The organism is Paenibacillus sp. MMO-58, assembly GCF_037146255.1.
Taxonomy (GTDB): domain Bacteria; phylum Bacillota; class Bacilli; order Paenibacillales; family Paenibacillaceae; genus Pristimantibacillus.
Window position 1 is genome coordinate 1 of sequence record NZ_JBBCVY010000023.1, and the last position, 41,940, is coordinate 41,940.

Consider the following 41,940-nt stretch of genomic DNA (forward strand, 5'->3'; position numbering starts at 1 on the left):
AGGTTGATAGGTTCGGGGTGGAAGCACAGCAATGTGTGGAGCTGACGAATACTAATCGGTCGAGGGCTTATCCTAAAGTCTTAAGAGTTACACTTTCGCATCCAGTTTTCAGGGCGCAATGCTCTGATCTTACAGTATTCCTACGGACTGTAAGTGACACTAGTAGGACAAGCGTGGCGGTGTAGCTCAGCTGGCTAGAGCGTACGGTTCATACCCGTGAGGTCGGGGGTTCGATCCCCTTCGCCGCTACCATATATCAGGAGGCTTAGCTCAGCTGGGAGAGCATCTGCCTTACAAGCAGAGGGTCGGGGGTTCGATCCCCTCAGCCTCCACCATATATGTTTTTGCAATAATTCATGGAGCTGTGGTGTAGAGGCCTAACATGCCTGCCTGTCACGCAGGAGACCGCGGGTTCGAATCCCGTCAGCTCCGCCATTTTTTTTGTCCATAATGCAAGGCTCGGTAGCTCAGTTGGTAGAGCAGAGGACTGAAAATCCTCGTGTCGGCGGTTCGATTCCGTCCCGAGCCACCATTTGCTTTTGGAGGGTTAGCGAAGTGGCCAAACGCGGGAGACTGTAAATCTCTTCCTAACGGTTCGGTGGTTCGAATCCATCACCCTCCACCACTTCTCATTATTGAGAGCCATTAGCTCAGTTGGTAGAGCACCTGACTTTTAATCAGGGTGTCGAAGGTTCGAGTCCTTCATGGCTCACCATTTATTCAAACGTTCAACCCGTAGACTTCGGTCTGCGGGTTTTTTAATGCTTTATACAGCAAATACAGAAAGCCTGAGGGATACATATCCATCAGGCTTATTTTCATTGATTATTTAATTTTGCGAATACGTAGTTCTTCAACAATCTCGGCCACGGAAGCATCCAGGCGTTGTTTAAGGTCTTCATTCAGTTCAAACTGCGATTCGCCTACGCCGGCATCGATACGTGCGATTTGCGAGTCAATGGCATAAACGCCGCTGCCGAAATGCTTGGCATTAAGCGACGAAAGAACAGGCTTAAGCGCATAGTCGATCGAGAGCAAGTGGGCAATAGTACCGCCGATGAACAGAGGAGTAACGAATTTATCGGTAAGCCCTTTTTGCGGGAGCAGGTCCAGGAAGGTCTTAAGTACGCCGGTGAAGGATGCTTTGTACACCGGGCTTGCAATGATAACAACGTCTGCAGCCTCAACAATGGCAGCTGCTTCAACAATGGCCGGGCTATCGAAACGCGCATGGATAAGGTCCTCAGCTGGAAGAGAGGCCACCGTAATATGGTTGAAGGATATGCCTTTTTCCGACAGATGCGATTCCACATATTGCGTAATACCTGCTAAACGGGATCCGGGATTAGGGCTTCCGGACAAAATAACAACTTGAGACATCTTATCCACTCCTTAATTATATAAATTCCGATATGTAAACTATGGATTAATCCTAACATGAGAATTTCCAGTCGTCAAACACATTATAACGCTGCCGGGAAAGATTTTAATCATTTTTTTCCTCATGGTAGGGAACAATGTTGAAAGCTATAACAATTGATGTGACAGACGAAGGGGAACATTCGAATGACGTACTGGCTGGCTGTAGGTATGAGCGCTGTTCTGACGATTGTTTTTGTACCCGTTATGCAGAAGATAGCACTTAAATACGGAATTGTAGACCGGCCGAATTGGCGCAAAATTCATAATCGACCTATTCCTCTAATGGGTGGAGCTGCATTGTATGTGGCATGCGTGGCTACGATTATTGCTTTTCAGGGTATAACGCCACTGAGTTTAAGCATTACGGTCGGCGGGGCTCTGCTTGTATGCATCGGACTCATGGACGATGCTTCCAAGTCGAAGGGAAAGGATTTTCCGATCTGGCCTAGGGTCATTATTTATTTGGGCGTATCGATGATTCCGCTGTTTTTCGGCATACATATGGACGGCATCATGAATCCGGCTAATGGCCACTTTGTCGGCTTCCCGGTGTGGTTTGACGCGCTTGGTACGATCATTTGGGTATTTGCCCTTATTAACATGATCAACTTCATTGACGGTGTTGACGGACTTGCCTCCGGAGTATGCACGCTTTCCTCCATGACTTTGTTTGTTACCGCCCTCATTAAAGGACAAGGGGATATTGGAGTAACAGCAATCATTATCGGCGGTGCCTGTATCGGCTTCCTGATCTATAACTTCCATCCTGCCCGGATTTTTATGGGGGATGCCGGAGCAACGTTCCTGGGTTATACGCTTGCTGTTATCGCCATCGATGGCGCATTCAAGAAAGCAACCTTTATCACGATACTCGTTCCGTTGCTTGCTCTAGGCCTGCCTATTCTGGACACGGTAATCGTAATGCTCCGCAGGCTCGCTACCGGGAAGGGGCTGCATCAGGCGGATAAGCTGCATACCCATCATGCCTTGATGCGCTGGGGGCTGACACAGGTGCAGACCGTCTCCTTTATGTATTTGATTGCAGCGCTCTTCTCTTTGCTCTCGATCCTGCTGCTCGTAATGAAAGGCTGAACCAAGCAGTGGTTTTGTGTTACAATGACGAAAAATAAAGCGTCATTCTTGGAGCTGGAGATTGGAGTAATGTAAAATGAGCACGACAGATTGGTTAACCCCGCTGCAGCACATTTTGAACTGTCAGGTTCGGTTCATTACGTTCTCATTATCGGACTGGAAGGGCCTTGTGCAGCAAGCGGATACAAGCTGGGCTTACGACGATAACCGCGATAAGATATCGGAAGGCAATCGCGCAGCGAATAACGGAAGGACATGGATTGTTGTAAAAGTGTCGGGCAATGCGGTGGAAACATTAGAAATCGATGGGGAGCTGAAGCAGGCAGAGGCGGAGTTAATTACTTGGACCCTGCAATTGAATCAAGCTCTACAGCTGGCCCCCAAGCCGAGTACTCTTTCCGAAAGCGAATCATTCGCCTTAAAGCTTAGCGAGTGGATTCAGCAGCAGCTTGAATCGGAGGAGCCTTCGTATTCGATTCCCGATCATCTGACGGCCGGCGGCAAGCTGTTCGCAGAGATGATTCCTTTCTTATTAGTAACGGAATACACCAACGGCAAGCAGGCATCCTACCCGGAGCTTGAGAAGCTTCTGCGCTCATTCCTTGCCGAGGATATTCTGCTTATCCCGTTAAAAAATCAAGAATGGCTGATCTGGGGACCTGTCTCCCTATTAAAAGAAGCCGACAGCGAATTTATGGACGATGAAGACGAAGAAACGGTTGAGGACAGTTTGACTTCTATCTGTCATGGCTTGCATGAGATGCTGGCAAGCGAATGGATCGGCGAATGCCATCTGGCCGTTGCGCATCCGGTAAGTCCGGCCAAAGGGATCGTGGAGACAACCGTACTGCTTCGAGAGACGATTAACCTCGGCCGCAAGTTCCATGTAGGGACAAGCATTCATCTTCCGTGGATGCTGCAGCTGGAGAGACTGCTTAACGCTATTCCGGAGGTTCAGCGCTCAAGATACCTGGAGCACGCGCTTAAACGCACAGAGCTTTTTGTCGAGGCGGAGATGCTTGCAACCCTGGAGACCTTTTTCTCGCTTGACTGCAATGTCAGCGAAACCGCAAAGAAACTTTATATTCACCGGAATACGTTATTATATCGTTTAGATAAGCTGAAACAGGAAACCGGATTGGATGTCCGTCAGTTCCGAGATGCTGTTTTAGTCAAAATAATTTTACTATTGTACAAAGTTACGAAAAGGAATTAGTTTTTTTGTAAAGTATGTGCATAGTCACAAACGGGCCTGTGAGATAAGATATACCCATAAGAAATTTTCTTTTAGGGGGACATTCAAATGGCAGGCGTACGTTTAGAAGGCATTTACAAAAAATACCCGGGTTCCGACAAAGCTTCGGTAACTGATGTTAACCTTGACATTAAGGACAAAGAGTTTCTGGTACTGGTAGGACCTTCCGGCTGTGGTAAATCGACAACTCTTCGTATGATCGCAGGTCTTGAAGAAATCTCCGAAGGTAAGCTGTACATCGGCGACCGCGTCGTAAACGACGTAGCACCGAAAGACCGCGACATCGCGATGGTATTCCAATCCTACGCGTTGTACCCGCACATGAACGTTTATCAAAACATGGCGTTCGGTCTTAAACTTCGTAAATTCAAAAAAGCAGACATCGACAAACGCGTTCGTGAAGCTGCTAAAATTCTTGATATCGAGCATTTGCTGGATCGTAAACCAAAAGCTCTCTCCGGCGGTCAACGTCAACGTGTAGCTTTGGGACGCGCTATCGTTCGTGAACCACAAGTATTCTTGATGGACGAACCACTCTCCAACTTGGACGCTAAACTTCGCGGTCAAATGCGTGCTGAGATCAGCAAGCTGACTAAACGTCTTGAAACAACTACAATCTACGTAACGCATGACCAGATCGAAGCAATGACAATGGGTGACCGTATCGTTGTTATGAAAGACGGTTTCATTCAACAAACAGCTTCTCCTGAAGAGCTGTACAACCACCCGGTAAACATCTTCGTAGCTGGCTTTATCGGCGCTCCTTCGATGAACTTCATCACAGGTACGCTGACTGATCAAGGCGGTACACTGAAATTCAAAACAACTGGCGTTGACGTTGTTGTGCCTGAAGGCAAAGCAGCTACTCTTCGCTCCAAAGGTTACATCGGCAAAGAAGTAATCCTGGGCATTCGTCCGGAAGATCTTCACGAAGAGCCAGTGTTCCTGGAAGCTTCCGCTAACACAATCGTTAATGCTAACGTTGAGGTAGCTGAAAACCTGGGTCACGAAATGTACCTGTACCTGAACGGTATCGGTTCCGACACAGTAATCGCTCGCGTTGACGGCCGTTCGACTCTGCGTGACGGTTCCACTGTTAAGCTTGCTCTGGACATGAACAAAGTTCATATGTTCGACAAAGAGTCCGAGCTGAACATTTTCGAGAACTAATTCTTACTTTTACAACAAGGTCGTCCCCCTTTGGGGGGGCGGCCTTTTTCACCTCTATTGGGTCTGTTCATTATAGGACAGTCCAATAGAGGTTTTTTGCATTGTTCAAAAATAAAAAAACCGAAATAGACATTCAAGCGTCTAATACATAACGAAACATGTGAATTGGAATGGGAGGGACTATGGACAGAGATGAATATGCGGCGGCAGCAATAAAAGGAGACGACGATGCGCTTATTGCACGTATTCAAATGGATCAGAGCCGCCTCTACGGCATTGCTTATTCTTATATGCGTAATGAGACCGATGCGCTTGAGGCCATCCAGGAAACCACCGTCCGGGTATGGAATAAACGTCGATCCCTACGGGACCCGAAGGTTTTTACGACTTGGGTTACGAGGATTCTTATCCGAGTGTGTCTCGATGAGCGTAAAAAACGGTTCCGTGAACGCCCACTACGCAACGAACTTTTGGAACGAGATGCTCAAACGGCTGATGAGCATGGCATTGATCGATTGGATATGGCGGTTCAGTTGCAAAAGCTGCCTTCCAAATACCGAATGGTCATTGTACTGAAGTACTACCGGGATATGACGATTACGGAGGTTGCCGAACTGCTAGAGAAGCCGGACGGAACGATTCGGACATGGCTTCATCAAGCTCTGAAGCAATTAAGGGCAAATAACGCATACGGCAAGGAGGGGATGAAGGTTGAGTGGGAGTAAGCCGGAGCTTGAACAGGGATTGGATCAGCTTTTACAGGGGGATAAGGCGGCGGTACAACGGATATTAGACGAGGCTACGGATGAATCCTTTGCTGCAGCGGTTAGACTGGGCGTGCAGAAAGGACGAGTACAGCTAAAGAGAAGGAAAAGAAGCAGACTGACGCTACAGATGGCGGCAGCGGCAGCCTGTGCATTGGTTCTTCTTACTGCTTGTATCCGGGTATCCCCTGCTTTTGCGGAGCTGATGCGCGAGATACCGGGTTTGAATGGAGTTGTTGAGTTAATCCAAGGGGATTCCACGCTGACAAGCGCAATGAACCATGAGTTTATTCAGCCGGTCAACAAATCAGTTAGCAAGAATGGTTATACGCTGAAGGTGGATGGCATTATGGCCGATCAGCAGCGGATTGTCATTTTTTATACCGCTGAGGGGCCGGAGATTAGTAAAGATGCTTCTGGAACGGAATACAAAATCGCTGACGGTAATGGGAGTCCATTAGAAGCCATGATAGGAAGCAATTATTACAGTATCGGAAAGACCGAGACACAACCGGATACTGCGAATAGTATCCATGACATGATTGATATTATGTTGGTGGACGGCGTTCCTGTCCCGAGCGAAATCCAGTTTAGCCTGAAGCTCGGCGGTGAATGGCATGAAGTAGATATTACAGTGGATCGGAGCCGATTTGAGCAATTAAGGGAAGACATCACATTAAATAAGAGCATTGATATAGGCGGACAAAAATTCATCATTGAAAAAGCACTTGTTACACCGTTACAAGCATCTGTAACGATCCGGAAAGTACCGGATTCACGAATGCGCGCCAATCATTTTATTCAATTAGCTCTCGTTGATGAAAAGGGGCGCCGCTGGGAGACAAAAGGCGGTTTCGGGATGCTGGACGATGATACTACTACGCTTACGTTCCAGAGTAATTATTTTGAGAAGCCGCAGCATCTTCGCCTGGTAGCGGATGGACTGCTTCTTTCGCCAAAAGGACAGAAGTTCGTTATTAATACAGAAACCGGAGAAACATTGGAAACACCGGATGACCGAATCCAATTAACGAGCGTAAAGGCAACCACTTCAGGGATCAAATTATCAATTGAAGCAAAGCGTTTAAGTAAGCCGGAACAGGGGTATGGTTATTGGCTGCTTAATTACAAGGCGACATTTCATGACGCAACGGGTGAGGAGTTTATGTTAAAAGAAGGTGATGGCATACAAAGCAGTTCGAGAGGGGATGTTGATGGGTCGGGGGGAACATACGAAGCTTACTACACTATTCCAGACAAACCGTATAAACAGCCGTTAACTTTTGAACTGTATCAATACCCGGGATATGTCGAACAACCCGTGAACGTGGCTATAAAATGACGAATAGCGCTGAGCGACGGAGAAACGTTGCGTTCGGCGCTTTTTTCCTTTACGATGAAGCTATTGGTAAAGGATTACACCCTTCATATAACTTAATTGGGAACGCAAGTGAGGAGGCCGTTCGATGGCTAAGAAAGTAAAAGTATCGGAGCTAGTACAACATTTCTCGATGGAGATCGTATCCGGCGAAGACGGCTTGAAGCGTTCAATTCTGGTTGACGATCTGTATCGCCCGGGTCTAGAGATGGCAGGGTATTTCGACTATCATCCGCATGAGCGGGTGCAGCTGCTCGGCAAGACGGAGCTTACTTTCCTCAGCACGCTGACAAGCGAAGAACGCAGAAGCCGCTTTGAACAGCTGTGTCACGAGAATACGCCGTGTATTATTTTGACTCGGGGACTCGAGGCACCTGATGAGCTGGTCGAGTACTCCAACATGACGCAAATCGCAGTGCTTCGCAGTAACGTGGCGACAACGATCCTGCAGAGCCGGATTACGGACTTCCTGGAGAAAAAGCTTGCTCCAACCGCAACGATTCACGGCGTTCTGGTAGACGTATACGGCGTAGGCATGCTTATTACGGGCGGAAGCGGCATCGGTAAAAGCGAAACGGCGCTTGAGTTGGTCAAACGCGGCCATCGCCTTGTTGCCGATGATGCGGTAGAAATTCGCCAGACATCCGACGGGCAGCTGTTCGGCAGCGCGCCGGAGCTGATTCGCCATCTGCTTGAGATTCGGGGCTTGGGTATCATCAACGTGATGACGCTGTTTGGTGCAGGTGCAGTACGGACTAGTAAACGGATTACGCTTGTTATCAAGCTCGAGAACTGGCAGCAGGACAAACAGTATGACCGTCTTGGCCTGGATGAAGAGAAGACAAGAATCATTGATACGGATGTACCGCTCGTAACGGTGCCGGTTCGCCCCGGCCGAAATCTGGCAGTCATTATCGAAGTTGCGGCCATGAACTTCCGTCTGAAGCGGATGGGCTATAACGCCGCTCTGCAATTTACGAATAAGCTGACCGAGACGATTGCCGAAGATACGGATGATTTCGATTGATCGCTTGAGTAAAGGCAAAGCAGAATAGACCTATTATAGAAGGAGTACGGAACAATGAATCTGTTAATTGATCCAACGGCATTTTCCATCGGGGACATTCATGTGCGTTGGTACGGGATCATACTCGGTACGGCGGCTCTGGTTGGCTTGCTGCTCGCCGTACAGGAAGGGAAAAGATTCGGCATTAAGCCGGAGTTTTTCATGGATCTTCTGCTGCTTGGCGTGCCGTCGGCCGTGATCTGCGCGAGAATTTATTATGTGGCGTTCACTTGGGATGAGTACAAGAACAATTTCGTGGACGTATTTAAAATCTGGAATGGCGGGATTGCCATTTACGGCGCCTTGATCGGAGCTTTTCTGTGCGGGTTTTTCTATTTCCGTTATAAAGGATATTCGTTCTGGCGGATGGTAGATATATGCGCGCCCGGACTGCTTGCCGGCCAAATGATTGGCCGTTGGGGCAACTTCATGAATCAGGAGGCCTACGGCGGTCCGGTAGACGAGAGCTTCCTGCGGAATACGCTGCACCTGCCTGATTTCATCGTGAAGCAAATGTATGTCGCCAGTGAAGGCGTCTATCACCACCCTGCCTTTTTGTACGAATCGCTGTGGAGCCTGGTAGGCATTATTATTCTGCTTGTCATCCGCCGTCAGAAATTCCTTCGTGCCGGTGAACTTGTAGCGATCTATTTCATCTGGTACTCGATCGGACGGTTCTTCATTGAAGGCATGCGTACGGACAGCTTGGCTTTCCAGGGTCCGGGAGCACTAGGTTCCCTTATGGATGCTCTGTGGACGCCAATGACTTGGTTCGGTTTCGAACAAGGCTTCCTTGATCCGGCGTATGGCGATGTACGGATCTCGCAATTGCTTGCGGTGCTGCTCGTTATTGCGGCAGTTATCTTTATCGTTGTCCGCCGAGTAAATGGATGGGCAACCGTCCGTTACAACGATCCGATTGTTTCCACGAAGGAAACATCGGCGCCTGTATCCGACGCAAAAACGGACAACCTGTAAGTCTTAACAGCAGTAGGAGTGAAGCTAGCATGACGAGCAATATCAAAACGATGCTATTCGATCTGGATGGCACGATTATGGATACGAACGAGCTGATTATCCGCTCTTTTATGGAATCGCTGAAAGGTCTGGTATCCGAGGACTTCGGGAGAGAGCATATTATTCCGAGCATGGGTCTTACGCTTGAAGCGCAATTTCAGAACTTTACGGGTCTTACGGATGTCGGGCATCTGATAAAGGCATACCGTACGGTAAATACAAAGCTTCATGACGAGCTGCTACGGCCATTCCCTTACACGAACGAGGTCATGAAGAACTTGCATGAGCAAGGTATTCGGATTGGCGTTGTTACAACCAAGATCCGGATGTCGACGGAACGGGGAATGAAGTTTTGCGGGCTGTACGATTATGTCGACGCGTTTGTTACGGTGGACGATGTCGCTAATCCGAAGCCGCATCCGGAGCCGGTTCTTATGGCTTTGGAGATGCTGAACGCGGACCCGGCCACAACGATTATGATCGGCGACAGCGCCGTCGACATGATCTCCGCCAAGGAAGCGGGCGTTATTCCCGTTGGCGTAGCCTGGTCGCTTAAGGGCGGAGAGCTGCTGAAGGAGAACGGAGCGCAGTATATCATCGATGATATGCGCGAGTTGTACGCATTCGCGGGAATGGAGCGATAGCCTTGTGCGGAACGTGGAGCGTTATCCGGTAGAGGGCCCTAATGCCCTATGGCAGATGTACCGAACGGTTAGCCGGTTTAAGGCGGTTCGTAATTTTATCGCTATCCAGGCGGCACGCTACTGTCCGGAACTGACGGTGAAGAATTGGATCTACCGCAATATTCTCGGCATGAAGGTTGGGAAGCAGACGGCTTTCGCGCTGATGGTGATGGTAGATGTTTTCTTTCCGGAGCGGATTGAGGTCGGGGACAATACGATAATCGGCTACAATACAACGATTTTGACCCATGAATATTTAATTAAGGAATACCGGCTCGGCACTGTGAAGATTGGCTCGAATGTAATGATTGGCGCCAACTCCACGATCTTGCCCGGTGTGACGATTGGGGATAATGCCGTTATTGCAGCGGGATCGGTTGTTCATAAAGATGTACCTGCGAATACGTTTGTAGGCGGCAATCCGATTCGGGAGATCAGGCGGACGGACGCCGGAGAGCACAAGGATGAAGATAAGCGGGTCATGCTGAGATCATAGCGGCCGGCATCGGTCCAAAGGGGAAAAGCCTCACTATTCGCATCTCTTGAGAGAGCGGATAGCGGGGCTTTCTTGCTGGATATTTCGTTTGGAGGACGTATCCAGCTATCTTGAATTCTAAGCGTTTAAAAGTTCTCTTATAAACACGGCTTAGAATTCTCCGGATTTAAACGCGCTCTTCCACCTTAGGATGGTGGAGCCGGTTCGCCTTGACGGAAGTCGATGTTCATGCTAATATTACGACTAACATTTTATTTTGGTAGCATGGTAACATGGTAGCACTTTAATACATTAAAGTATCTGAAGGTGAGTAGAAATGTCCAAACCTAAAGTTTTTGAGAAGCCGATTGGCGTAAAAGATTATCTCCCCGGCGCGGTAGCGAAGCTCCGCCATATTGAACGCGATGTGCTGGCCTGCATGAAAGGCTGGGGCTACGAACAAATTATTACTCCAACAATGGAATACTACGACACAGTGGGCGTCGCGAGCTCGACATCGGATCAGAAGCTGTTCAAGCTGCTTAATAACCGGGGTACAACTCTTGTGCTGCGTTCGGATATGACAGCTCCGATTGCGCGCGTTGTATCCTCGCTGCTGAAGGAATCGCAATTCCCCCTTCGTTTGTCCTATCACGGCAACGTATTCCGTTCGATTGAAGAGGAGTCGGGGCGCGAGGCGGAGTTCTTCCAGACGGGGGTAGAGCTCGTTGGCGATGCGTCCGCGGAAGCCGATGCGGAAGTGGTGGCACTGGCTATCGCTTCGCTTAAGGCGGCAGGCGTAGACCGGTTCAAAATCGCAATCGGCCATGTCGGCTTCTTGAACGGGTTGTTCGAAGAGACGCTGGCAGGACGCGAGGAAGCACAGGAGCAGCTGAAATCCTGTCTCTTGAACCGCGATTATGTCGGATACCGGGAAAGCCTTCGCGGGCTTAAGCTGGAAGAGCCGGTTCAACGCGAGCTGGAAGGAATTCTTCGTCTGCGCGGCGGCCAGGAGATCTGCGAGCAGGCGCTGCAGCTAAGCGCTGATGCGACTGCCCAGGAGTCGATCCGCCATCTATGCGAGATCTGGGATGTGCTGAAGGCATACGGCGTTTGCGAGCATGTACTGATCGATCTAACGATGATTGGCGATTTCTCCTACTATACCGGCATGACGTTTGAGGGTTATGCGGCGGATCTTGGCTTCCCTGTGGCAAGCGGCGGACGCTACGACAATCTGCTCAGCCAATTCGGACGTCCGGCACCGGCTACGGGCTTCGCGCTGAAGACAACGCGTATTCTGGAGCTGGTAGGCGCTGAAGAGGACACAACGGGCACTACGCGCGTCCTGATCGGTTATGACGGCGAAGGCCGTGCAGCGGCTTTGGCGGCGGCACAGCAGCTTCGCGAGCAGGGTACAGCCGTTATTACGGAGCGTATGACAGTAGAGGATTGGAAAGAGCTTGACGCAGGTTCGTTTACTTATAAAGGCGTGGTATATACGAAGGGACTGCCGTACATCGGCGGCGTGGATAAGGCGACAGGAGGCAGCGGGCAATGAGCGAAGCGAAAAAAGACATTCTAAAGGTTGCGATGCCGAAAGGCCGCATCTATAAGCAGGCTTCAAAGCTGTTCCGTGAAGCGGGTCTGCCGATCCCAAGCGACTTCGACGATACGCGCAAGCTGATTATTGAGCTTCCGGAAGTAGGCATGGAGTTTATTATGGCAAAGCCGGTTGACGTACCGACTTACGTGGAGTATGGCGTAGCCGATATCGGGATTGTAGGCAAGGACGTGCTCATGGAGGAAAATAAGGACGTCTACGAGCTTCTGGATCTGGGTATCGCGAAATGCCGCATGTCCGTTATCGGATTAGCGGATTGGAAGCCGGTTATTAATCCGCGGGTTGCAACCAAGTATCCGAACGTGGCGTCGCAATACTTCCGCGAGCTGGGTCAACAGGTGGAAGTCATTAAGCTGAACGGCTCGATCGAGCTGGCTCCGCTTATCGGTCTGGCTGACCGCATCGTTGACATGGTGGAAACGGGTCAGACGCTGCGCGAGAACGGGCTGGTCGAGATGGAGCCGATATTCCCGATTACAAGCCGTCTGATCGCGAACCGCGTCAGCTACCGGATGAAGAACGAAGCGATTCAAAGCTTGTGCGACCGCCTGCAGGATACGATTGCGGCTAAGGTCTAACACGCTGGATATAAGGGATAAAGGTGAGGAAGGGGACGATAGCTTATGCGGATAATGAAGGCGGAGCAGTTTGGGCTGCAGCGCGAGGTGGAGTACGGATCGCCGGAGCAAAATGAAACGGTCCGTCAGATCGTCGAAGCGATCAAGGCGGAGGGGGACTCGGCGCTGCTGCGTTATACGGAACAGCTGGACCGCGTCCGAATTGACGCGTCGTCGCTTCGCGTGACGCAGGAGGAGATCAACGCGGCGTATGAGAAGGTAGACGCCGCGTTCCTCACGGCGATCCGCGAGGCAGCCGTGAACATTCGCGTATTCCACGAGAAGCAGATGCGTAACTCGTGGATGGATCTGCAGCCGGACGGTACAATGCTCGGGCAAATTCTCCGGCCGCTGAAGCGGGTCGGCGTATACGTGCCCGGCGGCAAGGCGGCGTACCCGTCGTCCGTGCTGATGAACGTCATTCCGGCGCAAGTAGCCGGCGTGCCGGAAATTGTAATGGTGACACCGCCTGCAACCGGCGGCAAGGAAGGCATCGACCCGTATATTCTCGTAGCCGCTGCGGAAGCTGGCGTGAAGGAAATGTACCGGGTCGGCGGCGCGCAAGCGATTGCCGCACTCGCTTACGGCACGGCAACGATTGCTCCGGTCGATAAGATTTGCGGACCGGGCAACATCTATGTCGCGCTGGCGAAGCGGACGGTATTCGGCGCCGTTGACATCGACAGCATTGCAGGCCCAAGCGAGATTGTCGTGCTGGCCGACGAAGGCGCCAATGCCTCGTATATCGCGGCCGACCTGCTGTCGCAGGCGGAGCATGACGAGATGGCTTCGGCAATCCTCGTAACGCCTTCGGAGACGCTTGCGGAAGCGGTAGCCGCCGAGGTGGAACGTCAGCTTGCCACCCTGCCGCGCGAAGCGATCGCGCGGGCATCCATCGACAGCTATGGCGCTGTTCTGCTCGTGGAATCGATCAAAGCAGGCATTGACGTCGTAAACAAGCTGGCACCGGAGCACTTGGAAGTACTGACGGCCGATCCGATGAGCCTCCTTGGCTTGATCGAGAATGCCGGCGCGATTTTCCTCGGACCTTACAGCTCGGAACCGGTTGGCGATTATTTTGCCGGACCTAACCATATCATCCCGACGAACGGAACCGCGCGGTTCTCCTCGCCGGTGAACGTGGACGATTTCCTGAAGAAGTCGAGTCTGATCTACTACAGCAAGGATGCTCTGCTGAAGAACGGCAACAGCATTATGACGCTTGCGCGTCATGAAGGGCTGGAGGCGCATGCCCGCGCCATTCAGATCCGTTTGGAGCAGGAAGGCAATTAATAGGCAGCAGTCATAACCATTCATAATAGAAAGAAGGAATTGCAAGTGACGGATACAAAGCGGAAAGCGGAAATTGCACGCAAAACCAATGAAACGGACATCAAGCTGAGCTTTGCGGTTGACGGCAGCGGCGAAGCGAAACTCGAGACGGACGTTCCGTTCCTGAACCATATGCTTGACCTGTTTACTAAGCACGGCCAATTCGACCTTACCGTGGAAGCGCGCGGCGATATCGACATCGACGATCACCACACGGTTGAGGATATCGGCATCTGCCTCGGCCAAACCCTGCGCGAAGCGCTGGGCGACAAACGCGGCATCAAGCGTTACGCGAGCGTATTCGTACCGATGGATGAGGCGCTGGCTCAAGTCATTATCGACGTCAGCAACCGTCCGCACTTTGAATACCGAGCGGAATATCCTTCGGCGCAAGTGGGCAGCTTCGAGACGGAGCTGGTTCACGAGTTCCTGTGGAAGCTTGCGCTGGAAGCGCGTATCACGCTGCACGTCATCGTTCACTACGGCAAAAACACGCATCATATGATCGAAGCGGTGTTCAAAGCCCTGGGACGCGCGATCGACGAAGCAACTACCATCGATCCTCGTGTACAAGGAGTGCCTTCAACGAAAGGAGTGCTGTAGCATGATCGCGATCATCGATTACGGCATGGGCAATCTGCACAGCGTAAGCAAAGCTGTGGAGCGTCTTGGGTACGAAGCGGTTGTAACGGCTGATCCAGCCGTTATCGCGGCTGCGGACGGAGCGATCCTCCCGGGCGTTGGCGCGTTTGGAGACGCGATGGAAAATCTTCGCGAGACGCGGCTGGACGAAGTGACCAAGGCTTATGCGGCATCAGGCAAGCCGCTCCTTGGTATTTGCCTCGGCATGCAGCTCTTGTTCAGCCAAAGCGAGGAGCATGGCGTAAACGAGGGCTTAAATCTACTTCCGGGCAAGGTTATCCGCTTCCAAGGCGATTACAAGGTGCCTCATATGGGCTGGAATAAGCTGAGCTTCCTGCAGTCGGAAAGCCCGCTGTTCAAAGATCTCGAGGAAGGCCACGTCTACTTCGTACACTCCTTCCACGCGAAACCCGAGGTCGCCAGCGACCTTCTGGCAACAACGGATTACTATCAGCAGGTAACGGCTATTGTCGGCCGCGACAACGTATACGGCATGCAATTCCATCCGGAGAAAAGCAGTGACCTTGGCATCAAGCTGCTTGGCAACTTCCTTGCTTTGACGGGAAGCCCGGTAACGCAGCGATAAATAGATCGGTTTTTTAAAAGCAAGAACGAGAGGGGAGCGTGCACGAGATGCTGGCGAAACGTATTATTCCATGTCTGGACGTGAAGGACGGACGGGTTGTCAAAGGAGTCAACTTCGTGAACCTGCGCGATGCGGGGGATCCGGTTGAGCTTGCGTCCACTTACGATCAGGAGGGCGCCGACGAGCTGGTTTTCCTCGATATTTCGGCTTCGGTCGAAGGCCGTGCCACAATGATTGAGGTCGTAAAGCGGACGGCCGGAGAAATTACGATTCCGTTTACGGTTGGCGGCGGGATCTCCCATGTTGACGATATGAAGCGGATCCTGCGTGCAGGCGCGGACAAAATCGCGATCAACACGGCGGCGGTTCTGAATCCTTCCCTTGTCAGCGACGGTGCCCGTAAATTCGGCTCGCAATGCATTGTTGTAGCCATTGACGCGAAGTACAACGAAGCTTGGGGCGAGTGGGAAGTATTCACGCATGGCGGCCGCAAGGAGACGGGCATTAAGGTGCTGGAGTGGGCGCGCGAAATCGAACGCCTCGGCGCAGGCGAGATTCTGCTGACTAGCATGGATGCGGACGGCACGAAGGACGGATTTGATCTGAAGCTGACCCGTGCGGTATCGGATTCGGTCGGCATTCCGGTCATTGCATCCGGCGGAGCGGGACGGATCGAGCATTTCTCCGATGTGTTCGAGGAAGGCCACGCGGATGCGGGCCTTGCCGCGACGATTTTCCACTACAAAGAAATGACGATCCGCGAAGTGAAGGATGATCTCAGGCAGAAAGGCGTGGAAGTGCGATGATGAAGCAACTGGCAGAGCTTATCAAGTGGAGCGAGGATGGACTTGTTCCGGCTATCGTGCAGGACGCGCAGAGCAAGGAAGTGCTGATGCTGGCCTACATGAACAAGGAGTCCTTGAAGCTGTCGGCGGAGTCTGGAGTAACCTGGTTCTGGAGCCGTTCCCGCAATGAGCTGTGGAACAAGGGCGCAACCAGCGGCCATACCCAGCAGATCCGTTCGATGTCGTACGACTGCGATGCGGACACGCTGCTTGTACGCGTCGATCAGAAAGGCCCCGCTTGCCATACGGGTTCATACTCCTGCTTCTTCAACGAGATTGAAGTAGCCGGGGCCGAGAAATCTGCCGACTCTGCGAAGGCGTCCTCCAACGACCGCTTCGGCATTCTTGGCGAGCTCGAGGGCGTGATCGCGCAGCGTTACGCGGAGCGTCCGGAAGGTGCTTATACAACGTATTTGTTCGAGAAGGGTCTCGATAAAATTTTGAAAAAAGTCGGGGAAGAAGCAACCGAAGCGATTATCGCAGCCAAAAACGGCGATAACGACGAGCTTCGCTCCGAAGCAAGCGACCTGTTGTTCCATCTGCTCGTGCTTCTGCGGGAACGCGGCCTGCCTCTTGACGATGTTATGGCGGAGCTTCAAAGCCGCCACGGCAAGCCTGCGACTAACAATGCCATGAGAAGAGAACAAGCGGGTAAATAATTTTTAAGAGAAAGGCCGGTATGCCATGTTTATCGATTACCATACCCATCACGCCCGCTGCGGCCATGCTGTCGGCTCGCTGGAGGAATACGTACAGAAGGGGATAGAGATCGGTCTTGCGCAGATCGGTCTTTCTGACCATATGCCGCTGCTCCATGTGGACCCGGCGACGTATTACCCGGAAATGGCGATGCCGATGGAGGAGCTGCCGCGGTACGTGGAAGAGTGTCTAGCCCTGAAGGAGAAGTATAAAGGCCAGATTGACGTCCGCGTCGGCCTTGAAGGCGACTACATCGAGGGCCAGGAAGAAAAAATTGAAACGATCATCCATGCTTATCCGTTTGATTATGTGATCGGGTCGGTGCATTTCTTGGGAGAATGGGACATCACCGATTTCCGTCAGACCCATGGCTGGGAAGGCAAGAACCGGATGAAGGTGTACGAGCAGTATTACGATGCGGTGGCGAAAGCCGCGGCAACGGGCTTATACGACTACATCGGACATATCGATGTCATCAAACGCTTCGGCTATAAGCCCGAGGAAGACGTTACGCATCTGGAGAATGCCGCGCTTGAAGCGGTGAAGCGTCACGGCATGGCGATCGAGCTTAACGCATCGGGCCTCCGGATGCCGGTAGAAGAGATGTTTCCGAGCCGCAGAATGCTCGAATACGCCAAACAATTGAGCATTCCAATCACGATTGGGTCGGATGCGCATCAGCCAGAAAGACTGGGACAATATTTAGATCAAGCGCGTGCGGTGTTGAAAGATGTCGGTTTTTCTCAGCTGGCGACCTTTGAACGGCGAAAATTGGTATTAGTCGATTTTTGAATTATGGTAAATTAGATGTATAATGATATGGAACAAGCATGGCGCGGTATGAAAGCGTCCTGCAATTTACGAAGGCTTTGCCTTATGGCGAAGTTTAGGACTTCATGTCAAATCATTTGGTTTAAAACGCTCAGGAGGGTATCATGTTTAGCGACAAGTTGCGTATTTTTTCGGGTTCGTCCAATCCCGCATTGGCTCAAAAGATCGCCGGTGATCTGGGATTGACACTCGGCGCCATCAAAATGTCCCGTTTCAAGAGCGGGGAGATCTACGTCCACTACGAAGAGACGATTCGTAACTGCGATGTGTTCCTCGTTCAATCGTTCTCGCATCCGATCAACGAGCATTTTGTCGAATTGCTCGTCATGATTGACGCAGCGAAGCGGGCATCCGCGAAGACGATCAACATCATCATGCCGTACTACGGCTACGCGCGCCAAGAGCGCAAAGCAGCACCGCGGGAGCCGATCTCCGCGAAAATGGTGGCAGACGTTCTTACTACGGTTGGTGCAAACCGTGTCATCACGATTGACCTGCATGCGCCGGCTATCCAAGGCTTCTTCAACATTCCGGTAGACCACATGACAGCTCTTGATCTGCTCAGCGATTACCTGAAGTCGAAGAACATCGAAAACCCGGTAGTCGTATCTCCGGACGCTGGCCGTGCTTCCACGGCTGAAAAGCTTGCGAATAACCTGGACACATCGTTTGCTATTATGATCAAGAAGCGCCCTGCGCATAATGAGTCCTCGATTACTCACGTAATCGGCGACGTAGAGGGTCAAACCGCTATCATTATCGAGGACTTGATCGATACGGGCAGCACGATTGTCAACGTTGTGGAAAGCTTGAAGGAGCGCGGAGCCAAAGAAGTCTATGTATGCGCAACTCACCCGCTGTTCTCGGGCAATGCCATTGAGCGTTTGAATCATCCTCATATCAAAGAAATTATCGTAACGGATTCGATCTCTCTGCCAGAGAATCGCCCGGATAAATTCACGGTGTTGTCGGTCGCTCCGCTGCTGGCGGAAGCAACCCGCATTATCATTGAAGGCGGCTCGATCAGCACCCTCTTCAAGACAAACGGCGGGCTTTAATCGAATATGGCAATGACAAGAAAATCGCGGGCGTTTTTCCTTACGTTCGCGATTTTCCCACATATTCTTTCGTGTTAGGATAGGCATTGCTATGGTATAATCGTAGAAAATCAGTTCCGGGAGGTGCCTTGCCAGGTGAAAGAGAAGAAACGTGAAGCCATAGAACAGACAGCCAAGATCATACCGATACAATGGGACGCCACGTTCTTTTTCGAGCGGGCCGTGCGCTCGTTGGATCGTTACCACTATGACAAGGCACTCAAATATTTCCGGCGTGCCGTGGAGTATGAACCGGAAAATCCGGTTAACCATTGTAACATGGCAGGCATCATGTCGGAGATGGGCAACTATGAGGAATCCAACCGGATTCTGAAATGGATTGTCGATGAGCTGGATCCGACCATGACGGAATGCCATTTCTACATGGCCAACAACTATGCCAACATGGAGATGTACGAAGCAGCGGAAGGCGCACTCATTCATTATTTGGAGGAAGACGCGGACGGACAATACCTCGACGAAGCCGAGGAAATGATGGAGCTTCTCCAGTATGAGCTGGAGCGCCCTGCACCGCTGACGAATATAAAAGCGCGCGAAGGCATGGTCGAGCATGACCAGGCCCGCAAGCTTCTGGAAGAAGGCAAGTTTACGGAAGCGGTTCGTATCTTGGAGAAAATTATTGAAGAGCAGCCGGAGTTTCTGGCAGCCCGCAATAATTTGGCGCTGGCCTATTACTATATGGGCATGTTCGACAAAGCGATGGCTACGATCCGGGAAGCGCTGGAGCTCGAGCCGGGGAATTTGCATGCCCTTTGCAATCTGGGGATCTTCTATCAGCATGCGGGAGATACAGATAGTCTTACTCCTCTGCTTGATTTGCTGCGCAAAACGGCTCCGTTCCATCAAGAGCATGTCTTTAAGCTGGCTACTACGATGGGGATTCTGGGCGAGCATGAGGCGGCGTACCGCCATTTCACCCGTCTTCTGAAGGACGCGGAGCTCAACCTTGACCCTTGCCTATATCACTACGCCGCTGTAGCCGCATGCCATATCGGCCGTTATGCGGAAGCGGAGCGCCTGTGGAAGCAGGCAGCGAAGCTGGATCCGGAATCGGATATTCCGCGTTATTACATGGAGCAGCTGGCTCTCATCAAATCCGGCGACCAGAACGCGTCGGTAAGCTATCATTATCATTTGCCGTTCGAGGAGCAGTTCAAGCTGTGGGAAAATTCCTCGGATGGGCTTCCCGAGCATTTGAAGCGCGACCCGCTCGTGCGCTCCTCGTTCTTCTGGGCACTCCGTCATGGAGACCAGAATACGAAGCTGCAGGTCATTCAAGCGCTTGGCATGATTGCCGATAATGAAGTCAAGGACGTCCTTCGCGCATTCCTGCTCGAAGCGGAAGAAGATGATTATCTGAAGCGGATTGCCGTATTTGTGCTTCGTACAATCGGCGTACAGGAGCCGCTTCAAGCCGTACTGGAAGGCAAACCTACGGTCATTGAGCCGAACCGGGTTCCATCCCGTCTGCCCGTCTGGGAAGACAAGTGGCAGGAGGTCGTGGAAGCGGCGATGTCTCGCGTGAACAAACGCTTCGACCTTGTGCAGCAGTATGATCTGATGACGCTATGGGTAGAGTTCCTGTCCAGACTGTATCCGGAAGTGCCGAAGCTGACCAAGCCGGAGGGCTGGGCGGCGGCGCTTGAATATTTAACGGCCAAGATGCACCGGCGGACAACGTCGTATCCCGAAATCTCGGAGCGTTACGGCGTTTCCATCGCAACCGTAAGCAAAAACGCCAAAAAAATCGACGAGGTATGCGGGATCAAGGAAAAGATGAAATCGATCAGCTCGGTTTTCTCCTTGGACCATCTCGAATAGGGCATCCCGTCCATTAACAAAACGCGCTTAGGATATGGTTCCCTAAGTGCGTTTTGTTTTTCCCGGGCAAACTTATATATAATAAGGATATATAAGTTTGCCCTAATCTTTTCCTTCTCCAGCCACCCGTTGGTTGGACGACTTAAAATTTTACAATTTATTGATCGAAGAATGTGAGCGGAGCGAACATAACGTACTGGAGAAGCGCAGCGTTCGCCTTTGTCCTCCGAATTTCAACCGCTAAGCGGTTATTGAAATGATGAAATTCGGGGACAACAGCGATCGGAAGAACGTTATGTTTGTGTAGCGACATTATCTCGACTCAAAAATGAGCCACTTTTAGGAGGACAACCATGTACAAATCCATTATTATAGGCACCGGCCCAGCCGGCCTCACGGCAGCGATCTATTTGGCACGCGCGAATATGAAGCCTCTTGTTATCGAAGGGCCGGAGCCGGGCGGCCAGTTGACCACAACGACGGAAGTCGAGAACTTCCCGGGCTTCCCCGAAGGGATTATGGGGCCGGATCTGATGGCGAATATGCGCAAGCAGGCGGAACGTTTCGGCGCCGAGTTTATGACCGGTTGGGTGAACAGCGTCGATATGTCGGAGCGTCCGTTTAAGCTTCAGGTAGAAGGCAAGGGCGAATTTGTCGGCGAAACGATCATTATCTCTACCGGAGCCTCGGCTAGATGGCTGGGTATCCCAGGCGAGAAGGATAATATCGGCCGCGGCGTAAGCACATGCGCAACCTGTGACGGCTTCTTTTTCCGCAATAAAAAGATCGTGGTGATCGGCGGCGGCGATTCGGCCATGGAGGAAGCGAACTTCCTTACCCGCTTTGCAACGAATGTTGAACTCGTAAACCGCCGTGATGAGCTCCGCGCATCAAAAATCATGCAGGACCGCGCACGCGAAAACGAGAAAATCAGCTGGAGCCTGAACCGTACGCCGCTTGAGGTAGAAGCGAACGGCATGGGCGTTACCGGCCTTAAAGTCCGCAACAACGCAACGGGCGAAGACGAAACGATCCAAACGGACGGTGTCTTTATCGCTATCGGCCATACGCCTAACACGAAGTTCCTGAACGGCCAGATCGACACCGACGAGCATGGCTACATTAAAGTCAAGCCAGGCAGCTCGGAGACGAACGTGCCGGGCGTATTCGCTTGCGGAGACGTACAGGACAACAAATACCGCCAAGCGATTACGGCGGCAGGCAGCGGCTGTATGGCGGCGCTTGATTGCGAACGGTTCCTCGAGAACGTCGGCTCACATTAATACGCGAGATAACAGTCGGCCCTTTCCTCTCCCGGAGAGGGCTTTTTCCTGCCAGCTTCATATAGCTCAAGGGAAACACTGGGGCGGCGATTATCTTGACCGGAATAGGGCATTGGCTTATAGTTGGTTAAAGAGTAGATAACATATTAATGAGGTGGACTAGTAATGTCTGAGAAGATTTACGTTGGAGTCGATGTCGGCGGCACCGCTATTAAAGTTGGGATTTGTAACGTGGAGGGAGAATTGCTCCATACTTACGAAGGGCCGACGGAAACGAGTAAAGGTACGGACACCATCCTTCATAATATTGCGCAGTACGCGCGGAACATCGTGACCGAATCGCCGTTTGAATGGGAGCAAGTTGAAGGCGTTGGCGTAGGAATCGCCGGCTTCCTTGATATCCCGAACGGTATTGTGAAATTTTCGGGCAACTTGAAGATTGAGAATGTTCATTTGAAGGAATATCTCGAAAAGGAGCTTCAAGTTAAAGTTCTCGTTAATAACGACGCAAACGTTGCCGCGCTTGGCGAAGCATGGGCTGGAGCGGGCAAAGGCATCGATAACTGCGTCTGCTATACACTGGGTACCGGCGTAGGCGGCGGTATTATTATCGGCGGCAAAATCGTAGAGGGCTTTGCGGGCATGGCCGGCGAGCTGGGCCACATCGCGATTGTACCTGATCTGGAAGCGATTCAATGCGGCTGCGGCAAAATGGGCTGCCTCGAGTCTGTATCCTCCGCTACGGGTATTATCCGCATGGCGAAGGACGCTGTTGAGCGCGGAGACCGCACCGTCTTGTCGACAGTAGAAGACATTATGGCGAAAGATGTTATCGACGCTGCGAAAGCGGGCGACGAGGTTGCTTCGCGTATCGTTAGCCGCGCAGCTTACTACCTTGGCAAATCGATGGCGCTCATGGCTGTCGTATTGAATCCGGAATGCTTTATTATCGGCGGCGGCGTGTCGAAAGCAGGCGACTTCCTGTTCGACCAAATTCGCGAAGTATTCGAGAAGTATACCCAGAAGGAAGCGCAAGAAGGCGTAAAGATCGTTGCGGCTACGCTTGGCAATAACGCGGGCGTTGTAGGCGCGGCGGGTCTTATCTTGCGTTCCTAATGAGTATGGACAGCGTTACGATGGGGAGAGAGGGGACAGCTATGGAAACGGGAGCGATGTCAAAGCTTGTTATCATTACAGGGATGTCTGGCGCAGGCAAGACGATTGCCGTACAGAGCCTTGAGGATTTGGGCTTTTTCTGCGTTGATAATTTACCGCCGGTGCTTATCCCTAAATTCGCAGAGCTGATTGAGCAGTCGAATGGCAAAATCGGCAAAGTAGCCCTTGTGATTGACCTTAGGGGCCGTGAATTTTTTACCGCCTTATCGGAGTCTTTAAGTTTCATCAAAGAGCATTTCACGATCAGCTGCGAAATCCTGTTCCTGGATGCAACGGACGAAGTGCTCGTCCAGCGCTATAAGGAAAGCCGCCGTCGTCATCCGCTAGCTCCGGAGGGTATGCCGCTTGAAGGCATCCGCAACGAGAGAAGAATGCTGGAGGATTTGAAGGGCTCGGCTTCGCAGGTTATTGATACAAGCAATATCAAGCCGGCACAGCTCAAGGAGCGCATTATTTCCCGGTTTACGAACTTGGAGAACAACAGCCTTTCGGTGAATGTGACCTCCTTCGGGTTCAAGTACGGCATTCCGATCGATGCCGATTTGATTTATGACGTACGTTTTTTGCCTAATCCGCATTACGTGGATCATTTGCGTCCGAATACAGGGCAAAATCCGGAAGTGTACGATTATGTGATGAAATGGCCGGAGACGCAAGCCTTCCTGACCAAGCTGCTCGATATGCTCCAGTTTCTTCTCCCTCTTTACCACAAAGAAGGCAAGAGCCAGGTCGTTATCGGCATCGGGTGCACGGGCGGCAAACACCGCTCGGTTGCGATTGCAGAATATTTGGGTCGCATGCTCGGCAGCAGCGATACGGAACGGGTACGCGTCAGCCACCGCGATGCTGACCGCGATAAGCATTGACGGGGTGATTGGATGCAGAATAGGCATAAAATTATAAGGCGGCCAAAAATTGTTGTGGTAGGCGGCGGAACCGGCTTGTCGGTGATGCTGCGGGGGCTTAAGGAGAAGCCTCTTGATATTACAGCAATCGTGACGGTCGCCGATGATGGGGGAAGCTCGGGAGTACTGCGCAATGAACTGCAGATCCCGCCTCCGGGCGACATCCGCAACGTTATTATGGCGCTTGCGGATGCGGAGCCATTATTGACGGAAGTGCTTCAATACCGTTTCTCCAGCGGCACCGGATTAGCCGGGCATAGTTTGGGTAATCTGATGCTGGCTGCGATGACGGATATTGCGGGCGATTTCGTTACGGGCGTCCGAGAGCTTAGCAAGGTATTGGCCGTGCGGGGACGCGTGCTTCCTGCGGCGGGCCGGGCTATCGTGCTGAAGGCCGAGATGACTGACGGTACCGTAGTGGTCGGGGAATCCATGATTCCGAAAGCCGGAAAGAAGATTAAGCGGGTATTTGTAGAGCCCGATAATGTAGAGCCTCTTCCGGAGGCTATTGAAGCCATTGAGCAAGCCGATGCGATTCTAATCGGTCCAGGCAGCTTGTATACGAGTATTATTCCGAATCTGCTTGTACCTAAGCTGGCGAAGGCTATTGTGGAATCAACGGCTGTTAAGCTGTTTGTCTGCAATGTAATGACGCAGCCGGGCGAGACGGATGGATATTCGGTGAGCGATCATCTCAAAGCGGTGCAGGACCATATCGGGCATAAACTTTTCGATTACGTGCTGGTCAACGATGGTGAAATATCGCCGGAGGTGGCGGAAAAGTATGCGGAAATGGGCTCTACCCAGGTAGGGCTGGATATAGACGAAATAAACCGGTTGGGATACGAAATCATATCCGACCGTCTCGTGCTGTACCGGACGTTTTTGCGTCATGACGCAGAGCGGCTGAGTCATCATATTTATAAATTAGTGGAAAACTGGATGTTAAGAAAGAGGTGAACAAGCGATGTCATTTGCGGCCCAAACGAAGAAAGAGCTGACGATGGTTGAGGCGGATACCTGCTGTGAACGTGCCGAATTGTCCGCACTCATTCGAATGAATGGCTCGGTCAGCGTCTCCAGCCGCAAAGTCGTCCTCGACATCTCAACCGAAAACGCAGCAATTGCCCGCCGGATCTACTCCTTGGTTAAAAAACATTTTGAAGTGCATACGGAGCTGCTGGTCCGTAAGAAAATGCGTCTCAAAAAAAATAATGTATATATCGTCAGAATTCCGACGAAGGTACAGGAAATACTAAGTGAGCTGCGAATTGTATCCGAAGGCTTTGTGTTTAACTTGGGTATTGATAAAGAAATCATCAAAAAGTCGTGCTGCAAACGATCCTATCTGCGCGGAGCATTCCTGGCAGGCGGCTCGGTAAACAACCCGGAGGGCTCCTCGTACCATCTTGAAATTTCATCGATGTACGAAGAGCACTGCGAGGCGCTGGTTGAGCTGGCCAACAAGTTTGGACTGAACGCAAGATGTATCGAGCGGAAGAAAGGCTTTGTATTCTACATCAAAGAGGGCGAGAAAATTATCGAGCTGCTGAACATTATTGGCGCCCATCAGGCATTGTTCAAATTCGAGGACGTCCGCATTATGCGCGACATGCGGAATTCGGTTAACCGGATCGTGAATTGCGAAACGGCTAACCTTAACAAAACGATTGGCGCGGCCGTCAGACAAATCGATAATATCAAGCTGCTGCAAAAGGAAATCGGATTAAACAATCTTCCCGATAAGCTTAGAGAGGTTGCCGAAATCAGGCTCCAGCATCCGGATATGAACCTGAAGGAAGTTGGGGAAATGCTGAAGGGTACCGTAAGCAAGTCCGGCGTTAACCACCGGCTGCGGAAAATTGATGAACTTGCGGAAAAAATCCGAAACGGCTAAACTTTTAACCTAGTGCATCAGATGGTATAATGATATAATATGAACAAAAAGTCTTATGCAAGGTGTAACATTGCATTTTAAAGGTATTAGTCATGTCAGGCTGAGCACTGAAGCGAAATTGCCAGACTTATTATAGTATAGGGGGTATGGTTACCATGACAAGGCTACCGGTTGTCGTTCGTCTTAAAACAGGTTTGCACGCTAGACCTGCCGCATTATTCGTTCAAGAAGCGAACAAATTTTCCTCCGAAGTATTTGTTGAGAAAGACGACAAGAAAGTAAACGCAAAATCCATTATGGGTATCATGAGCCTTGCGATCAGCTCGGGCACAGAGATTCATATCAGCGCAGAGGGTTCGGATGCAGAACAGGCTGTAAACGCTTTAGTCGCGCTCGTCAGCAAAGAAGAGCTGGAGAACCAATAAGAACCGACAAGAGGGGTGTCCCGAGTCATCATTTTGAATGACAATGGGATAGTCCTTTTTTCGTGGCATGTTAGAAGAAACGACAAAAAAAGCGGCTGCTCATGGTAATCCATGTTCAGCCGCTTTTATTTATTTATGTGTTAGATACGCTCGATAACTTTATCGACTAGACCGTATTGACGAGCCTCTTCCGCGCTCATGAAGTAATCGCGGTCGGTATCCTTCTCGATGCGTTCGAGAGGTTGTCCGGAACGCTCAGCCAGGATGCCGTTCAGCTTATCGCGCATTTTGATAATGCGGCGGGCGCGGATTTCGATATCGCTTGCTTGACCTTCAGCGCCGCCAAGCGGTTGATGGATCATCACTTCGCTGTTCGGGAGCGCATAACGTTTGCCAATGGCACCGGCCGTGAGCAGGAAAGCGCCCATCGATGCAGCCATGCCGACGCAAATTGTCGAAACATCGGGTTTAATGTATTGCATCGTATCATAGATAGCCATGCCTGCCGTAATGGATCCGCCAGGGCTGTTAATGTAGAGAGAAATATCTTTCTCAGGATCTTCTGCTGCAAGGAACAGCATCTGAGCAATAATGGAGTTGGCTACCACATCGTTGACGCCCGACCCGAGGAAGATGATGCGATCCTTCAGAAGGCGGGAGTAAATGTCGTAAGCGCGTTCTCCGCGATTGCTCTGTTCAATAACCATAGGAACGAAATTCATATCCAACCAAGTCCCCTCCTCAAAATAGCAAAGATGGTATTACTGATTCCCATTCTAGCGGATGATCAATCAAAAGTCAAAGATAGTCAAACTCAATTTTTTAGAAAAACAAAAAAACCGTCCTCATCGAGGACGGTTCCTGTTTATGTATAGCGTTAAGGTAAAGTTGAATGGCGCGCCCGCTAGGAATCGAACCTAGATCTCAGGCTCCGGAGGCCTACGTCATATCCATTGGACCACGGGCGCATATTCCCATAAGAAAGCAACAGCAAAACTTAGTATACGCGATTCAATTGTAGAAAGCAAGACAGATGAGAAAAATAAATTTGAGCAAATCGTGAATACAAACGCTTTCATCGGCAATTGCTTACTTGCCATGTGAAATGTTTTTAGCTAAAATAGAGGTGGGACTTAAAGTGAGTATGCGGGACGTTTAACGTCCATCCCCTGAAAGCCCATTACGCCTATTGACGGGTGGAGTGAAAAGTAGAGGATGCGTCACATTATTGAGCTGCAGCAGCAGCTTCTCCCAGATTTGCTTGACGTAATGAAGAAGCGTTACTCGATATTGCGCCAAGTGATGTTGTCCGATCTGATCGGCCGGAGGACGCTCGCCAATTCCTTAGGGATGACGGAACGGGTGCTAAGGGCGGAAACAGATTTCCTGAAATCGCAGGGACTGCTGGAGATTCATGCGGCGGGAATGCGGATCAGTGAAGCGGGCAAGCAATTGCTTGAGCAATTGGAGCCCTTCTACAAGACGTTATTCGGTTTGTCCGATCTGGAAGAGAAGATCAGGAGTCACTTCGGATTATCGCAGGTCGTTGTTGTAGCAGGCGATTCCGAGGAGTCGGAGCAATCGAAGCGGGAGCTTGGAAGAGCAGCCTGCCAGGTGCTTCGCAAAGTGATGGAGCCAAACGATGTCGTGGCCGTAACCGGCGGAACGACGATCGCTCAGGTAGCTAACCAATTAACTTCTACGACACCGCTCAAGAACAACTGGTTTGTACCGGCGAGAGGCGGACTTGGCGAAAGTCTCGATTATCAAGCTAATACCATTGCATCCACAATGGCAAAGCGTACTGGCGCCAATTACCGGATGCTCCATGTGCCGGATCATCTTGGTGACGAAGCCTACGCATCCATGATGCAGGAACCGAATATCCGCGATATAGTCGAGGTTGTCCGGAGCGCCCGAATCGTCGTACACGGGATCGGGGACGCTATGGTGATGGCCCGGCGCAGAAAGCTGAATCCTGAACTGGTGAAGGCGATGGCCGCGGATGGCGCATTGGCTGAAGCTTTCGGTTTTTATTTCGACCGTAACGGCGAAGTTGTTCACAAAATGCAGACCGTAGGATTACGACTCGAGGATATTGTGAAGACTGAAGTTGTTATAGGAGTAGCTGGCGGTCATAGCAAAGGCGAAGCTATAGCAGCCATTATGAAATTTGGGCACAATGATGTACTTGTTACCGATGAAGCGGCGGCTCTCGAGATGTCCGCGATTATCGATGAACAGCAGCAATCGTTATCTTAACGATTTGCGGCAGGCTCTGCTGCAGAACGTTTTGAAATATATACCATAGTCATTTAAAAGCTTAGGAGGAATTTAAAATGGTTAAAATTGGTATTAACGGATTTGGTCGTATCGGTCGTAACGTGTTCCGCGCATCGCTGAACAACCCTAATGTTGAGGTAGTAGCGGTAAACGACCTGACTGACACTAAAACACTTGCACACCTGCTGAAATATGACACAACTCATGGCACTCTTGATGCTACGGTTGAAGCAAAAGAAGGCGCAATTCTCGTTAACGGCAAAGAAATCAAAGTATTTGCTGAACGTAACCCTGAGAACCTGGCATGGGGCTCCGTAGGCGCTGAAATCGTTGTTGAGTCCACTGGTATCTTCACAGCGAAAGAAAAAGCCGAGCTTCACCTTAAAGGCGGCGCTAAAAAAGTTATCATCTCCGCTCCAGCAACTAACGAAGACATCACAATCGTTATGGGCGTTAACGAAGACAAGTACGATGCTGCATCGCACACTGTAATCTCCAACGCTTCTTGCACAACGAACTGTCTTGCACCATTCGCAAAAGTATTGAACGACAAATTCGGTATCGTTAAAGGTATGATGACTACAATTCACTCGTACACAAACGACCAAGCCGTACTGGACGTTCCTCACAAAGACCTGCGTCGTGCTCGTGCAGCTGCTGAGAACATCATCCCTTCGTCGACTGGCGCAGCAAAAGCGGTATCCCTGGTTCTTCCAGAACTGAAAGGCAAACTGAACGGTATGGCTATGCGCGTTCCTACGCCTAACGTTTCCGTAACTGACCTGGTTGCAGAACTGAAAGTTAACGTTACTGTTGAAGAAGTTAACGCAGCTCTGAAAGAAGCTTCCGAAGGCGCTCTTAAAGGCATTCTGAACTACAACGAACTGCCACTGGTATCCAGCGACTACAACAGCGACCCAGCTTCCTCCACAATCGACGCTCTGTCGACTATGGTAGTAGAAGGCAACATGGTTAAAGTTATCTCCTGGTACGACAACGAGTGGGGCTACTCGAACCGTGTAGTTGACCTTGCTGCATTCGTGGCAAGCAAAGGTCTGTAAGATACACACGCTATTCCACAATTGCATGGAACGCTTTCGTTCCGGAGCTTGATGCTCCGGGATACGCTTAGTCTGCGGCTCCACTTAAGTGGATATTAGGCGAAGGCGTTCCTTCTTGCGAGAAGGAACGCCTTTTTTGCTGCTGTTAAAGGCTTTATCTCATATATGCTTTCAACTTCATAATCAGGGAGGCAACACCATTGAATAAGAAAAGTGTTCGTGACGTAGAAGTAGCAGGCAAACGCGTATTTGTACGCGTCGATTTCAACGTACCACTCGAAGATGGCAAAATTACTGACGACAAGCGTATCCGCGAAACGCTTCCTACGATCAACTATTTGATCGAAAAAGGCGCTAAAGTTATCCTCGCGAGCCACCTTGGCCGTCCAAACGGTGAAGTGGTTGAAGAACTGCGTCACACAGCTTCTGCTGTACGTCTGTCCGAGCTTCTTGGCAAACCGGTTGTAAAAGCTAACGACTCCGTTGGTGAAGAAGTGAAAGCACAAATTAACGCGCTGAATAACGGTGACGTACTCTTGCTTGAGAACGTTCGTTTCCACGCTGGCGAAGAAAAGAACGATCCGGAACTGGCTAAGCAATTCGCTGAGCTGGCTGACTTGTTCGTAAACGATGCATTTGGTGCTGCTCACCGCGCCCACGCTTCGACAGAAGGCATTGCGCACTACCTGCCTGCAGTATCGGGTCTCTTGATGGAGCGCGAGCTTGATGTTCTCGGCAAAGCGCTGAACAACCCTGAGCGTCCTTTCACGGCGATCGTTGGCGGTTCGAAAGTAAAAGACAAAATCGACGTTATCAACAAAATGATCGAGATCGCTGATAACATCATCATCGGTGGCGGCTTGTCCTACACCTTCTTCAAAGCGCAAGGCCATGAAATCGGCCAATCGCTCGTTGACAACTCCAAGCTTGATCTGGCTCTTGAGTTCATCGAGAAAGCAAAATCGCTTGGCAAAAACTTCCTGATTCCGGTTGATATCGTTATTACTGACGAGTTCAGCAAAGACGCAAACACAAAGATCGTTGACGTTGACGGCATCCCTGCTGACTGGGAAGGCATCGACATCGGTCCTAAAACTCGCGAAATTTACGCTGACGTTATCAAAAACTCCAAGCTGGTTGTTTGGAACGGACCAATGGGCGTATTCGAAATCGAACCATTCTCCCACGGTACTCGTGCGGTTGCTAATGCTTGCGCGGAAACAGCTGGTTACACGGTAATCGGCGGCGGCGACTCCGCTGCGGCTGCTGAAAAATTCGGCGTAGCAGACAAAATGGACCACATCTCGACTGGCGGCGGCGCTTCCCTGGAGTTCATGGAAGGCAAAGCACTTCCGGGCGTTGTAGCTCTTAACGATAAATAAGATAGAATTATATAAGTTTAGAAAAGAGGGAATATACGATGAGCAGAACACCTATCATTGCAGGTAACTGGAAAATGTTCAAAACCGTTTCCGAAGCTGTATCGTTCTTCTCCGAAGTGAAAGGCAAGGCTGAGGTTGCTGGCGTAGAGAGCGTCATTTGCGCTCCTTACACAACTCTTCCGGCGCTTGTTGAAGCGGCAAAAGGCACGTCGATCGCAATCGGCGCGCAAAACCTGCACTTCGAAGACAACGGTGCGTTCACGGGCGAAATCAGCGGCGTTATGCTGAAGGACCTAGGCGTGAAGTACGTGATTATCGGTCACTCCGAGCGTCGTGCTTACTTCGCTGAAACCGACGAGATCGTTAACAAAAAAATGCATGCTGCTTTCAAACACGGCATTACGCCAATCGTTTGCGTAGGCGAGAAGCTCGAAGAGCGCGAAGCTAACCAAACGAAGGATGTTTGCAAAGTGCAAACCGAAGCGGCTTTTGAGGGACTGTCGGCTGCGCAGGCAGCTGAAGTGGTTATCGCTTATGAGCCAATCTGGGCGATCGGTACCGGCAAATCCTCGACTTCCGAAGACGCGCAAGACGTTATCGGTTACATCCGTAGCGTAGTTGCTGATCTGTATGATGCAGCGACAGCTGAAGCGGTTCGTATCCAATACGGCGGCAGCGTTAAACCTAACAACGTTGCGGAGTATATGGGACAAGCGGACATCGACGGCGCTCTTGTCGGCGGCGCATCGCTTGAACCGGCTTCCTATATCGCACTCGTTGAGGGGGCCAAGTAAGATGGCTCCGAAACCAGTTGCACTGATTATTCTCGACGGCTTTGGCCTTCGCGACGACGTAACCGGCAACGCCGTTGCGCAAGCGAAAAAACCAAACTACGACCGTTACTGGTCGACATATCCGCACACAACCCTTACTGCTTCCGGCGAAGCAGTAGGTTTGCCGGATGGTCAAATGGGCAACTCCGAGGTTGGTCACCTGAACATCGGCGCAGGCCGTATCGTGTATCAGGACCTGACTCGTATCTCGAAGTCGATCCGCGACGGCGAATTTTTCGATAACGAGACGCTTCTTGGGGCGGTTCGCCACGCGAAAGCGAATGGCAAGAAGCTTCACCTGTACGGCCTGCTGTCCGACGGCGGCGTACACAGCCACATTGCTCACCTGTTTGCACTGCTGGAACTGGCTAAGAAAGAGGAGCTGAACGAAGTATTCATTCATGCCTTCCTCGACGGCCGCGACGTTGCGCCAGACAGCGCGAAGGGTTACCTGGAACAGCTGCAAGCGAAGATTGAAGAAGTGGGCGTAGGCCAGATCGCTACCGTTCAAGGCCGTTACTACGCAATGGACCGCGACAAGCGTTGGGAGCGTACGGAGAAGTCGTACCGCGCAATGGTTTACGGCGATGGTCCTAAATACACGGATCCAATCAAGGCTGTAGTTGAATCCTACGAAAAATCCGTTTATGATGAATTCGTTATGCCAACTGTTATCGTTGGCGAGAACGATGAGCCGGTAGGCCTGGTTGAATCCGAAGACTCTATCGTCTTCTTCAACTTCCGTCCCGACCGTGCGATCCAGCTTGGTCAAGTGTTCACGAACGAAGATTTCCGCGGCTTCGACCGTGGCGAGAAATGCCCTAAAAACCTGCATTTTGTCTGCCTGACGCTGTTCAGCGAGACAATCGGCGGTTATGTGGCTTACTCCCCTAAGAACCTGGACAACACCCTAGGTGAAGTGCTTGTTCAAAACAACAAGAAACAACTTCGTATTGCGGAAACCGAGAAGTACCCGCATGTCACGTTCTTCTTCAGCGGCGGCCGCGATGTTGAGCTTCCGGGCGAGACTCGCGTACTAATCAATTCGCCGAAGGTTGCTACTTACGACCTGCAGCCGGAAATGAGCGCGTACGAGGTTGCGGCGGCAGCGGTGAGAGAGATCGAAGCCGATAAGCATGACGCAATCATTCTTAACTTTGCTAACCCTGACATGGTAGGTCACTCCGGCATGCTGGAGCCTACAATCAAAGCGGTGGAAGCAACGGACGAATGTCTGGGCCAAGTGGTAGAAGCTGTCCTTGCAAAAGGCGGCGTGGCGATCATTACGGCTGACCACGGCAATGCGGACATGGTTTTCGACGAAAACGGACGTCCGTTCACTGCGCATACGACGAACCCTGTTCCTTGTATCGTTACAGTTGCTGGCGGAGAGCTTCGCGAAGGCGGCATTCTGGCTGACCTGGCTCCAACGGTTCTTGATTTGCTTGAGCTGGCTAAGCCGGCCGAAATGACAGGTACAACATTGATTCAGAAGTAAGTTTCAAGGTAGAATCAATACAGCTTGTTTTCCATGCTTCAACCCTATAAATAATATAACTGAAGGAGTGTTACTCAAATGTCTATCATCGTTGACGTTTACGCACGCGAAGTGCTGGATTCCCGCGGGAATCCAACTGTAGAAGTAGAAGTATCCCTGGAATCCGGCGGCAAAGGCCGCGCAATCGTACCATCCGGCGCATCCACTGGCGCTTACGAAGCTGTTGAGCTTCGCGACGGCGACAAAGGCCGTTACCTGGGCAAAGGCGTTGAAAAAGCGGTTGAGAACGTAAACGCGATTATCGCACCTGAAATCATCGGTCTGGACGCTCTTGATCAAGTAGCTATCGACCGCAAAATGATCGAGCTTGACGGTACTCCTAACAAAGCTAAGCTTGGCGCTAACGCAATCCTGGCTGTATCTATGGCTGTTGCACGCGCAGCTGCTGACGCGCTGAACGTGTCCCTGTACACTTACCTCGGCGGCTTCAACGCAAAAACTCTGCCAGTTCCAATGATGAACATCATCAACGGCGGCGAGCATGCGGACAACAACGTTGACGTTCAAGAGTTCATGGTTCTGCCGGTTGGCGCTCCTACATTCAAAGAAGCTCTTCGCATCGGCGCTGAAATTTTCCACAACCTGAAATCGGTTCTGAAAGACAAAGGCCTGAACACTGCAGTAGGCGACGAAGGCGGCTTTGCTCCTAACCTCGGTTCCAACGAAGAAGCGATCACAACGATCATCTCCGCTATCGAGCGTGCTGGTTACAAACCGGGCGTTGACGTATTCCTCGGTATGGACGTAGCTTCCACTGAGTTCTACAAAGACGGCAAATACCACCTCGAAGGCGAAGGCAAATCCTTCACTTCCGCGGAATTCGTTGACCTGCTTGCTTCGTGGGTTGAGAAGTACCCGATCATCACAATCGAAGACGGCTGTTCCGAAGACGACTGGGAAGGTTGGAAATTGCTCACTGACAAACTCGGCGGCAAAGTACAGCTCGTTGGTGACGACCTGTTCGTTACAAACACGGAGCGTCTGTCCGACGGTATCGAAAAAGGCGTGGGTAACTCCATCCTCGTTAAAGTTAACCAAATCGGTTCGCTTACTGAAACATTCGATGCGATCGAAATGGCGAAACGCGCTGGTTACACAGCGGTTATCTCCCACCGTTCCGGCGAAAGCGAAGACAGCACAATCGCTGACATCGCGGTTGCTACAAATGCTGGCCAAATCAAAACAGGCGCTCCGTCCCGTACGGACCGCGTAGCGAAATACAACCAATTGCTCCGCATCGAAGACCAACTGGGTTCGGTTGCTCAATATGCAGGCAAATCGGCATTCTACAACCTGAAAAACTTCAAATAAGTTTTTTGGCAATAGTAAAAGGCATCCCGGTGAGGGGATGCCTTTTTTTTGCTGTTTAATGGAATTCACGCCGAAATTTGAAACTATTGAATTACTTGTCCTCCTATGATAAAATCAATTTATGTGTTTAACGGAGCTCCTATGCTGGAGGTGGATCAAATGGAAATCTTTTGGAAGATTTTGCTCGTTATTTTTGCAATCGGCTTGATCTCAGTTGTATTGCTGCAAAAAGGGAAAAGCGCTGGTTTGTCCGGGGCGATTACTGGCGGTGCTGAGCACTTGTTCGGTAAGCAGAAGGCGCGCGGTTTGGACTTGTTCCTTCAACGTTTGACAGTAGGGCTGGCGAGCGGGTTCTTTATCCTGGCGCTGGTTGTAGCATACGTAGTTAAAGTGTAAATGATTACGATTCGTACTCAGAAACGGAGGGAGACCTCCGTTTTTTTGTTTTTTCAAGGCTTTTACGGATGCTAAGGAATGATTTCGTGTATACTAAACGATATATGATAATCTATCAACCGGTAGCTGGATGGCGGTAGGGAAAGCCTCCGGTGTATGAGGTGACAAGGAAAACTATGATGCAAGAGCAGGAACTGCTTGATTTTATGCGGGAGACGGCCTACAAGCCGATGACTTATCAGGAGCTGGAACAGCATTTCGGCATTAACGATGCGGCGGAGTTTAAAGAATTCCTGAAGCTGCTTAATCAGCTCGAGGAAGAGGGCAAAGTCATTCGGACGCGCAATGAACGCTATGGCGTTCCGGAGCGTATGAACCTGCTAAGAGGGAAAATCCAGGCGCATGCGAAGGGCTTCGCGTTTTTGCTGCCTGACGAGAAGGATCATCCTGATGTTTACATACATGCAAACGATCAGAAGAGCGCGATGAACGGCGATATCGCGCTGGTGCGCATTACTTCGCAAAGCGAAGGCGGAGGCCGGATGGAAGGCGAGGTCGTCCGTATTGTGCAGCGTGCCGTTACGCAGGTGGTGGGCACGTTCGAAAGCCATGAGGCATTTGGCTTTGTTGTTCCGGATGATAAACGGATTAACCGGGATATTTTTATTCCGAAGGGTGAATTCCAAGGAGCGGTAACCGGTCAGAAGGTGGTCGTAAAGATTACTTCCTATCCGGAAGGACGGTCTGCGGCGCAAGGCGAAATTATCGAAATTCTCGGACATAAGAACGATCCGGGTATCGACATTTTGTCAATTATCCGCAAGCATCAGCTGCCTGAGGGCTTCTCCGACGAAGTGATGGCCGAAGCCGAAGCGGCTCCGGATTCCATCACCGAAGAGGAGATTATTGAACAAGGCCGCCGCGATCTTCGCGGAGAAGTGATTGTCACGATTGACGGCGAAGACGCGAAGGACCTTGATGACGCGGTTCATGTGAAGCGGCTGGAGAACGGCAACTATCTTCTTGGCGTTCATATCGCCGATGTCGGCTATTACGTGAAGGAGCGTTCGGCGCTTGATCAGGAAGCTTTCCGACGGGGGTGCAGCGTTTACCTGGTAGACCGGGTTATTCCGATGCTGCCGCACCGCTTGTCGAACGGGATCTGCTCGCTGAATCCTCAGGTAGACCGCCTGACGCTTTCCTGCGAGATGGAGTTTGACTCCAAGCTGAAGCGCGTTCGCCACGATATTTTTACGAGTGTCATTAAGACGAAAGAGCGCATGACTTATACGAATGTGCGCAAGATCTTAACGGCGACCGAAGATGAGCCGGAGACTGAGTTGAAGGAACGTTATGCCGATCTGCTCGATATGTTTACGCTCATGGAAGAGCTGGCAATGAAGCTGCGGAAGAAACGGATGAAGCGCGGCGCAATCGACTTTGATTTCCAGGAATCGAAGGTTATCGTGGACGAGGAAGGCAAAGCGGTTGATATCGTGAAGCGTGAGCGTTCTGTTGCCGAGCAGATTATCGAAGAGTTCATGCTGGCAGCGAACGAGACGGTAGCCGAGCATTTCCACTGGCTCCGCGTACCGTTCCTGTACCGGATTCACGAGGATCCGGATCAGGAGAAGTTGCTTCACTTCATGCAGTTCGCATCGAATTTCGGTTATGTCGTGAAGGGCAAAGGCAATTCCGTTCATCCGCGCGCCTTGCAGACGCTTCTTGAAGAGATCCATGGCACGAAAGAAGAGACGGTAATTTCGACCGTGATGCTGCGCTCCATGAAGCAGGCGAAATACGATGCGGAGAGCCTCGGCCACTTTGGACTTGCGGCTGAGTTCTACTCCCACTTCACATCTCCAATCCGGCGTTATCCGGATCTTGTGATTCACCGGGTTATCCGCGAAGTTCTCGAGAACGGCGGGGCGTTGCCGGAAATACGCAATGAGGCGCTGGCGGCTCGCATGCCGGATATCGCGCAGCATTCCTCCGAGCGCGAACGCGTGGCGGTTGATGCGGAACGGGATACGGATAAGCTCAAAAAATGCGAGTTCATGCTGGATAAAGTCGGTGAGGAATTCGACGGCATTATCAGCAGCGTGACAAGCTTCGGCATGTTTGTCGAATTGGATAATACGGTGGAAGGGCTTATCCGACTGAGCGGTTTGACGGATGATTATTACCACTTCCACGAGCTTCATATGGTGCTGATCGGTGAGCGTACCTCGAAGGTATACCGCATTGGCGATGAAGTGAAAATACGCGTGGCGCAGGTGAACATGGACGATTACACGATCGATTTCGAGATGGTGGACATGAAGCCGCGCAGCGATTTCCGTGGCGTAGCGGATGCAGGATTTGGCGCGCGCAACGGAGGCGGCCGCAAGCGCGGAGGTTTCAGCCGCGGCGGGGACACGGGCGCGGTAGTTGGACGCGGCGGCGGAAAGGGTGGCCGCGGGAAGGAAGGCGGCCGCGGAGGTGAAACGCGCGGCGAGCGTGGTGATCGCGGCCCTGGCAAGGGCGGCCGCGATGGAGCTAAGAGCGCCGAGCAAAGCGGCGCGCAAGGAAACGTGAAGCGGAAGCGCGGAGGCGCTGACCGCGGAGCGGCCGGGGGCGCGAGCCGCGCGGCCGAAGGCTCGGCGGAGCGCTCGCCTTGGCAAGAGCAGGCGAAGCCGCCGCTCGAGCAAGGGCGGCAAGTGCGCGGGGCAAGGCCGCGCACGGATATGTGGGGGCTGCCGATTAGCGGCAGCCGCGGCAGAGATGCCGATACGGGCGAAGATCCGGATCAAGGCTCTGTCTTTGATGGCGGCCGCGGCAGGCGCGGCGGCGGCCGGGGCAACCGCAGCGGAGGCGGCGGAGGCCAGCGCAGCGATGCAAATTCTTCGAGCGGAGTGAATAATTCCGGCGAAGAAGGGAAGAACAAGAAGAGGAAAAGAAAAGGCGGCGGCGGTAGCGGGAATGGCGGCGGCAATTCCACAGCAGCGTTTGTCCGCAAGAAACGTAAATAAATATTTAACATGACAAACGTACTATAACTCTAAATAACGGCGCTGCAAGACGGGGCGCAGGCTGCGGAGAAGCAGCGCCGTTTTCCTTGGATAAGCTGGGGAAATATATTTAAGCTTGTCGCTTGATTTTTGATTTTGGGTATAGTACACTCAAAGCAATTGATGATATGAACCTGAATTCACATATTGAAAAGGGTGTCATTTAAGTCATGGACCTTTTTCAATGTGTGAATTTTTTGTTTCGATACGAAATAGGCGCATATTAATACATTTTTGGAGGTAATACACATGCAACAAGGTACAGTTAAATGGTTCAACGCTGAGAAAGGTTTCGGCTTCATCGAAGTTGAAGGCGGCAATGACGTATTCGTTCACTTCTCCGCAATCGTTGGCGAAGGCTTCAAGACTCTTGAAGAAGGCCAACGCGTTGAGTTCAACGTTGTTCAAGGCAACCGCGGACCACAAGCTGAGAACGTTGTTAAGCTGTAATAGCTTAATTTAACGAACGAAGACCGCCCTTAACGGGGCGGTTTTTTTGTTTATGTAAGCGATGTATTTTCGAGTCTTGCTTTAGATTTATAAAGTTGTTACAATGAATTCCTAATAACGCTTCTCTATCGGAATGCGTAAACGAAAATGAGGTGAACCGCTGTGGGTGCTAAAAAAAATGACGGCAAACAGCTCGCTCAAAATAAAAAAGCTTCCCATGATTACTTCATTGAGGATACGTATGAAGCGGGAATCGTGCTGATGGGTACGGAGATCAAGGCTCTCCGCATGGGGAAAGCGAATATTAGCGATGCGTTTGCGACGATCCGGAATGGCGAGATGTTTATTCATAACATGCATATTAGTCCTTTTGAACAGGGCAACCGCCATAATCCGACTGATCCGACTCGCGCTCGGAAGCTGCTGCTTCACAAGCAGCAAATTCATAAGCTGCTCGGCCAGTCCAAGCAAGAGGGCTACTCGATAGTGCCGCTGAAGATCTATGTCCGCAACGGCTACGCAAAGCTGCTGATTGGTCTTGGTAAAGGTAAGAAGCAATACGATAAGCGCGATACGGCCGCGAAGCGGGATGCGCAACGGGATATTCAACGTGCGCTGCGCGAGAAGCAGAAAGTCGTAAGGTAATTGGCATTTGCTTCACTCGCTGGTTCAGGTTCCAGCTTTCCGCCATCATTGGCATTAAGAATCTAAGCATTTGCGATGAAGTTCGTGTTATACTAAAGTAGCGCTAAGGGATACAATGCGCCGCTGGAACAAATGGTTGAAGGAATACTTGCTTGTAATGAATAGCGCAGAAGCGCTACACCTCATTCCGGGCGTTCCGTTTTTTATAGCTAATCGGTCGAAATACACCGTTTATGCGATATTGGGGGCGTTTATGGATTCGACGGGGATAGTACGAGCATGGGTTGCGGGTAGCAGGGAGTCGTCTGCTTCATCAACGCTAAAGCCTATTAAATGGCAAACAACAACAAACTTACGCTTTCGCAGCTTAATAACCTGTGAGCGTGCTCCTACCTAGCATCGCCCATGTGACTAGACTAGGGGCTAACAAGTAGTGGGATACGCCGCTTCGGTCTCCGCCTGGGGTCGACGGAAGAAGATAATCAGGCTGACCCAACGCGTAGTCGGTTACGGGACGACGCTCGGGTGACATCAATACTGTGACTACACCCGTAGAAGCCTGTGTGGCGTTGTCTTCGGACAGGGGTTCAAATCCCCTCGCCTCCACCATCATGAACCACATCCGCATGAGGATGTGGTTTTTGCTTTTTTTCAGACACGAAAAGCTCCGTTCTAAGTAGATCGGAGCTTTTTTGTGTTTATTTAGACACAAGTAAAGGATTGAATGGATTGCAGGCTTAGGCCAGTGTACATCCAGAATCTACCGTTCCATTGAAACCCGGCGACGGAAGTGCGTCCTAAGAAAACCGGGAAGAACCAGAATTGATTTCCGTTTCTTAACCAAATGTACGTATTCCTGAACATGCAACGTGAAATCGCGCCAGGGTCAACCGCAAACGGCTGAACCGCGGGTTGCTGAGGGATGAATCCCGGCGGAGGTGAACTAGGTGCCATCGGCTGGCCTTGTTGCCCCGGAGGTCCCGGAGGTCCAGGAGGCGGTCCCGGTGGGCCTGGCTGTCCAGGGAATCCTGGAGGGCCAAAAGGTGGGAAAAATGACATGATCTTGTCACTCCTTATATGATGGGCTAAAACATTGTATGTAGGAGCGGAGGTAAGGGAATGGGCGTAACCGATATTCTTTTTTTAAGCAGGTAATACGCCGATGGAGGTTAAGTGAAAAGCCCATTTTCTGGTACAAAACTTGCTTTTAGATTGGATTTGGTAACTAAAGTTGGTATTTGTATTTGTTAAATTCTCCTATAATGAAGCAAATGAATTAGGGGATTTTGGAATGCTTGCAACGTTTTCCGTTTGTACGACCGAGGTTTGTCAGCAAAAGTACATGGATTTTCTGTTAGAGAATTACGAGGATTTACGACTGCCGTATCCTTTCCTCGTTGCGTTCGGTTTTATCGCCAGCCCTATTCTAATGGGACAGGAATGTTTTCTCTGCCTAGACAGTGGAGGGGAAGTCATTGGTGCTTTCGGCTTTATTCATGGCACGGGAGAAGGCAATTACGAAGATCGGCATGTTGTACAGCTGCAAGTTGCTCTTATATCTGAATCTTATAGGCGTACAAGGGTTTTTCTTCAGGGATTACAGACGCTTGCCAAACATTTAAACGAGCTTAACGAGGCAGTGAGCGGGCTGGTTTTTTGGACGGGGATGGATGACTACGCAATAAGGCTGTTCAATAAGTTCGCCGAACGGATTGGAGACGGAGAGTTGGCCGTTGGCTACCGGGTCACTTTGCACCAATTAAATAAGTATTTAGCACAATTCAAGCGAGAAGCACTATCGTAAAGCAAAGGATCACGGAATGTGCGGGCTTGAAGGAGGAAATCGTAGTGGGCCGTCTTTTCCCCGCAACTTGCAATCAGGATCGAGATTATGCGAGATTTGCCCGATATTTTCTCGAGAATAGCTATGAATTTGACGAACGGTTATTGTTTTATGACGCTATTGCCCATTTGACGCTTTCATTGAATGAGAGCCGGTTGATGTTATTTGATGACGTGAATGGTGAGCTGCAGGGTTATATTCAATATCGGTTGGAGGCCGATGGCGATACGATGTTTATTGAGTCGGCGATTCTATCTTCCGCCTATCGAAACGGCTTACAATTCTATCAAGGCTTCGCTCGATGGACGAATCATGTCATGGAAGAGCATGGCGAGATACATAGGGTTAGATTCCATGTACGCGCCGATCATGCCTACTTGATTAGATTGTACTCTAAGTTTGCTAAAGAAATTGGAGAAACGGAGAGCCGGGGGAGAACAGAGCTTGTATTCGAGACGGCATTCGACGAACTCAGGTGTTATTTGAGAGCAGCTGAAATAAAGTAAAGGAGGTGAGAAACGATGATACCGGTTAGTCCCCCTAAGCAAACGATAGGCAAAGGTTACGGCAAGATCAGCATTCTCGATACTTTAAAAGCTAACGAGCAAGTGAGAACTTCAGCGGCTGCAGCAAAGTAATCAGAACAATTCGCAGAAGGGTTGTCTCAAAGTCATAATGATATGGCTTAAGGGCAGCCCTGTTTTGTTATTCGAGAGGTTGTAAAGTTTTTTAAAATAATGCTTGCCAAGTGCTTTTGATCTATGGTATATTCTAATTCCGGCCGAGAGAGACAAGCGGTTCGGACGAAAAGCTGAACATCATTGAGAAATTCGATGAAAAATAAAGCTTGACACTGAATTCGATAACGTGATAAGATATGCAGCGTTGTTGAAAAAATTGTTCTTTGAAAACTGAACAACGAGCGAAACTGCCCCGTTAGAAATAACGGAAAAGCGATAAAACAAGTAATGAGCAAGTCAAACACTTTAATGGAGAGTTTGATCC

41 protein-coding genes, 7 tRNA genes and 1 other RNA gene are annotated in these 41,940 nt (G+C 50.8%); 44 read left to right on the forward strand and 5 right to left on the reverse strand.

Going from position 1 to position 41,940, the window contains the following annotated elements:
- Nucleotides 1-175: 175 nt before the first annotated feature.
- From WFJ73_RS32275 to WFJ73_RS32300, 6 genes are all read left to right on the forward strand, one after another.
- Nucleotides 176-252: transfer RNA gene (locus tag WFJ73_RS32275), tRNA-Met, on the forward strand.
- A gap of 7 nt (nt 253-259) precedes the next feature.
- Nucleotides 260-335 (forward strand) — tRNA-Val (locus tag WFJ73_RS32280).
- 23 nt (nt 336-358) lie between these two features.
- Nucleotides 359-435, forward strand: a tRNA-Asp gene (locus WFJ73_RS32285).
- A 21-nt stretch (nt 436-456) separates the two neighbouring features.
- Nucleotides 457-532: transfer RNA gene (locus tag WFJ73_RS32290), tRNA-Phe, on the forward strand.
- A gap of 9 nt (nt 533-541) precedes the next feature.
- A tRNA-Tyr gene (locus tag WFJ73_RS32295) sits at nt 542-625 on the forward strand.
- A gap of 14 nt (nt 626-639) precedes the next feature.
- Nucleotides 640-715: transfer RNA gene (locus WFJ73_RS32300), tRNA-Lys, on the forward strand.
- Between the two features lie 110 nt (nt 716-825).
- Here WFJ73_RS32300 and ssuE read toward each other — a convergent pair.
- A complete protein-coding gene (gene ssuE, locus WFJ73_RS32305) occupies nt 826-1,380 on the reverse strand; it encodes an NADPH-dependent FMN reductase (RefSeq protein ID WP_317982266.1) in 555 nt (184 codons plus the stop codon).
- 186 nt (nt 1,381-1,566) lie between these two features.
- On the opposite strand from ssuE, the gene WFJ73_RS32310 reads away from it, so the two are divergent.
- The 25 genes from WFJ73_RS32310 (at nt 1,567) to WFJ73_RS32430 (ending at nt 26,123) form a co-directional block, all read left to right on the forward strand.
- Nucleotides 1,567-2,514, forward strand: a complete 948-nt coding sequence (locus WFJ73_RS32310) for an MraY family glycosyltransferase (RefSeq protein ID WP_127498629.1) — start codon at nt 1,567-1,569, stop codon at nt 2,512-2,514.
- 76 nt (nt 2,515-2,590) lie between these two features.
- Nucleotides 2,591-3,730, forward strand: a complete 1,140-nt coding sequence (locus WFJ73_RS32315; protein ID WP_336776870.1) for a PucR family transcriptional regulator — start codon at nt 2,591-2,593, stop codon at nt 3,728-3,730.
- An 87-nt stretch (nt 3,731-3,817) separates the two neighbouring features.
- On the forward strand, nt 3,818-4,939 hold the full coding sequence (locus tag WFJ73_RS32320; protein WP_336776871.1) for an ABC transporter ATP-binding protein: 1,122 nt from the start codon (nt 3,818-3,820) through the stop codon (nt 4,937-4,939).
- A 182-nt stretch (nt 4,940-5,121) separates the two neighbouring features.
- Nucleotides 5,122-5,664, forward strand: a complete 543-nt coding sequence (locus tag WFJ73_RS32325; RefSeq protein WP_336776872.1) for a sigma-70 family RNA polymerase sigma factor — start codon at nt 5,122-5,124, stop codon at nt 5,662-5,664.
- Complete coding sequence (locus WFJ73_RS32330) at nt 5,651-7,045, forward strand: DUF4179 domain-containing protein (protein WP_336776873.1); 1,395 nt, start codon at nt 5,651-5,653, stop codon at nt 7,043-7,045. The genes WFJ73_RS32325 and WFJ73_RS32330 overlap by 14 nt, the downstream gene beginning before the upstream one ends.
- Nucleotides 7,046-7,169: 124 nt before the next feature.
- Nucleotides 7,170-8,108 (forward strand): HPr(Ser) kinase/phosphatase, encoded by a 939-nt coding sequence (gene hprK, locus WFJ73_RS32335; RefSeq protein ID WP_336776874.1) that lies wholly within the window; start codon nt 7,170-7,172, stop codon nt 8,106-8,108.
- Nucleotides 8,109-8,162: 54 nt separating this feature from the next.
- A complete protein-coding gene (gene lgt / locus WFJ73_RS32340) occupies nt 8,163-9,125 on the forward strand; it encodes a prolipoprotein diacylglyceryl transferase (protein ID WP_336776875.1) in 963 nt (320 codons plus the stop codon).
- A gap of 29 nt (nt 9,126-9,154) precedes the next feature.
- Nucleotides 9,155-9,808 carry a pyrophosphatase PpaX gene (gene ppaX, locus WFJ73_RS32345; protein ID WP_336776876.1) on the forward strand — a complete coding sequence of 218 codons (654 nt, stop codon included), beginning with the start codon at nt 9,155-9,157 and terminating at the stop codon, nt 9,806-9,808.
- 4 nt (nt 9,809-9,812) lie between these two features.
- The gene (locus tag WFJ73_RS32350; RefSeq protein WP_336776877.1) at nt 9,813-10,343 is read left to right on the forward strand and encodes an acyltransferase; all 531 of its coding nucleotides are present in this window, start codon (nt 9,813-9,815) and stop codon (nt 10,341-10,343) included.
- A gap of 316 nt (nt 10,344-10,659) precedes the next feature.
- Nucleotides 10,660-11,883 carry an ATP phosphoribosyltransferase regulatory subunit gene (locus WFJ73_RS32355; RefSeq protein WP_336776878.1) on the forward strand — a complete coding sequence of 408 codons (1,224 nt, stop codon included), beginning with the start codon at nt 10,660-10,662 and terminating at the stop codon, nt 11,881-11,883.
- Nucleotides 11,880-12,524 carry an ATP phosphoribosyltransferase gene (hisG, locus tag WFJ73_RS32360; protein WP_012772162.1) on the forward strand — a complete coding sequence of 215 codons (645 nt, stop codon included), beginning with the start codon at nt 11,880-11,882 and terminating at the stop codon, nt 12,522-12,524. Before WFJ73_RS32355 ends, hisG begins: the two co-directional genes overlap by 4 nt.
- 45 nt (nt 12,525-12,569) lie before the next feature.
- Entirely contained in the window at nt 12,570-13,856 is a 1,287-nt protein-coding gene (gene hisD, locus WFJ73_RS32365) for a histidinol dehydrogenase (protein WP_336776879.1), read from the forward strand.
- A 45-nt stretch (nt 13,857-13,901) separates the two neighbouring features.
- A complete protein-coding gene (gene hisB / locus WFJ73_RS32370) occupies nt 13,902-14,498 on the forward strand; it encodes an imidazoleglycerol-phosphate dehydratase HisB (protein ID WP_336776880.1) in 597 nt (198 codons plus the stop codon).
- A gap of 1 nt (nt 14,499) precedes the next feature.
- Nucleotides 14,500-15,123, forward strand: coding sequence for an imidazole glycerol phosphate synthase subunit HisH (gene hisH, locus WFJ73_RS32375; RefSeq protein WP_336776881.1), 624 nt, complete (start codon nt 14,500-14,502; stop codon nt 15,121-15,123).
- Between the two features lie 47 nt (nt 15,124-15,170).
- Nucleotides 15,171-15,929 carry an imidazole glycerol phosphate synthase subunit HisF gene (gene hisF / locus WFJ73_RS32380; protein WP_132313400.1) on the forward strand — a complete coding sequence of 253 codons (759 nt, stop codon included), beginning with the start codon at nt 15,171-15,173 and terminating at the stop codon, nt 15,927-15,929.
- Nucleotides 15,926-16,627, forward strand: a complete 702-nt coding sequence (hisIE, locus tag WFJ73_RS32385) for a bifunctional phosphoribosyl-AMP cyclohydrolase/phosphoribosyl-ATP diphosphatase HisIE (protein WP_336776882.1) — start codon at nt 15,926-15,928, stop codon at nt 16,625-16,627. Before hisF ends, hisIE begins: the two co-directional genes overlap by 4 nt.
- Before the next feature lie 25 nt (nt 16,628-16,652).
- The gene (gene hisJ, locus WFJ73_RS32390; protein ID WP_336776883.1) at nt 16,653-17,459 is read left to right on the forward strand and encodes a histidinol-phosphatase HisJ; all 807 of its coding nucleotides are present in this window, start codon (nt 16,653-16,655) and stop codon (nt 17,457-17,459) included.
- 143 nt (nt 17,460-17,602) lie between these two features.
- The gene (locus WFJ73_RS32395) at nt 17,603-18,556 is read left to right on the forward strand and encodes a ribose-phosphate diphosphokinase (RefSeq protein ID WP_336776884.1); all 954 of its coding nucleotides are present in this window, start codon (nt 17,603-17,605) and stop codon (nt 18,554-18,556) included.
- Between the two features lie 135 nt (nt 18,557-18,691).
- The gene (locus WFJ73_RS32400; RefSeq protein WP_336776885.1) at nt 18,692-20,437 is read left to right on the forward strand and encodes a tetratricopeptide repeat protein; all 1,746 of its coding nucleotides are present in this window, start codon (nt 18,692-18,694) and stop codon (nt 20,435-20,437) included.
- Between the two features lie 353 nt (nt 20,438-20,790).
- Nucleotides 20,791-21,720, forward strand: a complete 930-nt coding sequence (trxB, locus tag WFJ73_RS32405; RefSeq protein ID WP_336776886.1) for a thioredoxin-disulfide reductase — start codon at nt 20,791-20,793, stop codon at nt 21,718-21,720.
- Between the two features lie 165 nt (nt 21,721-21,885).
- Nucleotides 21,886-22,836, forward strand: coding sequence for an ROK family glucokinase (locus tag WFJ73_RS32410; protein ID WP_336776887.1), 951 nt, complete (start codon nt 21,886-21,888; stop codon nt 22,834-22,836).
- Between the two features lie 41 nt (nt 22,837-22,877).
- On the forward strand, nt 22,878-23,762 hold the full coding sequence (gene rapZ / locus WFJ73_RS32415) for an RNase adapter RapZ (protein WP_085982376.1): 885 nt from the start codon (nt 22,878-22,880) through the stop codon (nt 23,760-23,762).
- Nucleotides 23,763-23,774: 12 nt separating this feature from the next.
- Nucleotides 23,775-24,761: a gluconeogenesis factor YvcK family protein gene (locus WFJ73_RS32420; RefSeq protein WP_336776888.1), complete on the forward strand. Its 987-nt coding sequence runs from the start codon at nt 23,775-23,777 to the stop codon at nt 24,759-24,761.
- 7 nt (nt 24,762-24,768) lie between these two features.
- Nucleotides 24,769-25,698, forward strand: a complete 930-nt coding sequence (gene whiA, locus WFJ73_RS32425; RefSeq protein ID WP_336776889.1) for a DNA-binding protein WhiA — start codon at nt 24,769-24,771, stop codon at nt 25,696-25,698.
- A 155-nt stretch (nt 25,699-25,853) separates the two neighbouring features.
- Nucleotides 25,854-26,123 carry an HPr family phosphocarrier protein gene (locus WFJ73_RS32430; protein ID WP_012772176.1) on the forward strand — a complete coding sequence of 90 codons (270 nt, stop codon included), beginning with the start codon at nt 25,854-25,856 and terminating at the stop codon, nt 26,121-26,123.
- Between the two features lie 140 nt (nt 26,124-26,263).
- On the opposite strand, the gene clpP is transcribed toward WFJ73_RS32430, so the two are convergent.
- Nucleotides 26,264-26,845: an ATP-dependent Clp endopeptidase proteolytic subunit ClpP gene (gene clpP / locus WFJ73_RS32435; protein ID WP_190276202.1), complete on the reverse strand. Its 582-nt coding sequence runs from the start codon at nt 26,843-26,845 to the stop codon at nt 26,264-26,266.
- Between the two features lie 171 nt (nt 26,846-27,016).
- A tRNA-Arg gene (locus WFJ73_RS32440) sits at nt 27,017-27,091 on the reverse strand.
- Nucleotides 27,092-27,338: 247 nt separating this feature from the next.
- Here WFJ73_RS32440 and WFJ73_RS32445 point away from each other — a divergent pair.
- From WFJ73_RS32445 to ssrA, 11 genes are all read left to right on the forward strand, one after another.
- On the forward strand, nt 27,339-28,385 hold the full coding sequence (locus WFJ73_RS32445; protein ID WP_336776890.1) for a sugar-binding transcriptional regulator: 1,047 nt from the start codon (nt 27,339-27,341) through the stop codon (nt 28,383-28,385).
- Between the two features lie 77 nt (nt 28,386-28,462).
- On the forward strand, nt 28,463-29,467 hold the full coding sequence (gene gap / locus WFJ73_RS32450; RefSeq protein ID WP_127498591.1) for a type I glyceraldehyde-3-phosphate dehydrogenase: 1,005 nt from the start codon (nt 28,463-28,465) through the stop codon (nt 29,465-29,467).
- A gap of 200 nt (nt 29,468-29,667) precedes the next feature.
- Nucleotides 29,668-30,849 carry a phosphoglycerate kinase gene (locus tag WFJ73_RS32455; protein ID WP_336776891.1) on the forward strand — a complete coding sequence of 394 codons (1,182 nt, stop codon included), beginning with the start codon at nt 29,668-29,670 and terminating at the stop codon, nt 30,847-30,849.
- A gap of 38 nt (nt 30,850-30,887) precedes the next feature.
- Entirely contained in the window at nt 30,888-31,643 is a 756-nt protein-coding gene (gene tpiA / locus WFJ73_RS32460; RefSeq protein WP_336776892.1) for a triose-phosphate isomerase, read from the forward strand.
- A gap of 1 nt (nt 31,644) precedes the next feature.
- Entirely contained in the window at nt 31,645-33,180 is a 1,536-nt protein-coding gene (gpmI, locus tag WFJ73_RS32465) for a 2,3-bisphosphoglycerate-independent phosphoglycerate mutase (protein ID WP_336776893.1), read from the forward strand.
- Nucleotides 33,181-33,258: 78 nt separating this feature from the next.
- A complete protein-coding gene (gene eno / locus WFJ73_RS32470) occupies nt 33,259-34,551 on the forward strand; it encodes a phosphopyruvate hydratase (protein ID WP_116394247.1) in 1,293 nt (430 codons plus the stop codon).
- Nucleotides 34,552-34,710: 159 nt separating this feature from the next.
- The gene (gene secG, locus WFJ73_RS32475; RefSeq protein ID WP_116394246.1) at nt 34,711-34,947 is read left to right on the forward strand and encodes a preprotein translocase subunit SecG; all 237 of its coding nucleotides are present in this window, start codon (nt 34,711-34,713) and stop codon (nt 34,945-34,947) included.
- Nucleotides 34,948-35,123: 176 nt separating this feature from the next.
- Nucleotides 35,124-37,958 carry a ribonuclease R gene (gene rnr / locus WFJ73_RS32480; RefSeq protein WP_336776894.1) on the forward strand — a complete coding sequence of 945 codons (2,835 nt, stop codon included), beginning with the start codon at nt 35,124-35,126 and terminating at the stop codon, nt 37,956-37,958.
- Between the two features lie 288 nt (nt 37,959-38,246).
- Complete coding sequence (locus tag WFJ73_RS32485) at nt 38,247-38,447, forward strand: cold-shock protein (RefSeq protein WP_012772186.1); 201 nt, start codon at nt 38,247-38,249, stop codon at nt 38,445-38,447.
- A gap of 162 nt (nt 38,448-38,609) precedes the next feature.
- The gene (gene smpB / locus WFJ73_RS32490; RefSeq protein WP_116394244.1) at nt 38,610-39,092 is read left to right on the forward strand and encodes an SsrA-binding protein SmpB; all 483 of its coding nucleotides are present in this window, start codon (nt 38,610-38,612) and stop codon (nt 39,090-39,092) included.
- Between the two features lie 243 nt (nt 39,093-39,335).
- Nucleotides 39,336-39,701, forward strand: a transfer-messenger RNA (tmRNA) gene (ssrA, locus tag WFJ73_RS32495).
- Nucleotides 39,702-39,794: 93 nt separating this feature from the next.
- Here the strand turns inward: ssrA and WFJ73_RS32500 are convergent.
- Complete coding sequence (locus tag WFJ73_RS32500) at nt 39,795-40,151, reverse strand: collagen-like protein (RefSeq protein ID WP_336776895.1); 357 nt, start codon at nt 40,149-40,151, stop codon at nt 39,795-39,797.
- Nucleotides 40,152-40,383: 232 nt separating this feature from the next.
- Here WFJ73_RS32500 and WFJ73_RS32505 point away from each other — a divergent pair, with 232 nt between their 5' ends.
- Complete coding sequence (locus WFJ73_RS32505) at nt 40,384-40,896, forward strand: hypothetical protein (protein ID WP_336776896.1); 513 nt, start codon at nt 40,384-40,386, stop codon at nt 40,894-40,896.
- Nucleotides 40,897-40,940: 44 nt separating this feature from the next.
- Complete coding sequence (locus WFJ73_RS32510; protein ID WP_336776897.1) at nt 40,941-41,441, forward strand: hypothetical protein; 501 nt, start codon at nt 40,941-40,943, stop codon at nt 41,439-41,441.
- A gap of 179 nt (nt 41,442-41,620) precedes the next feature.
- On the opposite strand, the gene WFJ73_RS32515 is transcribed toward WFJ73_RS32510, so the two are convergent.
- On the reverse strand, nt 41,621-41,940 hold a 320-nt coding region (locus tag WFJ73_RS32515), incomplete at its 5' end, for a hypothetical protein (protein WP_336776898.1).

What these genes read in the sequence shown, in the direction of transcription:
- ssuE (WP_317982266.1), bottom strand. Translation starts at nt 1,380, where the DNA reads ATGTCTCAAGTTGTTATTTTGTCCGGAAGCCCTAATCCCGGATCCCGT.
- WFJ73_RS32310 (WP_127498629.1), top strand. Translation starts at nt 1,567, where the DNA reads ATGACGTACTGGCTGGCTGTAGGTATGAGCGCTGTTCTGACGATTGTT.
- WFJ73_RS32315 (WP_336776870.1), top strand. Translation starts at nt 2,591, where the DNA reads ATGAGCACGACAGATTGGTTAACCCCGCTGCAGCACATTTTGAACTGT.
- WFJ73_RS32320 (WP_336776871.1), top strand. Translation starts at nt 3,818, where the DNA reads ATGGCAGGCGTACGTTTAGAAGGCATTTACAAAAAATACCCGGGTTCC.
- WFJ73_RS32325 (WP_336776872.1), top strand. Translation starts at nt 5,122, where the DNA reads ATGGACAGAGATGAATATGCGGCGGCAGCAATAAAAGGAGACGACGAT.
- hprK (WP_336776874.1), top strand. Translation starts at nt 7,170, where the DNA reads ATGGCTAAGAAAGTAAAAGTATCGGAGCTAGTACAACATTTCTCGATG.
- lgt (WP_336776875.1), top strand. Translation starts at nt 8,163, where the DNA reads ATGAATCTGTTAATTGATCCAACGGCATTTTCCATCGGGGACATTCAT.
- ppaX (WP_336776876.1), top strand. Translation starts at nt 9,155, where the DNA reads ATGACGAGCAATATCAAAACGATGCTATTCGATCTGGATGGCACGATT.
- WFJ73_RS32355 (WP_336776878.1), top strand. Translation starts at nt 10,660, where the DNA reads ATGTCCAAACCTAAAGTTTTTGAGAAGCCGATTGGCGTAAAAGATTAT.
- hisG (WP_012772162.1), top strand. Translation starts at nt 11,880, where the DNA reads ATGAGCGAAGCGAAAAAAGACATTCTAAAGGTTGCGATGCCGAAAGGC.
- hisD (WP_336776879.1), top strand. Translation starts at nt 12,570, where the DNA reads ATGCGGATAATGAAGGCGGAGCAGTTTGGGCTGCAGCGCGAGGTGGAG.
- hisH (WP_336776881.1), top strand. Translation starts at nt 14,500, where the DNA reads ATGATCGCGATCATCGATTACGGCATGGGCAATCTGCACAGCGTAAGC.
- hisF (WP_132313400.1), top strand. Translation starts at nt 15,171, where the DNA reads ATGCTGGCGAAACGTATTATTCCATGTCTGGACGTGAAGGACGGACGG.
- hisIE (WP_336776882.1), top strand. Translation starts at nt 15,926, where the DNA reads ATGATGAAGCAACTGGCAGAGCTTATCAAGTGGAGCGAGGATGGACTT.
- hisJ (WP_336776883.1), top strand. Translation starts at nt 16,653, where the DNA reads ATGTTTATCGATTACCATACCCATCACGCCCGCTGCGGCCATGCTGTC.
- WFJ73_RS32395 (WP_336776884.1), top strand. Translation starts at nt 17,603, where the DNA reads ATGTTTAGCGACAAGTTGCGTATTTTTTCGGGTTCGTCCAATCCCGCA.
- trxB (WP_336776886.1), top strand. Translation starts at nt 20,791, where the DNA reads ATGTACAAATCCATTATTATAGGCACCGGCCCAGCCGGCCTCACGGCA.
- WFJ73_RS32410 (WP_336776887.1), top strand. Translation starts at nt 21,886, where the DNA reads ATGTCTGAGAAGATTTACGTTGGAGTCGATGTCGGCGGCACCGCTATT.
- rapZ (WP_085982376.1), top strand. Translation starts at nt 22,878, where the DNA reads ATGGAAACGGGAGCGATGTCAAAGCTTGTTATCATTACAGGGATGTCT.
- WFJ73_RS32420 (WP_336776888.1), top strand. Translation starts at nt 23,775, where the DNA reads ATGCAGAATAGGCATAAAATTATAAGGCGGCCAAAAATTGTTGTGGTA.
- whiA (WP_336776889.1), top strand. Translation starts at nt 24,769, where the DNA reads ATGTCATTTGCGGCCCAAACGAAGAAAGAGCTGACGATGGTTGAGGCG.
- WFJ73_RS32430 (WP_012772176.1), top strand. Translation starts at nt 25,854, where the DNA reads ATGACAAGGCTACCGGTTGTCGTTCGTCTTAAAACAGGTTTGCACGCT.
- clpP (WP_190276202.1), bottom strand. Translation starts at nt 26,845, where the DNA reads ATGAATTTCGTTCCTATGGTTATTGAACAGAGCAATCGCGGAGAACGC.
- WFJ73_RS32445 (WP_336776890.1), top strand. Translation starts at nt 27,339, where the DNA reads ATGCGTCACATTATTGAGCTGCAGCAGCAGCTTCTCCCAGATTTGCTT.
- gap (WP_127498591.1), top strand. Translation starts at nt 28,463, where the DNA reads ATGGTTAAAATTGGTATTAACGGATTTGGTCGTATCGGTCGTAACGTG.
- tpiA (WP_336776892.1), top strand. Translation starts at nt 30,888, where the DNA reads ATGAGCAGAACACCTATCATTGCAGGTAACTGGAAAATGTTCAAAACC.
- gpmI (WP_336776893.1), top strand. Translation starts at nt 31,645, where the DNA reads ATGGCTCCGAAACCAGTTGCACTGATTATTCTCGACGGCTTTGGCCTT.
- eno (WP_116394247.1), top strand. Translation starts at nt 33,259, where the DNA reads ATGTCTATCATCGTTGACGTTTACGCACGCGAAGTGCTGGATTCCCGC.
- secG (WP_116394246.1), top strand. Translation starts at nt 34,711, where the DNA reads ATGGAAATCTTTTGGAAGATTTTGCTCGTTATTTTTGCAATCGGCTTG.
- rnr (WP_336776894.1), top strand. Translation starts at nt 35,124, where the DNA reads ATGATGCAAGAGCAGGAACTGCTTGATTTTATGCGGGAGACGGCCTAC.
- WFJ73_RS32485 (WP_012772186.1), top strand. Translation starts at nt 38,247, where the DNA reads ATGCAACAAGGTACAGTTAAATGGTTCAACGCTGAGAAAGGTTTCGGC.
- WFJ73_RS32500 (WP_336776895.1), bottom strand. Translation starts at nt 40,151, where the DNA reads ATGTCATTTTTCCCACCTTTTGGCCCTCCAGGATTCCCTGGACAGCCA.
- WFJ73_RS32505 (WP_336776896.1), top strand. Translation starts at nt 40,384, where the DNA reads ATGCTTGCAACGTTTTCCGTTTGTACGACCGAGGTTTGTCAGCAAAAG.